This is a genomic window from Brevibacillus sp. AY1 (assembly GCF_029870785.1).
In the GTDB taxonomy this organism is placed as follows: Bacteria; Bacillota; Bacilli; order Brevibacillales; family Brevibacillaceae; genus Brevibacillus; species Brevibacillus invocatus.
Map to the genome: position 1 here is coordinate 400,355 of NZ_JAFLPN010000001.1, position 57,450 is coordinate 457,804.

General features: G+C 48.5%; 58 protein-coding genes and 1 pseudogene (2 of these 59 only partly in view). 55 read left to right on the plus strand and 4 right to left on the minus strand.

Annotation, left to right across the window (positions count from 1 at the left end):
* Both spoIVB and spo0A read left to right on the plus strand, forming a co-directional pair.
* On the plus strand, positions 1-1,049 hold the 3' portion of the coding sequence (gene spoIVB / locus JZI27_RS02115) for a SpoIVB peptidase (RefSeq protein WP_280206571.1). Its footprint begins 292 nt before the window's first position; the window shows 1,049 of its 1,341 coding nt (coding positions 293-1,341); the start codon falls outside the window, past its left edge; the stop codon is at positions 1,047-1,049.
* Positions 1,050-1,350: 301 nt separating this feature from the next.
* Entirely contained in the window at positions 1,351-2,139 is a 789-nt protein-coding gene (spo0A, locus tag JZI27_RS02120) for a sporulation transcription factor Spo0A (RefSeq protein WP_122908422.1), read from the plus strand.
* 263 nt (positions 2,140-2,402) lie between these two features.
* Here spo0A and JZI27_RS02125 read toward each other — a convergent pair whose 3' ends face one another.
* Entirely contained in the window at positions 2,403-2,774 is a 372-nt protein-coding gene (locus tag JZI27_RS02125; RefSeq protein WP_251242913.1) for a hypothetical protein, read from the minus strand.
* Between the two features lie 339 nt (positions 2,775-3,113).
* Here JZI27_RS02125 and JZI27_RS02130 point away from each other — a divergent pair, with 339 nt between their 5' ends.
* From JZI27_RS02130 to JZI27_RS02150, 4 genes are all read left to right on the plus strand, one after another.
* Complete coding sequence (locus JZI27_RS02130) at positions 3,114-3,989, plus strand: metallophosphoesterase (RefSeq protein WP_280206572.1); 876 nt, start codon at positions 3,114-3,116, stop codon at positions 3,987-3,989.
* Positions 3,990-4,056: 67 nt separating this feature from the next.
* Positions 4,057-4,467 (plus strand): NUDIX hydrolase, encoded by a 411-nt coding sequence (locus JZI27_RS02135; RefSeq protein WP_280206574.1) that lies wholly within the window; start codon positions 4,057-4,059, stop codon positions 4,465-4,467.
* A gap of 94 nt (positions 4,468-4,561) precedes the next feature.
* Entirely contained in the window at positions 4,562-5,485 is a 924-nt protein-coding gene (locus tag JZI27_RS02140; RefSeq protein WP_280206576.1) for an aminoglycoside phosphotransferase family protein, read from the plus strand.
* A 331-nt stretch (positions 5,486-5,816) separates the two neighbouring features.
* Positions 5,817-6,401 (plus strand): beta-class carbonic anhydrase, encoded by a 585-nt coding sequence (locus JZI27_RS02150; RefSeq protein ID WP_122908417.1) that lies wholly within the window; start codon positions 5,817-5,819, stop codon positions 6,399-6,401.
* Between the two features lies 1 nt (position 6,402).
* Here JZI27_RS02150 and JZI27_RS02155 read toward each other — a convergent pair whose 3' ends face one another.
* A complete protein-coding gene (locus JZI27_RS02155) occupies positions 6,403-7,269 on the minus strand; it encodes a LysR family transcriptional regulator (protein WP_280206578.1) in 867 nt (288 codons plus the stop codon).
* Between the two features lie 107 nt (positions 7,270-7,376).
* On the opposite strand from JZI27_RS02155, the gene JZI27_RS02160 reads away from it, so the two are divergent.
* The 8 genes from JZI27_RS02160 to JZI27_RS02195 all read left to right on the plus strand — a co-directional run bounded on the left by JZI27_RS02160 (position 7,377) and on the right by JZI27_RS02195 (position 13,043).
* Positions 7,377-8,180 (plus strand): class I SAM-dependent methyltransferase, encoded by an 804-nt coding sequence (locus JZI27_RS02160; protein WP_251242910.1) that lies wholly within the window; start codon positions 7,377-7,379, stop codon positions 8,178-8,180.
* Positions 8,170-8,547: a VOC family protein gene (locus JZI27_RS02165; RefSeq protein WP_122908414.1), complete on the plus strand. Its 378-nt coding sequence runs from the start codon at positions 8,170-8,172 to the stop codon at positions 8,545-8,547. Before JZI27_RS02160 ends, JZI27_RS02165 begins: the two co-directional genes overlap by 11 nt.
* 5 nt (positions 8,548-8,552) lie before the next feature.
* Complete coding sequence (locus tag JZI27_RS02170) at positions 8,553-9,329, plus strand: class I SAM-dependent methyltransferase (protein ID WP_122908413.1); 777 nt, start codon at positions 8,553-8,555, stop codon at positions 9,327-9,329.
* Positions 9,330-9,475: 146 nt separating this feature from the next.
* The gene (locus tag JZI27_RS02175) at positions 9,476-9,649 is read left to right on the plus strand and encodes a DUF2759 domain-containing protein (RefSeq protein WP_122908412.1); all 174 of its coding nucleotides are present in this window, start codon (positions 9,476-9,478) and stop codon (positions 9,647-9,649) included.
* Between the two features lie 112 nt (positions 9,650-9,761).
* Positions 9,762-10,928: a putative cytokinetic ring protein SteA gene (gene steA, locus JZI27_RS02180; protein ID WP_251242908.1), complete on the plus strand. Its 1,167-nt coding sequence runs from the start codon at positions 9,762-9,764 to the stop codon at positions 10,926-10,928.
* Between the two features lie 9 nt (positions 10,929-10,937).
* Positions 10,938-11,495 carry a copper transporter gene (locus JZI27_RS02185; RefSeq protein WP_122908410.1) on the plus strand — a complete coding sequence of 186 codons (558 nt, stop codon included), beginning with the start codon at positions 10,938-10,940 and terminating at the stop codon, positions 11,493-11,495.
* Positions 11,482-12,174: a glycosyltransferase family 2 protein gene (locus JZI27_RS02190; protein ID WP_280206584.1), complete on the plus strand. Its 693-nt coding sequence runs from the start codon at positions 11,482-11,484 to the stop codon at positions 12,172-12,174. Before JZI27_RS02185 ends, JZI27_RS02190 begins: the two co-directional genes overlap by 14 nt.
* Positions 12,156-13,043 carry a UDP-N-acetylmuramyl pentapeptide phosphotransferase gene (locus JZI27_RS02195; protein ID WP_280206586.1) on the plus strand — a complete coding sequence of 296 codons (888 nt, stop codon included), beginning with the start codon at positions 12,156-12,158 and terminating at the stop codon, positions 13,041-13,043. The genes JZI27_RS02190 and JZI27_RS02195 overlap by 19 nt, the downstream gene beginning before the upstream one ends.
* 45 nt (positions 13,044-13,088) lie before the next feature.
* Here the strand turns inward: JZI27_RS02195 and JZI27_RS02200 are convergent, their stop codons facing one another.
* Positions 13,089-13,349: a DUF2627 domain-containing protein gene (locus tag JZI27_RS02200; RefSeq protein WP_122908407.1), complete on the minus strand. Its 261-nt coding sequence runs from the start codon at positions 13,347-13,349 to the stop codon at positions 13,089-13,091.
* Positions 13,350-13,560: 211 nt separating this feature from the next.
* On the opposite strand from JZI27_RS02200, the gene JZI27_RS02205 reads away from it, so the two are divergent.
* The 11 genes from JZI27_RS02205 to JZI27_RS02255 all read left to right on the plus strand — a co-directional run bounded on the left by JZI27_RS02205 (position 13,561) and on the right by JZI27_RS02255 (position 29,213).
* Complete coding sequence (locus JZI27_RS02205) at positions 13,561-15,630, plus strand: sigma 54-interacting transcriptional regulator (RefSeq protein WP_280206588.1); 2,070 nt, start codon at positions 13,561-13,563, stop codon at positions 15,628-15,630.
* Between the two features lie 240 nt (positions 15,631-15,870).
* The gene (gene bcd, locus JZI27_RS02210; protein WP_122908405.1) at positions 15,871-16,962 is read left to right on the plus strand and encodes a branched-chain amino acid dehydrogenase; all 1,092 of its coding nucleotides are present in this window, start codon (positions 15,871-15,873) and stop codon (positions 16,960-16,962) included.
* Between the two features lie 171 nt (positions 16,963-17,133).
* Positions 17,134-18,555, plus strand: a complete 1,422-nt coding sequence (gene lpdA, locus JZI27_RS02215; protein WP_122908404.1) for a dihydrolipoyl dehydrogenase — start codon at positions 17,134-17,136, stop codon at positions 18,553-18,555.
* Between the two features lie 18 nt (positions 18,556-18,573).
* On the plus strand, positions 18,574-19,566 hold the full coding sequence (locus JZI27_RS02220) for a thiamine pyrophosphate-dependent dehydrogenase E1 component subunit alpha (protein ID WP_251242903.1): 993 nt from the start codon (positions 18,574-18,576) through the stop codon (positions 19,564-19,566).
* A gap of 11 nt (positions 19,567-19,577) precedes the next feature.
* Positions 19,578-20,561, plus strand: coding sequence for an alpha-ketoacid dehydrogenase subunit beta (locus JZI27_RS02225; protein WP_251242902.1), 984 nt, complete (start codon positions 19,578-19,580; stop codon positions 20,559-20,561).
* A 21-nt stretch (positions 20,562-20,582) separates the two neighbouring features.
* Entirely contained in the window at positions 20,583-21,890 is a 1,308-nt protein-coding gene (locus JZI27_RS02230) for a dihydrolipoamide acetyltransferase family protein (RefSeq protein WP_280206593.1), read from the plus strand.
* Between the two features lie 203 nt (positions 21,891-22,093).
* The gene (locus tag JZI27_RS02235; RefSeq protein ID WP_251242900.1) at positions 22,094-24,274 is read left to right on the plus strand and encodes a copper amine oxidase N-terminal domain-containing protein; all 2,181 of its coding nucleotides are present in this window, start codon (positions 22,094-22,096) and stop codon (positions 24,272-24,274) included.
* A gap of 399 nt (positions 24,275-24,673) precedes the next feature.
* Positions 24,674-25,084, plus strand: a complete 411-nt coding sequence (mce, locus tag JZI27_RS02240; protein WP_122908399.1) for a methylmalonyl-CoA epimerase — start codon at positions 24,674-24,676, stop codon at positions 25,082-25,084.
* A gap of 22 nt (positions 25,085-25,106) precedes the next feature.
* Positions 25,107-26,663, plus strand: coding sequence for an acyl-CoA carboxylase subunit beta (locus JZI27_RS02245; RefSeq protein WP_280206596.1), 1,557 nt, complete (start codon positions 25,107-25,109; stop codon positions 26,661-26,663).
* A gap of 93 nt (positions 26,664-26,756) precedes the next feature.
* Positions 26,757-27,872: a M20/M25/M40 family metallo-hydrolase gene (locus JZI27_RS02250; protein WP_280206598.1), complete on the plus strand. Its 1,116-nt coding sequence runs from the start codon at positions 26,757-26,759 to the stop codon at positions 27,870-27,872.
* A 177-nt stretch (positions 27,873-28,049) separates the two neighbouring features.
* The gene (locus JZI27_RS02255) at positions 28,050-29,213 is read left to right on the plus strand and encodes a DUF3866 family protein (RefSeq protein WP_245996650.1); all 1,164 of its coding nucleotides are present in this window, start codon (positions 28,050-28,052) and stop codon (positions 29,211-29,213) included.
* On the opposite strand, the pseudogene mciZ reads toward JZI27_RS02255, so the two are convergent.
* Positions 29,212-29,268 (minus strand): annotated as a pseudogene (gene mciZ, locus JZI27_RS24900) (Z-ring formation inhibitor MciZ); the annotation flags it as partial. The gene JZI27_RS02255 and the pseudogene mciZ overlap by 2 nt on opposite strands.
* A 102-nt stretch (positions 29,269-29,370) precedes the next feature.
* Between mciZ and JZI27_RS02260 the strand changes: the two are divergent.
* The 30 genes from JZI27_RS02260 to JZI27_RS02405 all read left to right on the plus strand — a co-directional run.
* On the plus strand, positions 29,371-29,934 hold the full coding sequence (locus tag JZI27_RS02260) for an NUDIX domain-containing protein (protein WP_280206601.1): 564 nt from the start codon (positions 29,371-29,373) through the stop codon (positions 29,932-29,934).
* A gap of 28 nt (positions 29,935-29,962) precedes the next feature.
* Complete coding sequence (locus tag JZI27_RS02265) at positions 29,963-31,111, plus strand: endonuclease Q family protein (protein WP_280206779.1); 1,149 nt, start codon at positions 29,963-29,965, stop codon at positions 31,109-31,111.
* A gap of 64 nt (positions 31,112-31,175) precedes the next feature.
* Positions 31,176-31,802, plus strand: coding sequence for a stage II sporulation protein M (gene spoIIM / locus JZI27_RS02270; RefSeq protein ID WP_251242895.1), 627 nt, complete (start codon positions 31,176-31,178; stop codon positions 31,800-31,802).
* A gap of 95 nt (positions 31,803-31,897) precedes the next feature.
* A complete protein-coding gene (fur, locus tag JZI27_RS02275) occupies positions 31,898-32,362 on the plus strand; it encodes a ferric iron uptake transcriptional regulator (RefSeq protein ID WP_057134164.1) in 465 nt (154 codons plus the stop codon).
* A 209-nt stretch (positions 32,363-32,571) separates the two neighbouring features.
* Positions 32,572-32,811 carry a DUF4227 family protein gene (locus JZI27_RS02280; protein ID WP_122908391.1) on the plus strand — a complete coding sequence of 80 codons (240 nt, stop codon included), beginning with the start codon at positions 32,572-32,574 and terminating at the stop codon, positions 32,809-32,811.
* A gap of 87 nt (positions 32,812-32,898) precedes the next feature.
* On the plus strand, positions 32,899-33,786 hold the full coding sequence (xerD, locus tag JZI27_RS02285; protein WP_280206607.1) for a site-specific tyrosine recombinase XerD: 888 nt from the start codon (positions 32,899-32,901) through the stop codon (positions 33,784-33,786).
* A 110-nt stretch (positions 33,787-33,896) separates the two neighbouring features.
* Positions 33,897-35,069: a phosphopentomutase gene (gene deoB, locus JZI27_RS02290; protein WP_122908389.1), complete on the plus strand. Its 1,173-nt coding sequence runs from the start codon at positions 33,897-33,899 to the stop codon at positions 35,067-35,069.
* A 59-nt stretch (positions 35,070-35,128) separates the two neighbouring features.
* Complete coding sequence (locus tag JZI27_RS02295) at positions 35,129-35,938, plus strand: purine-nucleoside phosphorylase (protein WP_280206609.1); 810 nt, start codon at positions 35,129-35,131, stop codon at positions 35,936-35,938.
* A gap of 92 nt (positions 35,939-36,030) precedes the next feature.
* Positions 36,031-37,335: a pyrimidine-nucleoside phosphorylase gene (locus tag JZI27_RS02300; RefSeq protein ID WP_280206611.1), complete on the plus strand. Its 1,305-nt coding sequence runs from the start codon at positions 36,031-36,033 to the stop codon at positions 37,333-37,335.
* 314 nt (positions 37,336-37,649) lie between these two features.
* A complete protein-coding gene (locus JZI27_RS02305; protein ID WP_280206613.1) occupies positions 37,650-38,120 on the plus strand; it encodes an Lrp/AsnC family transcriptional regulator in 471 nt (156 codons plus the stop codon).
* A gap of 114 nt (positions 38,121-38,234) precedes the next feature.
* Positions 38,235-39,890, plus strand: coding sequence for a peptide ABC transporter substrate-binding protein (locus JZI27_RS02310; protein WP_280206616.1), 1,656 nt, complete (start codon positions 38,235-38,237; stop codon positions 39,888-39,890).
* Positions 39,891-40,202: 312 nt separating this feature from the next.
* The gene (locus JZI27_RS02315; protein WP_280206617.1) at positions 40,203-41,135 is read left to right on the plus strand and encodes an ABC transporter permease; all 933 of its coding nucleotides are present in this window, start codon (positions 40,203-40,205) and stop codon (positions 41,133-41,135) included.
* Between the two features lie 6 nt (positions 41,136-41,141).
* Positions 41,142-42,056: an ABC transporter permease gene (locus tag JZI27_RS02320; RefSeq protein WP_122908383.1), complete on the plus strand. Its 915-nt coding sequence runs from the start codon at positions 41,142-41,144 to the stop codon at positions 42,054-42,056.
* 14 nt (positions 42,057-42,070) lie between these two features.
* Positions 42,071-43,066: an ABC transporter ATP-binding protein gene (locus tag JZI27_RS02325; RefSeq protein ID WP_280206620.1), complete on the plus strand. Its 996-nt coding sequence runs from the start codon at positions 42,071-42,073 to the stop codon at positions 43,064-43,066.
* Positions 43,067-43,081: 15 nt separating this feature from the next.
* Entirely contained in the window at positions 43,082-44,041 is a 960-nt protein-coding gene (locus tag JZI27_RS02330; protein WP_122908381.1) for an ABC transporter ATP-binding protein, read from the plus strand.
* 181 nt (positions 44,042-44,222) lie between these two features.
* A complete protein-coding gene (locus tag JZI27_RS02335) occupies positions 44,223-46,298 on the plus strand; it encodes a methyl-accepting chemotaxis protein (RefSeq protein ID WP_280206623.1) in 2,076 nt (691 codons plus the stop codon).
* A gap of 102 nt (positions 46,299-46,400) precedes the next feature.
* Positions 46,401-47,588, plus strand: a complete 1,188-nt coding sequence (locus JZI27_RS02340; protein ID WP_251242888.1) for a D-alanyl-D-alanine carboxypeptidase family protein — start codon at positions 46,401-46,403, stop codon at positions 47,586-47,588.
* Positions 47,589-47,736: 148 nt separating this feature from the next.
* A complete protein-coding gene (spoIIAA, locus tag JZI27_RS02345; RefSeq protein WP_122908378.1) occupies positions 47,737-48,087 on the plus strand; it encodes an anti-sigma F factor antagonist in 351 nt (116 codons plus the stop codon).
* On the plus strand, positions 48,087-48,536 hold the full coding sequence (spoIIAB, locus tag JZI27_RS02350; protein WP_251242887.1) for an anti-sigma F factor: 450 nt from the start codon (positions 48,087-48,089) through the stop codon (positions 48,534-48,536). The genes spoIIAA and spoIIAB overlap by 1 nt, the downstream gene beginning before the upstream one ends.
* Positions 48,537-48,547: 11 nt before the next feature.
* Positions 48,548-49,303 carry an RNA polymerase sporulation sigma factor SigF gene (sigF, locus tag JZI27_RS02355; RefSeq protein WP_122908376.1) on the plus strand — a complete coding sequence of 252 codons (756 nt, stop codon included), beginning with the start codon at positions 48,548-48,550 and terminating at the stop codon, positions 49,301-49,303.
* Between the two features lie 151 nt (positions 49,304-49,454).
* Entirely contained in the window at positions 49,455-50,069 is a 615-nt protein-coding gene (locus JZI27_RS02360) for a stage V sporulation protein AA (protein WP_122908375.1), read from the plus strand.
* 14 nt (positions 50,070-50,083) lie between these two features.
* Entirely contained in the window at positions 50,084-50,485 is a 402-nt protein-coding gene (locus JZI27_RS02365; RefSeq protein ID WP_276531577.1) for a stage V sporulation protein AB, read from the plus strand.
* A gap of 100 nt (positions 50,486-50,585) precedes the next feature.
* Positions 50,586-51,071 (plus strand): stage V sporulation protein AC, encoded by a 486-nt coding sequence (gene spoVAC / locus JZI27_RS02370; protein WP_122908373.1) that lies wholly within the window; start codon positions 50,586-50,588, stop codon positions 51,069-51,071.
* Positions 51,072-51,083: 12 nt separating this feature from the next.
* Positions 51,084-52,109 (plus strand): stage V sporulation protein AD, encoded by a 1,026-nt coding sequence (gene spoVAD, locus JZI27_RS02375; protein WP_122908372.1) that lies wholly within the window; start codon positions 51,084-51,086, stop codon positions 52,107-52,109.
* Positions 52,109-52,459, plus strand: coding sequence for a stage V sporulation protein AE (gene spoVAE / locus JZI27_RS02380; protein ID WP_280206629.1), 351 nt, complete (start codon positions 52,109-52,111; stop codon positions 52,457-52,459). Before spoVAD ends, spoVAE begins: the two co-directional genes overlap by 1 nt.
* Before the next feature lie 29 nt (positions 52,460-52,488).
* Positions 52,489-53,127, plus strand: a complete 639-nt coding sequence (gene spoVAEA / locus JZI27_RS02385; RefSeq protein ID WP_280206631.1) for a stage V sporulation protein SpoVABEA — start codon at positions 52,489-52,491, stop codon at positions 53,125-53,127.
* The gene (locus JZI27_RS02390) at positions 53,057-54,526 is read left to right on the plus strand and encodes a spore germination protein (RefSeq protein WP_280206633.1); all 1,470 of its coding nucleotides are present in this window, start codon (positions 53,057-53,059) and stop codon (positions 54,524-54,526) included. Before spoVAEA ends, JZI27_RS02390 begins: the two co-directional genes overlap by 71 nt.
* A gap of 272 nt (positions 54,527-54,798) precedes the next feature.
* Positions 54,799-56,121 (plus strand): diaminopimelate decarboxylase, encoded by a 1,323-nt coding sequence (lysA, locus tag JZI27_RS02395; RefSeq protein ID WP_122908368.1) that lies wholly within the window; start codon positions 54,799-54,801, stop codon positions 56,119-56,121.
* 147 nt (positions 56,122-56,268) lie between these two features.
* Positions 56,269-56,697 carry a peptidylprolyl isomerase gene (locus JZI27_RS02400; RefSeq protein ID WP_251242884.1) on the plus strand — a complete coding sequence of 143 codons (429 nt, stop codon included), beginning with the start codon at positions 56,269-56,271 and terminating at the stop codon, positions 56,695-56,697.
* Between the two features lie 159 nt (positions 56,698-56,856).
* A protein-coding gene (locus JZI27_RS02405) for a site-2 protease family protein (RefSeq protein ID WP_251242883.1) crosses the window boundary here: on the plus strand, positions 56,857-57,450 show its 5' portion. Its footprint extends 75 nt past the window's final position; 594 of the gene's 669 nt are visible here — the first part of the coding sequence; its start codon is at positions 56,857-56,859; its stop codon lies off the right edge, out of view.

Here is a 57,450-nt window from a genome sequence, read left to right on the forward strand (position 1 = left end):
AATGGCGAAACATTCCGCTGAAGGCTGTAAAAGTGAATGTACTGCCTGATTTGCGTCTCTACCCGGGCGGCCAGTCTATCGGGGTAAAGCTGCAAACTGCGGGTGTTCTGGTTGTCGGGCATCATCTGGTGAACAACGGAAAAGAGAAGGTTTCCCCCGGTGAGCAGGCAGGTATTCACGTCGGTGACATGATCGTAAAAATCAATGACATGTACATCAACGACATGAACGATGTGAAAAAGCTCATCAATGAAGCAGGTAAAAAGAACAGCCCTGTTCAGCTGCTGGTGGTGCGTGGCAAAGAAAAGCTGTCACTGACCTTGCATCCTGCCAAAGATCAGAAAGACGAGGAATACCGGATGGGTCTGTACATTCGGGACTCGGCAGCAGGTGTAGGTACGCTCACGTTCTTTGATCCCAATTCCAGGGCCTACGGCGCTTTGGGGCACGTCATTTCGGATGTGGATACGGGACAGGCCATCGTCGTAGGGGATGGACAGATTGTACAGGCCAGTGTAACATCGATTGAAAAAGGACAAAGCGGAAACCCAGGAGAGAAATTTGCCCGTTTTTACAATGAAAGCGAAGTCTTGGGCAACATCACCAAAAACACGCAGTTTGGTATTTTTGGCAAGATGAAGGATGAGCCAAAACGCAGCTACTACAATGAACCGTTGCCTGTAGCTTTGGCAGAACAGGTAGAAGAAGGGCCAGCTAAAATTTTGACGGTCGTGAACGGGCAAAAAGTGGAAGAATTTGATATAGAGATAGCCAATGTCGTCAAACAGCATTTTCCCGCTACCAAAGGAATGATCATCAAGGTTACAGACAAGCGGCTATTAGAAAAGACGGGTGGCATCGTACAGGGCATGAGCGGAAGCCCGATCATCCAAAAAGGAAAGATTGTGGGGGCTGTCACACACGTATTTGTGAATGACCCGACCTCTGGTTACGGCTGTTACATTGAATGGATGCTGCAGGACGCTGGAATCAATGTCCGGCAAACTCCTCAGTCACAAGGAAACAACCCTACAACCGATGCAGCCTAACACACGACGAGAGCCGTCACGCACCTGAGCGAGGCGGCTTTTCCCATAAACTGTTTTGAAACGAATGAAGGGAAGAAAACGTCTAAATTTGATGAGCAAATATGCTTGTACATGACGGGTTAAAGAGTTCTTTGTCGAAATTACAGGTAATTCATTCAAACTTTCGTCATTGGCAGGAACGGATATGGGTTTGTCGAATATTTTTCATAGAGAAAAGATGGTTGGGACTCATCCGGATATTATGCCTCTTAGAATGTCACCTTCTTTCCCAAAAGACCGTCCATTGTTAGGAGGAACGACCTTGAGCAAGATTGAAGTGTTATTAGCAGATGATAATCGTGAATTTGTAAGCTTATTGGAAGAGTACATCAGCAGCCAGCATGACATGGATGTCATAGGCGTGGCGTACAACGGCAATGAGGTAGTCAGAATTCTTCAAGACCGCGTACCTGATGTGTTGATTTTGGATATTATCATGCCACACCTGGATGGATTGGCTGTGCTTGAACAGATTCAAGCCATGCGACTTAGTCCACAGCCAAAGATTATTATGCTTACAGCATTTGGCCAGGAAGAAATTACGAAAAAGGCAGTGGAACTGGGTGCGGCTTATTATATTCTCAAGCCATTTGATATGGAGGTATTGGCGCAGCGCATTCGCCAGATCACCAATACAAAGCCAGCATCTTCCTTTGTCTCGGCAAGCAAGCCACAATCCCCTCTTGCAGTCAGAGGAAGAAATCTGGATGCAAGCATTACGAGCATTATCCATGAGATTGGTGTCCCAGCTCACATCAAAGGTTATTTATATTTGCGTGAAGCGATTACCATGGTCTATAACGACGTGGAACTGCTGGGTTCCATCACCAAAGTTCTGTATCCTGACATCGCCAAAAAGTTTAATACTACAGCCAGCCGTGTAGAACGTGCCATTCGCCATGCGATCGAGGTGGCCTGGTCGCGAGGTAATCTGGACTCCATCTCTAGCCTGTTCGGATACACCATCTCCAATACCAAGGCAAAACCTACCAATAGCGAGTTCATCGCGATGGTGGCGGACAAGCTGCGGATTGAGGCGAAGATTAGCTGAGAGTAGGTTAGGCAAGGGTTTTAGGGTGTGGATTACATGCTGTATTGCACTTCAAAGAAGCCTTCACCGATAACGTTGGCGAAACACTAGAATATTCTGATCCAATACACAAGGACATTAGCTCATCAAAAAAAGCTAGTGTCTTTTTGTATTGGTTGTATGCCTGCCAGAAACGCTGGTACGAATTCGGGAATACTTGGTATTATTGGAAGTGTTGAATGAATAATAACACGGTGATAATAAACTTCATCACTCCAAATGAATTACCTCATGCGAAAACTGGTAGTAGCTGCCCACGAACCCGTTTCTCCCGCCCAAGTCGAAGGAGGTTTCATTCTAAGAGATCCTTTCATCATATAGTGCCTCATGTTGATCGTGGGTTCGTCAAACGATGATAATTGACCAACGTATGTTGCGAAAGGGGTTTCAAATTGAATTTGTTTCGCAGCTTCATCCCAGACGCCTTCAATAGGAAGAGGAGTGCCGCGAAAATTAACGGTGCCATTTACCCGGTTATTCATAACCGAGTTGATGACAAGCTTTGCAGAACGCATTGGCCTTCTTCCAACACCTGCTTGTAGATCCCAGGTCGAAGGAAAAGGCAGAGTAACCTGCTGAATCTTTCCAATTGCCAAAGCATGACCCTCCTTCATTAATGAACCATAGCATCATTTACTATATGCACAAGAGCACAGTCATTCATTAGGCAAACGTTTAATTCTGCATAGGAATGCGATGAATTGGGTTGCCTTCTTAAGATACTGGAAAAGGGGTTATAATAATTGGGAGAGAAAACAAAGCATTCTGCCAAAAAAAATTCTCTCATCTGTCCCATTGAGAGTTCCTTTCTTAAATATCAGGGCCAAACGAATCGATACTCTGATACGTCAATGTAAAATACACATTGTTCAGCAAATGGTAAAAGCTACTTTTCAAGATAAAGACCGCTAGAAAAATGAGCGAAGGGAGAAAACATGAGTGATCCAAAATTTGCTCCAATCTCGCGCGAAACGTTTCTCAGAAAAGGGATAAAATGGTTAGGTGGTTTCGTAGGGTTGAGTGTGGCGACAAGCGCCTACGCCTACGGATGGGAACGGACATGGCTGGATGTGGTGCGAATCCCGCTCGCGATACCTGGCTTGTCTGAAAGCTTTAGAGGAACGAAAGTGGTTCATTTCAGTGACGTTCATCTCGGGCATCACATGGAAGCAAATGATCTGAAGCGGATTGTCTCTGTGATCCAGAATGAACAACCGGATCTGATCTGTTTTACCGGTGACATGGTGGATGAGTCGATTGCACCTTTGGTGGATGCTGTTCCGATACTGAGTCAGCTGCAGGCGCCATTAGGAAAATTCGCTGTATTGGGAAATCACGATTATGCTTTAGGGCAACAAAATGCCGTGACGGAAGCTTTGACCGCATCACGTTTTGAAGTTTTGGATAATCGGCATATTTCCATTAACAAAAATGACGACTCCTTATACATAGCAGGTGTCGAGGATGTCTTGCACGGGTCACCTGATTTGGCACGCGCAACCGCCAACATTCCGGAAGGGCAGACGGTCATTTTATTGGCCCACGAACCGGATTATGCAGATAGGGCTGCACAATATCCGATACATGTGCAATTGTCTGGTCACAGTCATGGAGGGCAGGTGCGATTACCATGGATTGGCCATATTTTGACCCCGCCGCTTGCAAGAAAATATGTGCAGGGGCTATATCGGGTAGGCGAAAACAACCACTTACAGGTCTATATCAACAGAGGTCTGGGAACGACTATTTTGCCTGTGCGCTTTTTTTGCCGTCCGGAGATTACGGTGTTTACTTTGCAAGGAAAGGCTTAGGAGAGTGAGGAATTATCCTATGCTCTACGTCACGCCCCTCACGAATATGAGTTGGAGTTGGATGAGTATGGAAGAAGGTGACGATATGAACTGGCAACTCCCAGTATCCGTAAAAGGAATTCTTCTCCATCAGAATGAAGTCATCTTATTAAAAAATGACAGACTGGAATGGGAATTGCCTGGTGGGAGACTCGAACCAGGTGAAATACCTGAAGACTGTTTACGAAGAGAAATCCGTGAAGAATTGGGGATAGCTTGCTCCGTCATCCATTGCGTTGACGTTTGGGTATATGAAGTCTTAGCCGGCAGGCATGTACTGATAGTTACCTATCTTTGCGAATCGAATGAAATCGATCGTGTGAAAGTGAGCGAAGAACATTCCGAATGGAAGGGGTTCGACGTTGACTGCATCGATGATGTTCCGATGCCTGAAGGCTATAAAAATTCCATTAAAAAAGTGGTTAGGCAAGAAAGGTGAGGAATCTAATGGATAAATGGGAGTATCGCACGGTCAAATTCCAAACAGGCGGTTTCTTCGGCGGCAAGCTGGATGATGGAAAAGGGGGAACTGAATGAGTCAACCATTTGCGGATATACCGGGTTCCAACGATTGGGACGTCGTAAAGGAAATAAAAAAAGGATGGTCTACAGACAAAAAATACTTTGTCCAAACGCGAAATAGAGATCAATGGCTGTTGAGAGTATCGGACATCTCGTTATTTGAGAGCAAGAAATCGGAATTTGAGACTGTTAAACAAATAAACGGGAAAAACATCTTGATGTCCAGACCGATTGCTTTTGGAATATGCAATAACGGACAGACGGTATATGCCTTGTATACATGGATCGATGGCGAGGATGCAGGGGATGTGCTCCCTGCCTTAACCAAGAAGCAACAATATCTTTTAGGTATTCAGTCAGGAGATTATTTGCGAAGCTTGCATCAAGTGCCATTTGATGGAAACGAACGGACATGGGCAGAACGATATCATGACAAAATCAACAGATATTTGAATAACTATCGGTCTTGTGGGATTCATCTTGAGGGAGCCGAGCGGATGATCGATTTCATGGAACAGAATCGATATTTACTGAAAGACCGTCCGCAAACGTTTCAGCATGGTGACTATCATATCGGGAATATGCTCATTCTCAAGTCTGGTGAACTGGGCATTATTGATTTTAACCGCTTGGACTATGGAGATCCGTGGGAAGAGTTCAATCGCATTACATGGTGTGCCAATGTGAGTGCGCCTTTCGCATCAGGACGCATTCACGGATACTTTAATCATGATGTGCCAGAGCTGTTCTTTCGACTGATGGCTTTATACATTGCCTGCAACCAGTTGTCATCGATACACTGGGCGATTCCTTTTGGTGATGAGGAAGTACAGCAGATGCTGAAGCGTGCCGAGAAAGTATTGGACTGGTATGATGGATTCAAACGCGATGTCCCGAGCTGGTATTTGCAGCCAGATTTTGAGTGCGATGAATAGGGAGGGAAGTGCGGGTGCAGTGAAATTGGCAGAGGGAAGCAAGCGGGTCACGCCGTAGTGTTGCCCTACAATAAATTTTTTTCAGTTGGATCGACATTAATCCATTCCATCTGTACCGATTGTGGGTATGTTATAGACAGCTATGTTGAAAAGCCTGTAAGATTTAAGGAAAAATAAGCTTGTTGCAAGATCTGATTCCGAGTGCTGGCATGCCTGGTCGAAGTTCGCTTTTAACTGCGGATTTGCTTGAAAGTGCCAAAATCAGTTGAACGGCTCGAAAATCCATGTAAAATATATGAAAACACATTTCTGCAAGAGGACGTGGTGCACCATGCGTAATTTGGATGAAATTCTCGCATTCAACCGCGAGTTTGTCGCGAATCGCGATTATGAAAAGTACCAGACAACCAAATTTCCTGACAAAAGGCTCGTAGTCCTGTCCTGCATGGATACACGGTTGGAAGAGCTGCTTCCCAAAGCGATGAACATGCGCAATGGTGATATCAAGCATGTAAAAAGCGCCGGAGCGGTCGTGTCTCATCCCTTCGGTAGTATCATGCGGAGTATCATGGTTGCGATCTATGAATTGAATGCTGCGGAAGTCATGGTGATTGGACACTATGATTGCGGGATGAGTGTCATCGATAGCAAAAGTGTCATGAAAAAGATGGCGGAAACAGGTGTCGGAACGGATACCATTTCCGTACTGGAGAATGCAGGCATTGATTTGAACAAATGGCTGCAAGGCTTTGAGTGTGTAGATGACAGCGTAAAAGAAAGCGTCCAAACCATCAAGAATCACCCTCTGCTACCACGCGACATTCCTGTACACGGATTGTTGATTGATCCGGCTACAGGAAGGTTGGACGTGGTCATTAACGGGTACGATCAGCAAAAACAAGAGGATGCGAACTAATTTAATACACTTCTTTCATCCAACGGACGAACTGGACAACAGGGTCGTCCTCTTTTTTTGGCTGCAAATAGGCCAACAGGGTAGGGCGAGTCAACGTGCCGTCAGCAATATCGAGTGCGACTAATCGTCCCTGCTCCACTTCCTCCTCGACGATGCGCGAGGGAAGCATGGCAATGCCTAACGACTGTTCGACCATTTTTTTGACAGCACTAAAGCTGTCCAATTCCATAATGATATTGGGAAAAACACCTTGTTGAGCCAAAAAGCGGTCAACCCGCTGACGAAAGGGAGCAGTATGGTTGCCAAAGACGATCATGGCTTCTGTTCCCCATTCAGGAAAGCCCGGGAAATGACAGGCCCAGGGATGATCCGGAGAGGTGACGAGCAGGATTTGATCGCTGGGTAAAAACTCCTGGTGAATATGAGGATGATAGATTTCACTGCCTAAAAAGGCAATGTCCGCAGCACCGCTTAACAAAGCAGCGAGGGACTCTTCGTAAAGGGTAGAACGGACGTAACAGGTAAATGCAGGATGAGCTTGGCGATACTTCCCGAGCAATCGAGGAAGCTCCGTGGCAATAAACGACTTGCCAGCGACGATCGTAAGGGACTGACGCTGTTCATGATGCTGGGAAAAAAGACGCATCTGCTCCACGATATTGGCTGCGAGGGGGAGTAGCCTTCTGCCTTCGCTCGACAGCTCCACACCAGTCGAAGTCCGCACGAAAAGTGTAGTGCCAATTTGCTTTTCCAGTTGCTTGAGCCGATGCGTCAAGGTGGATTGGGCGAGAAACAAGACTTGAGCAGCGCGATTGATCGATCCATGTCGGGCAATGGTAAGGAAAACTTCGAGGCTTTGTTGGTCCATTTCAATCACAGTCTCCTTGTTATCGAAATGATTGATATCTGGTTATCGGTATTCTATAACAAAATGGTTTGTTTTGGGAATAAAATAGAGGACAGGAGGTGCTCAACATGGAATATGCAGATGAGCGCAAACAAGCGGTACGTGAACAGTTTGGAAAAAATGCCGAACACTATGTGCAAAGTCAAACCCATGCCAAGGGGGATGACCTGAAGCTGCTGGTCGAGTGGTTGCAGCCACAGCGTGACTGGGTCGTCCTTGATATTGCGACGGGTGGTGGGCATGTGGCTCGTACCCTTTCAGCAGAAGTAGATTTTGTCGTCGCAACAGATTTGACGAGACCCATGCTGGAAGCCGCTGCACGTGCCAATCAACGAGAAAATGCAACGAACATCTTGTATGTTGAGGCAGATGCGGAGAAGCTTCCGTTTTTGGATGGAGCCTTTGACATTGTCACATGCCGGATCGCTGCCCATCACTTTCCCAATCCGGATGCTTTTATCCGAGAGGTAAGCCGTGTGTTGCGAGTCGGTGGTTCATTCTTGTTCATTGACAATGTAGTGCCTGAGATCAAAGAAGTGGCTGATTTCGTCAATACAATCGAAAAAATGCGTGATCTAAGCCATGAGCGATGTCTGTCTCCTCGGGAATGGAAGAAACTGTTTGAGCAAAATCAATTAAAAGCGACAAGAGAAAAGGAGAACAAAAAGAAGTTTGCGTTCCAACAATGGGTGCAGCGCACGTCTGAATCAAAAGAACAGGAAGAGGAAGTCGAGCAATTTATACTCCAAGCCCCCGATTCATTACGCGCATATTTGGAAGTACAAGTGAAGGACCAGCGAGTGATCACGCATCAGATTGATGAGTGGATGGTCCTCTGTCAAAAAGAAGGGAACGATAGAAATGACAAATAGGACACATGAATGGATGGGTTTAGATCACGTACAATTGGCCGCGCCAGTCGGCTGTGAGGAAGAAGCACGCCGCTTTTTCGGCAGTCTGTTAGGGATGGCGGAGGTGGAGAAGCCTGAGAAGCTGCGCGTGCGTGGCGGTGTATGGTTTCAATGTGGAGCGCAAATGATCCACATCGGAGTCGAATCATCCTTTACTCCCGCGAAAAAAGCACATCCTGCTTTTCTGGTACGCAACATCGAGCAACTCATGCAGCATCTGAAGGACAATGACGTTTCCTTTCGTGTAGATGATGATATACCCGGAATCATTCGCTTCTTCGCTGAGGATCCGTTTGGCAATCGATTGGAATTCATGGAGTTACAATAATCATCATGAATATTGATTTCCATGATCAAAAAAACAAAGCCACCTACAGCGGTCGTGCTGTGGATCAGTCATGGAGCCAAGCGATGCTAAAGCTCGTTGACCCTACAGGAAAGCATGTCATCGATGTCGGGAGCGGGGGCGGCATCTACAGTCGCGCATGGCTGGAACTCGGTGCTGCATCTGTCGTCGGGGTGGATTTTTCTCAGGTTATGCTCTCGGCAGCAAGGGAAAATACACAAGATCTGGCTGCGATTACCTTCTTGCATGGCAATGCCCTGAATACGGGTTTGCCTGACTGTAGTGCCGATATCGTATTTGCAAGGGCACTGATTCACCATCTGGACGATTTGGATGCGTTTTTTGCCGAAATGTTCCGGCTGCTTAGGCCAGGTGGTATGTGCATCATACAGGATCGTACCTTGGAGGATATTCAGTTTGCTGGGACTGCAGAGCACATTCGCGGCTACTTTTTTTCCTGTTATCCTCATCTACTGGACACGGAGAAAAACAGACGTCCTGAACGAGAACAAGTCATGCTTGCCCAACAAAGAAACGGATTGTCATGCTTGGAGTTCCACACCTTGTGGGAGGTTCGGCGTACGTATCGAGTATGGGATGAGCTGAAAGCCGACCTTTTAGACCGTACCGGTCGTTCGATCCTCCATGCACTTTCCGATGTAGAATTGGAGGCACTCGTGGACTATATGGGACAAAAGCTGTCAGAGCAGCAGCCAATTGTCGAGAAGGATAGATGGAGCCTTTGGATAGGAACGAAAGAGTGAGGCATACTACCAGAAAAAATAAGCGAAATTGTGAAATCCTTTGTCACAAATAGGTTTCGACTTGTAACGCAATGGGCTAAGCTATATAATGAAAATTGCCATTGTATTCCGGTTAGCTTCATCTCTTTAAAGGAGTTGTTACAACTATGAAGTTTATTTTCTTCGATTTCTTGATGCTGGTATTCACATTCTTTATCGCTTGGGGATTTTTGCGCTCAGTAAAAGCGAAGAACAAATTCGCTAGCGCATTTGGATTTGTCTCTCTTGTCGTATTTTTGTTCTGTGATGGACTGATCCTTTACTACGCTACACAAGGATAGGGATGTAAAAGAATTGGAAAAAAGGGGCTGTGCAATCTGCACAGCTCCTTTTTCGTGTTTGTACGCATGACGACCGGAAATTATTAGCATACTAGTACGGAGGTGGAAACAGGTGCCAAAGTATAAACAGCGTGGTGCTCAGACGTATTCGGCAGTTATTGCGGCCGATCGTAAAACCAAGCACCTTTGCAAACGTATCCTCTCCAATCAGATTGCGTTAATCGATCATGCAGATGTGGACGAAATGGCAGCGATTGCATTGCTTGAAGCTGGTGTGAAGGCTGTAATCAATCTCTCCCCCTTCATGACAGGTCACTATCCGGCAGAAGGAGCACGTTGCCTACTGAAAGCAGGTATGCCTTTATTTGAGTGGCAGTCCTTGGAGCGTAAAATCGATTGGATAGAGCAACTGGACGGTTCCTACGTCAGTATTCGAGACCAAGTCCTATTTAGGCATACTCAGGAAAAATGGGAGTGCATGGCTAGTCTGCGTCCTGTCACGATGGAGACGATTCAGCAGAGATGGCTGGAAGCACATGCTCGATTGGATCATACGCTTTCATTGTTTATTGATAATACCCTGCAATACGCAGGGCGCGAGAAGGATCTGTTTTTGAAGCCGCTGTATCCTCTGAAGCTGGCCACACAAATGAATGGAAGACATGTTGTCGTCGTTGTGCGAGGCAAGCACTATAAGGAGGATCTGAATACACTTACCCCGTATATTCACGAGTGTCGTCCCGTTTTGATTGGGGTCGATGGCGGGGCTGATGCTTTGCTGGAAGCAGGCTATCAACCAGATCTGATCGTGGGGGATATGGACAGTGTAACCGATAAAGCCTTGCGTTGCGGATCGGAAGTAGTCGTTCACGCCTTTCCGAATGGATTTTCGCCAGGCGAGGAACGGTTAAAAAAACTAGGCATTCGCTATTCGCTGTTACCCGCACCTGGTACGAGCGAAGATGTGACGATGCTGCTTGCCTATGAAAATGAAGCGCAATTGATTGTTACAATTGGAACCCACACGAACATGATTGATTTTCTGGAAAAAGGTAGAAAAGGCATGGCAAGTACGCTATTGGTCCGCACCAAGATTGGACCGAAATTGATAGATGCCAAAGGAGTAAGTCAGCTGTATCAGCCGCGCTGGTCCTGGAAGCTGTGGGGCTGGTGTCTGGCTGCCATGATTGCCCCGATCGGAGCAGCGTTAGCGATTAATCCCATCGCTCGTCATGCAGCCCAAATGCTGTGGATGCAGTGGCGAATCTGGGCGTTTTAGGAGGTACGCATGATTCATTTTCGCTATCATCTTCTAACGTTGGTATCGGTTTTTCTAGCTTTGGGCGTAGGAATTCTGTTAGGTGGAACGGCAGGTCATTCCTGGTTTGCTCTCGGGGAACAGGAAGTGCTGACGAGAATGGAAGCGAAGTATGATCAGGCCTTGAAAAGCAACAACGATTTAAAGCAACAGATGAACCGTATGTTAAAGGAAATCGAACAAAGCAATCAAGATGTGATTCATCTGATGGCAATGCGCTACGCCAATGAGCTGCAGGGGAGCAAGATTTACTACTGGCATGCCCCTGAGCTGAATATGGCGCGAATCTCGCAGGTGATGAACTCTGTTGGCATCGAGCTTGTCCCGTATAAGGAAAAAGGGGCGTTGATAGATGGTCCTCTGCTTTTGTTTGCACCGACGAAACCGGAGTGGTTGAGCCAATTGCCTGAGAAGAGCCGATGGCTGCATGTGGAGCAGGTGCCTCTGACCCCAGCCAGCCAATGGGAGTTGTTGGAAAATGTGCAAAAACTGTTAACCGAAATGAGGATCGAGCATGAAAAAAGTTAGTGTCGTGATCCCGGCCTACAACGAAGCAGAGACGATCGGTTCTACACTTCGGGCGATCCGTGAGCGCTTTTTTTGTGATGAAGTCATAGTTGTAGATGATGGCAGTACCGACGAAACGAGCGATTTGGCGAAAAAATGGGCCGATCTCGTCATTCCTACGCCAACGAACCGAGGAAAAGGGGCAGCGCTGCAAACGGGCTGGCAGCAAGCAAGCGGGGACGTCATACTGCTTCTGGATGCGGACCTGCGAGAGAGTGCAGGAGAAGCTATCCACCTGCTAGGGCCAGTAATGGAGGACAGATGCGATCTGGCAGTAGCCGTTTTGCCCAAGCCCAAAGCAAAGGCGGGGATGGGACTGGCAAAGGGGCTGGCGTATCACGGGATCCGGTATCTGACTGGCTTTGAGACGCATGCTCCACTATCTGGCCAAAGAGCGCTGCGTCGTGAGCTGCTCCATCGTTTAAGGCGATTGGATGGGGGATTTGGTGTAGAAGTCGGGATGACCGTCGACGCTTTGCGTGCAGGATATCGTGTAATGGAGGTTCCTGTGGCATTTCACCATCGTGAGACGGGCAACGACTGGTCTGGGTACCGACATCGAGGAAAGGAATTTGTAGCTATCGGTCGTACCCTATGTCGCAAATGGTGGGAGGGACAAGCTTGGACGCGGAATGGATAACGGCCTTGGTGATCGGAATGGGACTTCCCATTCTCATACAGAGGCCGCTTATGCCGGTCATGGAACAAAAGCTGTGGCACAAGGGCATGAGAAGAATCAATTTCAGGGGGACAGAGATTGTGACCGCTGGCGGGCTGGTAATTGTGTTCTCGACCATCATGACTGGAGTGATGCTTCTCTTGTTCTTGTTGTCCAAGCAAACAGCGGGTCGAGTTGTACAGGAAGGCGTATGGTTTCATTTGGGGATCGTGTCTATGGCATTCTGGGGCTGGCTGGATGATGCATCGTTGGAAAAAGAGATCAAAGGGTTTCGCGGACATTTTGGAGCATTATGGCGGGAGCGCAAGATGACGAGCGGGTTGTGGAAGGTATGGGGCGGCGGCAGTACGGCGATGTTGATCGCCTATGGACTCACCGATTCATTCTGGTCATGGTTGCTGGGAGCGTGTGTGATTGCCGTCTCGTCCAATCTGCTCAATCTGTTTGATCTCAGACCCGCTCGGGCAATCAAAGTGTTTTGGCTGATCCTGCTGCTGGGTATGATCATGTCCATGCTGTCCGTGTACCCAGTCAGCTACACAAGTGGATGGCTGTGGCTGCTCCCGATCTTTATCTCGACTATACTGATGTTTCGCCATGATGCAGGCGGCAAAATTATGCTGGGAGATACAGGAGCCAATGTTCTTGGCTTTGCAGCGGGTTTTGCGCTCGTGCAAGGGGTCCCTTGGCAGGGGCAAGCTGTTCTTTTTATCCTGTTTCTATTTTTGCAAGTTGCATCGGAATTCGTTTCGTTTTCGCAGATCATCGCGGAGGTTAAATGGCTGAAGCGAATCGACAGCTGGGGAAGGTCAGCGGAAGCTGAAAAGTAACGAAGAACCAGGCAGTGGATCAGCCTGGTTCTCGTTATGCTGCCCTTAATCCTCATCATCCGGTTCTGGAATCATGAAGCGGGGCTGTACACGATTTTTTTTGCGTTCGTGGTGCAGGATAAAGCCACCGACGAAGGTGATCGGGATAGCAAAACAAAGTACCCCGAGAATCAGCTTTCCCCATAAAAAGCTGGTATCTGGACCGATGGAATAGAAAAATGCGTCTCGGATCAGCTTGATTCCGTACATGGCGATGGCTGCCGGAATGACCATGATCAGGAGCGCGACCAATTTTTGACCGACCAAGGGTGGTTCACACCTTTCTTTCTTATGCCGGACCCTCACCCGGCATGAGCAAACTAGCTCCGTGATTCTTTACCCATCATATCGGATGCCCTCATGCTTGTCTAGAATCTCAAAGCATTGAGCGAGCGCACGTTAGGGAAGATCGCCTGTCCATCGCGGCAGCATTGGAGTACAATGGAATTCGAGTAAGGGTAAAGTGAGGGAGCGTACCATGCACAAGCTGCTGATCGTAGGGGCCGGACGAGGCGGAACAGCCTTGCTGCGGATGCTCAACCAGATGGAGCGGATGAAGATTGTGGCCGTCGTGGACCGCAGTGAGGATGCGCCGGGATTGGAACTAGCGCGATCCTTTGGGATTCAAGTGGATACCGACTACCATTCGTACCTGGAACCTGATCTGGATGTCATCCTGGAAGCGACGGGTGATTTACAGGAATACGAAAGTCTCAGGCGTGTAAAGCCGGAAAAGACAGTGTTGATTCCCGGTACTTTTACGCGTATTGTCATGCGCTTGATTCGCGAGCGTGACAAGCTGATTGCGGTCATGATGCAAAATCAGCGTGAACGGGAGACGATGCTGAACTCTACACACGATGCGATTATCGGCGTGAACCGACATGGCATGATTACGTTGTTTAACAAAGCGGCAGAACGGCTGATGGGTATTGATGCAGCTACGGTTTTGGAAACCAACGTTGCAGAGCGTATACCCAACACACGGTTACATATTGTATTAGAGACAGGCCTGGCAGAATTGAATCAGGAGCAGATTCTGCCGAACAAGACGAGGATCATTACCAATCGTGTTCCTGTGCGCAATGAGCGAGGGGACGTGGTTGGGGCTGTAGCGATATTTCGCGACAGTACAGAAGTGATGGCGCTAGCCGAGGAAATCACTGATCTCAAAGAGCTTCAAAGTATGCTGGAGGCGATCATCCAATGCTCGGATGAGGCGATATCGGTCGTAGACCAGGACGGGAACGGGCTGATGATTAATCCAGCTTATACGAGACTGACGGGACTGACTCCCGAAGAAGTGATCGGAAAGCCTGCTACGGTCGACATTTCCGAGGGAGAAAGTATGCACATGCAGGTGCTCAAAACCCAAAAAGCGGTTCGCGGTGTCCCGATGAAAGTCGGTTCTAAGCGAAAAGACGTTATCGTAAACGTCGCCCCAGTACTCGTGGACGGAACACTCAAGGGCAGTGTCGGTGTCGTTCACGATGTATCCGAATTTAAACGTTTGACAGAAGAGCTGGAGAAGGCGCATCGCATCATTCGCACGTTGGAGGCGAAGTATTCATTTGCCGATATTATCGGACTGAGTGAATCCATGCATGCTGCCATCGAACAAGCGAAAAGGGCTGCGCTGACACCCGCGACGGTTTTGCTCAGAGGTGAGTCAGGGACTGGGAAAGAGCTGTTTGCCCACGCGATTCACAACGAGAGCGTGCGGAAGTACAAGCCATTTATCCGGGTCAACTGCGCTGCTATCTCGGAAAGCTTGCTGGAAAGCGAGCTGTTCGGATACGAAGAGGGGGCATTTACTGGTGCGCGCCGCGGGGGGAAGAGAGGGCTTTTTGAAGAAGCCAATGGAGGAACGATCTTTTTAGATGAGATCGGTGAGCTGTCGATGAGTATGCAGGTCAAACTGCTACGAGTTCTGCAAGAGCGTGAAATCGTTCGGGTCGGCGGGACTAAGCCCATCGAAATTGATGTTCGTGTGATTACCGCGACACATGTGAATTTGGAATCCGCTATTCAATCAGGTCGTTTTCGCGAAGACCTCTACTATCGGCTTCACGTCATTCCCATTTACATTCCACCACTGCGCCAACGCGTGGATGACATCTATCCGTTGACCATGCATTTATTGCGTAAAGACAATCTGGAATACGGGCGAAACGTGGAGGAAATCGATCCGGAGACGATGCAGATCCTGCATTCCTATCAATGGCCAGGCAACGTACGCGAGCTGGAAAATGTCCTGGGCAGAGCGATGATTCATATGCGGCTACATGAGCGAGTCATTTTGCCAGAGCATTTGCCACCGCTGGAACGAAAGGTGGCTAATGCTACGGATGTTCAACATCAGGAGGACGTGAGCAGTACAGGGATCACGCTGAAGGAAGCCGTCGAAGAGGCGGAGAGGAACCACATCCGCAAAGAGCTTCTTGCGGCAAAGGGAAATCGCACACTTGCAGCAAAACGCTTGGGAATTGCCATTCGGAGCTTGTATTACAAAATGGAGAAACTGGGTATAACGGAAGACGAGAGATAATCACCAATGGAAGTGTGCAATAAATTGCATGCATGTTTTTGCTTGATAGTGCAATAAATTGCATGTTCATCTTATCCTGTCGGTATCAATCCCCCTTGAAATAAAGCGCTTTCACGGATGTTGTATTCTTGGCACGACATTTGCAATAGCTAACAGAGGGTAAGATTTCTCATTTGCTAACCACAATGCTTTCATTTACGAATGTAGCGGAGAATGAATGATACTAGGGAGGTTTCTTCATTGAACATCTTTGATTACATGCAAAAATACGACTACGAACAGCTGGTGTTTTGCCAAGACGAGAACTCTGGTCTGAAAGCCATCATTTGTATTCATGATACGACTCTGGGGCCAGCATTGGGTGGTACGCGCATGTGGCCGTATAAAACAGAAGAGGAAGCGATTGTTGACGTGCTGCGATTGGCACGTGGCATGACGTATAAGAACGCAGCGGCAGGATTGAATATCGGTGGAGGGAAAGCAGTCATTATCGGGGACCCTCGCCAACACAAGAGCGAAGAAATGTTCCGGGCGTTTGGTCGATATATTCAAGGCTTGAATGGGCGCTACATCACAGCAGAAGACGTAGGCACTACTGTAGCGGATATGGATCTGATCCATCTGGAGACCGATTACGTCACGGGTGTTTCGCCTGCCTTTGGTTCCAGTGGCAACCCATCCCCTGTTACTGCATACGGCGTGTACAGAGGGATGAAAGCAGCTGCCAAGCTGGCTTACGGTAGCGATGACCTTTCCGGCCGTGTAGTGGCTGTTCAAGGCGTAGGCAACGTAGCCTACAATCTCTGCCGTCACCTGCATGAAGAGGGAGCCCACTTGATCGTGACAGACATCAACGAAGAAAATGTGAATCGCGCCGTGAAAGATTTCGGTGCCAAAGCAGTCGGTGTGAATGAGATTTTCAGTGTGGACTGCGATATTTTCTCTCCTTGTGCTTTGGGAGCCATCATCAATGACGATACGATTCCATTGCTCAAAGCGAAGGTGATTGCGGGAGCTGCCAACAATCAGCTGAAGGAAGAGCGTCATGGAGATGTCATCCACGAAATGGGGCTGATCTATGCTCCGGATTATGTGATCAATGCAGGTGGAGTCATCAATGTCGCGGATGAGCTGCAAGGCTACAACCGTGAACGTGCTTTGAAAAAAGTAGAGACGATCTACGACAATATCCTGCGTGTTTTTGAAATTGCACAGCGCGATGGCATGCCTTCCTACAAGGCGGCAGACCGCATGGCAGAAGAAAGAATTGCACGTGTTGCTAAATCACGTAATACTTTCCTGCAAAATGGCAAGACTGTTTATCATCGTTAATTTTTCGAAGCTTTCATTCCCTGACTGCGAGACCGACCTTTGATTCCGTAGTCAGGGTTTACATACGCTACGTTCTTTGAATATTCATACTAGCTATCCAAAAAAAAGGGACTTCTCAAGCAGCGCCGACGATACCGCTCTGTGGCTCGCATGATGAAAGGGGTTATCGAAATGTCTCAGGAGTTTGATCTAGTTGTCCTCGGTGGAGGGACTGGCGGATATGTAGCAGCGATTCGCGCCTCCCAATTAGGAATGAAGGTCGCGATTGTCGAGAAGGAAAAGCTGGGTGGAACCTGCCTGCATCGAGGCTGCATCCCCTCCAAGGCTCTACTGCGCAGTGCAGAAGTGTTTGCTACCTTGAAGGAAAGTGATAAATACGGGGTACTCGCAGGTCAAGTGAGCTATGACTTCGGGAAGGTGCAAGAGAGAAAACACTCGATTATTGACCAATTGCATAAGGGTGTTCAATACCTGATGAAAAAAGGGAGCATCACGATCTTTGAAGGCTTCGGTCGCGTCATGGGACCGTCGATCTTTTCTCCTCAGGCTGGCGCCGTGCGAATTGAAAAGGAAAATGGCGATCAAGAGATGATCGTTCCACGCTTTCTCATGATTGCGACTGGTTCCCGCCCGCGTACCTTGCCAGGCTTGGTCATCGACGGTTCACAGGTTGTGACGAGCGATGAAGCACTGGAGTGGGGAGAGCTGCCGAAGTCCGTCGTGATTGTGGGCGGCGGCGTGATCGGGATTGAATGGGCTTCCATGCTGGGCGATTTTGGCGTTGAGGTAACCGTCGTTGAGTACGCTGACCGGATTCTGCCTACTGAAGACGAGGAAGTCAGCAGAGAAATGGCTCGCTTGTTGAAAAAACGGAAGATCCAGGTCGTTACTGGTGCCAAGGTGTTGGCTGAATCGGTGGAAAAAAGGGAAGGAATGGTCAAGATTCAAGCAGAGACGGCAAATGGTGTGCAAACCTTTGAAGCTGTCAAAATTCTTGTTTCTGTCGGTCGTCAGGCCAATGTAGAGAACCTTGGATTGGAAGCGACCGAAATCAAGGTAGAAAAAGGCGCTATCGTCGTAAACGAACATTTTCAGACTGCAGAATCCCATATTTATGCGATCGGTGACGTAATCGGTGGATTGCAGCTGGCCCATGTCGCATCCCATGAAGGCATTTTGGCAGTCGAGCATATGGCTGGACTGATGCCGCACCCGATGGACTACTCGCAAGTGCCAAAATGTACGTATAGCCGTCCTCAGGTGGCAAATGTCGGTTGGACGGAAAAAGAAGCCAAGGCCAAGGGCTATGAAGTGAAGGTAGGTAAATTCAGCTTCAAGTCACTGGGAAAAGCGTTGATTGAGGGTGAGAATGACGGCTTCGTCAAATTAGTGGTAGACGCGAATACCAACGATCTACTCGGTGTTCACATGATTGGTCCACATGTGACGGATATGATCTCGGAAGCAGGTCTTGCACGCGTACTTGATGCAACACCGTGGGAGATCGGACAGACGATCCATCCTCACCCGACCCTTTCTGAAGCGATCATGGAAGCGGCTCTCGCCGTTGACGGAAAAGCGATTCACAATTAGCAAAGGAGGAATCCGACGATGACAAGCAAACGCCATGAAGAAGTAGGCTTGACTGACGCACAGGTGCTCGATATGTATTATTACATGCTGCTGGCGCGCAAAATTGATGAGCGCCAATGGCTGTTGAACAGGGCTGGCAAGGTGCCATTCGTCATTTCATGCCAAGGGCAGGAGGCTGCACAGGTGGGAGCTGCTTTCGCTCTTCAGCCAAACAAAGACTTCCTGTGTCCTTACTACCGTGATCTTGGTCTCGTTCTTGTTTTCGGGCAGACCGCACGTGATTGCATGCTGTCCGCCTTTGCCAAAGCAGAAGACCCAAACAGCGGTGGGCGACAGATGCCGGGCCATTTTGGAGGCAAGAAATTCAACATCATGTCGGGGTCCAGTCCTGTGACCACGCAGGTGCCGCATGCAGTAGGTATTGCTTTGGCAGGAAGAATGAGGCAGGAAGACTTCGTCGTGTACACGTCTTTTGGCGAAGGCTCCAGCAACCAGGGCGACTTCCATGAAGGGGCCAACTTTGCGGGCGTTCACAAGCTGCCTGTCATCTTTTTTTGTGAAAATAACAAGTACGCCATCTCTGTTCCTCTGAAAAAACAGCTGGCTTGCGAGAGTGTCGCGGACCGTGCGATTGGGTACGGATTTCCAGGCTACAGCGTGGATGGAAACGATCCAATCGAGGTGTATCGCGTGATGAAGGAAGCGGTCACACGTGCCCGCAATGGGGAAGGGCCTACGTTGATCGAAGCGGTTATGTACCGTCTCGTTCCTCATTCCAGTGACGATGACGACCGCGTATATCGGACTCGCGAGGAAGTGGAAGAAGCGAAAAAGAAAGATCCGTTGATCGTGTTTGCTGCGTATTTGAAAGACATCGGATTGCTGGATGAAGAGACGGAAAAAGATATGCTGGCACGCGTTCAGCTGGAAGTGGATGAAGCGACGGAATATGCAGAACAAGCACCATATCCAACGCCTGAATCGACACTTACTCACGTATACGGGGAATAGGAGGGATTCGGATGGCAGTCATCTCATATATTGATGCGATTACAATGGCGATGCGAGAAGAGATGCGTCGCGATTCCAATGTATTTGTACTCGGTGAAGACGTCGGAGTGCGCGGCGGCGTATTCCGAGCCACTGTGGGGTTGATCGAGGAATTTGGTGAAGAGCGTGTCATTGATACACCGCTTGCTGAATCCGCGATTGTCGGTGTAGGAATCGGTGCTGCTGCTTACGGCATGCGTCCGATTGCCGAGATTCAATTCGCCGATTTCATCATGCCAGCCGTCAATCAGATCGTCAGTGAAGCAGCCAAGATGCGATACCGCTCCAACAATGACTGGACGTGTCCGATAACGATCCGAGCTCCGTTTGGCGGTGGAGTGCACGGGGCGCTCTACCACTCCCAGTCTGTTGAAGCTATGTTTACCAATATTCCAGGGTTAAAGGTTGTTGCTCCATCTACACCTTATGATGCAAAAGGCTTGCTGAAGGCTGCGATTCGGGATGAGGATCCTGTCCTCTTTTTTGAACATAAACGCTGCTATCGTTTGATCAAAGGCGAAGTTCCTGATCATGATTACGTCGTTCCGATCGGAAAAGCAGACGTCAAGCGGGAAGGCAGCGACATTACGGTCATTTCTTACGGTCTTGCCCTGCATTTCTGCCTGCAGGCAGCAGAGAAGCTGGCTCAGGAAGGGATCAGCGCCCATGTGCTGGATCTGCGTACACTCTATCCGCTGGATAAAGAAGCGATTGCACAGGCAGCGTCCAAAACAGGGAAGGTGCTGATCGTTCACGAGGACAACAAGGAAGGTGGCGTAGGCGGTGAAGTTGCCGCGATCATTGCGGAACAGTGCCTCTTTGATCTGGACGCACCAATCAAGCGTCTGTGCGGACCTGATGTGCCAGCGATGCCATACAGCCCGCCAATGGAAAAATTCTTTATGCTCAACCCGGATAAAGTATATGAAGCAATGAAGGAATTGGCCCATTTTTAAAGGCGAGGAGGAGCAAACAGCATGGCGACTAAAGTTCTCATGCCCCAGCTCGGTGAGAGTGTGACCGAGGGTACCATCAGCAAATGGCTGGTGAGTGTGGGCGACACCGTAAACAAATACGATCCGCTGGCAGAAGTCAGCACAGACAAGGTAAATGCCGAGGTGCCCTCTACAGTCGCGGGCCGCGTGACTGAAATTGTAGTGGCAGAAGGCGAGACTGTAGCCATCGGAACCTTGATTCTATATATAGAAGAAAGTGGTTCAGCCGATAGCAACAGTTCGACTGCCAATACCCAACAAAAGGAGACTGCGCCTCAACCTCAGACGGAAAGTAAACCAGCTGCGGTAGAACAGGTAAGTTCGTCACCGATTGCTAAAAAGGGTGAAGATGGATCGAAGCCGCGTTATTCTCCCGCGGTCATGCTTCTTTCCCAACAGCATAGCATCGACTTGACGCGTGTGAGTGGAACTGGAATGGGAGGGCGCGTAACCCGCAAGGACGTGCAAGCCATTATTGATGCAGGTGGGCAGCAACCGGCAGCTACACCACTATCGGACAGTGCTGTGCTTGAGCCGGTTTCAGCTCCAACTCCGGTCTCAAGGCCCGCAAGCCTCGACTTGGCTTCAGCTCCCGGGGACGAGATCATCCCAGTGACATCGGTGCGCAAAACGATTGCCAGCCGCATGGTACAAAGCAAGCACGACGCGCCACATGCCTGGACGATGGTGGAGGTGGATGTAACGAATCTCGTCAACTTCCGAAACCAGGCAAAAGACGATTTCAAACGCAAAGAAGGCCTCAACCTGACTTTCTTGCCGTTCTTCATCAAGGCAGTCGTGGAGTCCCTCAAAGAATTTCCAATGATCAATTCCACCTGGGCAGGCGACAAGATTATCGTCAAGAAAGACATCAACATTTCCATCGCGGTCGCGACCGAGGACGCGCTCTATGTACCGGTCATCAAAAATGCGGATCAGAAGTCCATTCTTGGCATTGCCAAGTCCGTAGACGATCTGGCAGCTCGCAGCCGTGCTGGGAAATTGACCATGGATGACATGTCAGGCGGGACCTTTACCGTCAATAATACCGGATCATTCGGTTCAGTCTTGTCCATGCCGATCATCAATTCACCACAAGCAGCGATCCTCAGTGTAGAAGCGATCGTCAAACGGCCAGTCATCATTGACGATATGATCGCCGTTCGCTCGATGGTCAACCTGTGCCTGTCACTGGATCACCGCGTGCTGGACGGTCTGATCTGCGGTCGCTTCCTGCAAAGCGTCAAGCAACGTCTGGAGAGCATCGGCCCGGATACTAAATTATATTAATCTCCAAGCAAAAAACCAGGTTGGAAGCAGCCTGGTTTTTTTGTTGCAGGTGTAACGGAAAGCCGATCTTCAACGTCCTAGAAATTGGAGCCAATCTGCCCACTATTTTCTGATGAACAGATTTCCTCTATTCTATGAATATGGTAAACTTGTAAAGATCATCGATAGGATGGAAGATTATTGGCAATTTTGGGAGGAAAATCATGAAGAAGAACAAGAAGCCGATTTCGATTGTTATGGCAACCGCACTTATAACTACTTCTTTAGCTGTCGCACCTCAAGCACTGGCTGTCGACGATGTAAGTGTCGAGGCGTTAGATTCAAACGGTGTGGATGAAGACTCCGACTACGAAATCACCTTTACATTGGAAGAGGATTTGGATTCCGGTGAGGATATTATCATTACGTTTGACGAGGAATTTCAGATTAGTAGCATTTCGAAGAGCGATGTAAAAGTTGAAGGGAAAGCACCGAAAAGTGTCAGCTTTGATTCGCGGAAGAACAAAATTACCATTACGGTGAACGCGAGCTATGATGAGGGTGACGAAATTGAGGTTGTCATCAGCGATGTGATTACCAACCCGGATACCAAAGGGGATTATCGCATTGAAGTAGAGACGGAAAATGAAACCTCTGACTACGCAAAGGTTTCCATTGGATCCAAAAGCAGCAGTAGCAGCAAAGATTTCAGCGTGGAACTCGACTCTACAAAAGCGGGAGAAAAAACAGCGATTGAGCTTGGCGATTTTGATCTTAAGGGTAGCGACAAGCTGAAGACCGGAAATGTCATCACGGTTATTTTCCCTGATGCTGACATGCTGCCGCGGAGCTTGGATGAGGCAGACGTCAAAGTGAACGGTTACGTAGCGAAGGACGTATCGATCGACGATGATGAAGTCGAGATCGAAGTTCCGAGTGGTGCAAATAACAAGGATTATATTAACCTGGAATTCCTGAAAGCAGGAGGCATCAAAAATCCTTCCAACGGCGATTACACCTTTAAGATCAAATACGAAGGCGTTACATACCAGTCTGAAAAATTTTCGATCAAAGGAACAGGCTCCAGTAGTTCATCTACTGCCAGCTCCTTCACCGTGAGTCTTTCTGATCCGACAGCGGGAGCTCGCACCAGTTATTCCTTTGAAGCCGATTTCGGTAACAAGCAGTTGAACCCGGACGAGCAGTTCACCATTGAGTTTCCGAGTGCAGATATGATTCCGGGCATTATTTCTGCTGAAGACTTCACCATTAATGGAAAAACAGCCAAGCGGGTTGGAGCGACAGGTAGCAAAGTGTATGTAACAACGCCGAGCAACTTCAGCAAATCCAGCACAGTTAAGGTAAACATTGGCTTCGGAGCATGGATTTCCAATCCGAAGGCAGCGGGTACGTATAACCTGAAAATGACCGTGGATGGACGTACAGCAACTTCCAAGGATTTTACCGTTTCGGGATCAACTGTCAATCCTGCTCCAGTAACGCCGACTTCACCTACAGCACCAACCACACCACAAACCGGCACACCAGCAGCTGTCAATAACAACAGCACGGCAACCATTGCACTCGGAACAACCGCGATGGGTGCAGCAACCGGTCTGACCGTATCAATCAAAAACATGGGTGCAGCCCTGACTAAACAACGTGATTTTATTGAATTAGTTTTCCCGGCTGGCTATACCGTCCCAGCTTATATCGCTCCAGCCAACATCACCGTCAACGGCGCAGCAGCTAATTTTGTTGCTGTGCGTGGCCAGAACGTTTTGGTATACCCTGCACAAGACCTTCCAGCATCAGGAGCAGCGACAGTCGTTATCAGTGCTGGCGCCAACATCATCAACCCAAAGGTGAAAAATACGTATAGCATCAGTGTTTTCACTTCCGAAGAAAAAGGCTTGCTTTTCGCCCGTGCAGTCGGAGTCGGAATGCCAGCTCCAGCACTGCCAGCACAACCAGCGCCTGCCCCAGCACCAGCAACGCCTGCTGCCCCAGCAGCGCAGCCATCAGCCGCTGTACCAGCCAATGCTGCGTTGTTCAAGCTGAATACGAACAGCTACACCTTGCACGGCAAAACCCATCAGCTGCAAGTAGCTCCCTATTTGGCCAATGGCAATACCACGATGGTACCAGCTCAATTCTTCAAGGAAGGTCTGGCGCTGACGACGCAGTGGAACAACCAGACAGTTGCGATCATCAGTGGAACCAAAGTACTTCGCTTCACGGTTGGTTCCAATAAAGCCAAAATCGGCAACGAGGAGCACACCTTGACGGCACCGGTTGCGTTGAAAGATGGCATGCCGATGATTCCGGTTCGTTTTGTAACGGATAATCTGGGTTATAAAGTAGGCTGGGATGCACAAACCTCCAGTGTGTATGTATACCGCTAGAATCAGCGTATAATAAAATGAGAGAACCCCCTTTCTTAGAAGAAGGGGGTTCGTTTTTTTAGATCCTTTTGACTACCATGGAAAGTAGAAAAACATGGGCACCACCAGAGAGATGACCAATATGACGATCATGGCTTTGGCAACGACAGATTGTTTCAAAACGCGTGACCTCCTTATAGGCATAGATGGATAATGGCGTGGAAAAATGGCAAGCGTTCAAGTGGAAATGGTCGTTATATACGCACACGGCTGTGCTAGAATTGATATGGGGAGACTACAAAAAGATTGTACCCAACTGTTTTCATAGTGGCAACCTGTCCAGCGAGTTTTTACAAAATTGTTGATGTTGCTGCGCGGAAATTTGCATAACCTATATGAAAGTGAAAAGGATGAGCATTGATGAAAGCACCGAACAAGATCGCCCATATCGGGATTGCAGTGAAAAGTATTGAAGAAACCCTGCCTTTTTACACGGAACAACTGGGATTGACTCTTCTGGGAATGGAGGAAGTACCGAGCGAGCAAGTGAAAGTGGCTTTTCTGGAGATCGGGGAGAGCCGGATCGAGCTGCTGGAGCCGCTTTCTGTAGAAAGTCCAATCGCCAAATTCATGGAGAAGCGCGGAGAAGGTATTCATCACATCGCACTCGATGTAGACAATGTAGAGGAGCGACTGGAGCGATTGAAGGAGAACGGTATTCCGCTCATTCACGAAAAACCAAAAGAGGGTGCGCACAACGCGCAAATTGCGTTCTTGCATCCGAAGGCAGCGAAAGGAGTTTTGGTGGAGCTCTGTCAATACCCACATTAAGAGCAAAGGGGGAATTCCAGGCATGAGTGAAGGGATGTACAACAAAATCAATGAGATGTACGAGCGGAAAAGAGTGGTAGAGCTTGGCGGTGGCGACGATCGGATTACCGCCCAGCACAACCGTGGCAAACTAACCGCGAGAGAACGTCTGGATCTTTTGTTGGATGAGGAATCATTCGTGGAGCTGCAACCCTTCGTCAAGCATCGGGCTACCCACTTTAACATGGACAGGCTGGAAGCGCCGGGAGAGGGAGTCGTTACCGGCTATGGGAAAATCAACGGTCGACTCGTGTATGTTTTTGCTCAGGATTTCACGGTGTTCGGTGGCGCACTGGGCGAGATGCACGCCAAGAAAATTGCCAACATCATGGATTTAGCGGCGAAAAACGGTGCGCCTGTGATTGGTCTCAATGATTCTGGTGGAGCGCGAATTCAAGAAGGTGTCGTCTCCTTGGATGGATACGGACACATCTTTTATCGAAATGCGATCTATTCCGGGGTCATACCGCAGATATCGGTCATTCTGGGACCCTGCGCGGGAGGAGCCGTATACTCCCCTGCGATAACCGATTTTGTCTTCATGGTAGAAAAAACTTCACAAATGTTTATTACGGGGCCAAAAGTGATTGAAACCGTGACGGGAGAAAAAATTTCAAGCGAGGATCTGGGCGGAGCATCGGTTCATTCCTCGATCAGCGGGAATGCCCACTTCACTGGCGAAACAGAGGTAGAGGTATTGGAGCAAGTGCGTAACCTCCTGAAATATTTACCCCAGAACAACCAGGAAAAGCCGCCGCATCTGTCCTACACGGGCGATGACGGAGAGTGGCTTGAGGAACTTATCGAACTGGTTCCTGTGGCGGGTACGAAAGTATACGATGTCAAAAAGGTGCTGGAAACCATCGTGGACGAAGGCAGCTTCTTGGAGGTTCAACCCCAGTTCGCGCGAAATATTGTAGTGGGATTTGGTCGGATTGACGGGGAGAGCGTCGGGCTGATTGCCAACCAGCCGAAAGTGATGGCGGGAGGCCTGGATATCGATTCCTCTGACAAGCTAGCCCGATTTATTCGCACGTGTGACGCCTTCCAGATTCCATTGATCACCTTTGTGGATGTGACAGGCTTTTTCCCCGGAATCAATCAGGAGCACGGAGGAATCATTCGGCATGGCGCAAAAATCTTGTACGCGTACTCCGAAGCGACTGTGCCCAAAATCAGCGTGATTACGCGCAAAGCCTATGGTGGAGCCTATGTTGCGCTCAACTCGAAAGCAATCGGAGCAGATGTGGTGTATGCTTGGCCGAATGCCGAAATCGCGGTCATGGGACCTGAGGGCGCTGCGAATATTATTTTCTCCCGGGAGATCGAGCAAAGTCCGAATCCTGTAGAAATGAGACAAGCCAAAATTGACGAGTATCGCGAGAAGTTCGCCAATCCATACGTGGCTGCAGAACATGGCATGGTCGATGATGTGATCGATCCGAGAGAAACGCGAAAATACCTGAAGCGTTCGCTGGAAATGCTGCGTACCAAGCAGGAAGAACGTCCTGCAAAAAAACACGGAAATATCCCGCTGTAAGCGAGAGAGCATGGTCGAAAAAATTTTTTTGCTGTATACTGGAACTTGCATGTACATACTAAAAAACGGATTTGAGAACTGGAGGAAGGGCCTGTGATTAATCAGGAGCGTGTGTTGAACGAGTTTTTGGAACTCGTACAAATTGACAGCGAAACAAAAAACGAAGCACAGATTAATAAAGTGCTCAAGGAAAAGCTGATCGAGATGGGCTTTACCGTTGAAGAGGATGATGCAGCTGCAAAAACCGGACACGGTGGGAACAACCTCATCGCTACACTGGAAGGTACAGCCGATGGTCCTGCCATCCTGTTCAGCAGCCACATGGATACGGTCGTTCCGGGTAATGGAATCAAACCGCAAATCCGCGATGGCTACATCTATTCGGATGGAACCACGATCCTCGGTGCAGACGACAAAGCGGGTATTGCAGCGATTTTCGAGGGCATTCGCACCTTGAAAGAACAGAATTTGCCGCATCCAACGATCCAGGTCGTCCTTACGGTAGGGGAAGAATCCGGATTGGTCGGTTCCCGTGCGATGGATTCCAGTCTGCTGAAAGCCGAAATGGGCTTCATTCTGGACTCGGAAGGACCTGTAGGCAAAATTACGGTTGCAGGTGCCGGACAATACCGCATCGTCACCAAAATTCATGGAAAAGCTGCCCACGCTGGTGTGAATCCGGAAGATGGAGTCAGCGCTATTACGGTCGCTAGCAAGGCTATTTCCCGGATGCCATTGGGTCGCATCGATGAAGACACGACGGCAAACATTGGCCGTTTTGAGGGTGGAAAAGCGTATAATATCGTGACGGATTACGTGGAAGTCTGGTCCGAAGCACGAAGCCTCGTCATGGACAAATTGGAAGCGCAAGTGAAAAAAATGACGACTGCATTTGAGGAAGCAGCAGCCGAAATGGGTGCGACTTGCGAAAATGATGTCATCTTCATGTATCACGGATACAAGTACAGTGAAGAAACGCCTGTCGTTCAAAAAGCGATTGCCGCAGTTGAAAGCATCGGACGTAATCCTGAACTGGTTGCGAGCGGTGGTGGAAGTGACGGAAACGTGTTTAACGGCTACAATGTACCGAGTGTAAACTTCGCGATTGGCTATGAAGAAATTCATACCAAAAACGAGCGTATGCCGATCTCGGAATTAAACAAGGCAGCTGAACTGGTTCTGGCTGTGATCCAAGCCGTACAAAAATAAACATAAGGTCGGGATTCTCATAAGGGAATCCCGACTTTTTTTTCAACGCATGTTTGGGTCAAGCATGCCGGTACATACACTAGGGAGAAGAGTAGCGTTATGCAGTCTATATGGCAAAAATCAACCTTTCTAGATGAAGGGGGAACGGGAATGCTTAGTCTTGCTAGGGGAACAGTTATGCGGGTAGTCGAAAAGCGATCAGGCATGCAGATCGTAGAATTGAAAATGGCAGAGGATGGCGAGGTGGCACAGGCGCTCTCCTTCAGCAATGAAGCCTACGAGGCAGGAGAAATCCTGATTGTGAATACTACAGCAGTTCGCCTGCGATTGGGTACAGGCGGTTATCATTTGGTCGTGTCCAAAGCGGAGGAGTGTTCAGAACGAGATGTGGCTCCGGGAATGTGGGGGCATGTGATGAAGATGCGATATGCCCCGTGGCAGCTGGCGGTGGACACGGTCGAAGAGCAGGAGAGTCCGTATCATTCTCTATTTGTACGCGACGATTTGACTTTGGAGGGAACGCCTGTCATTATTGGCGAGCTGCACAGTCTCTTGCCGGTCGTTGCAGCTGCGTTGCGGCAAAATCAACCGGAGGCAAAAGTCGTTTATGTGATGCCGGATGGCGCTTCTTTGCCCGTAGCGATGAGCAGGCATGTCCATCAATGTAAATCGCAGGGACTGCTGAATGCAGTTGTCACGACTGGGCATGCTTGGGGAGGTGACCGTGAAGCGGTAACAATTCACAGTGGTCTATTGGCAGCAAAGCATGTAGAGAAGGCTGATGTGATTCTTTGCATGCTGGGGCCAGGCGTAGCGGGCACGGGCACACCTTACGCATTTTCTGGCGTACAGCTGGCAGAGGTTGTTCATGCCGTATCTATTTTGAATGGTGTTCCTTTTTTTCTGCCGCGTATCAGCTTTGCGGACCCACGCTTGCGTCATCGTGGTGTCAGTCATCATACGATGGCCATTTTGGGTCGCTATGTATTGCGGCCAGTTGTGCTCATTATGCCAAAGCTCGGTGACGATCGAGATAGCATGATGGCTGAACAGATTCAATCACTATACGAGAAAAGTCATGTAGTGGTATGGGGCCACTCGGCTTCTGAAGACCGCTTGTCCAATCTGGAGCAGCAGTATGGGATGGCCTTTTCATCGATGGGGCGAAGCTGGCAGGAAGATCCTGTACCCTTTTTTACAGCTCTGTTGGCGGCAGATCTGACCAAGAAAAGTTTTTCTTTTTCCTGGAAGTCTGTCAGCGCCGATTCAGATTGCTACGCTTCGCCAAATAATCTTGAAGCGTTAGGTCTTTTTTTGACCAGGAACGAAGCGCAGCTCTGATTTCCCAAGCTTTCCCTACCATACGCAAATGCTTTTCCCCGACATAGGTTTTCATCGTCGATTTCCTCCGATACAATAGGTTGGACAAGCTTCATGTTTCCAGCCTATGGAGGAAGCATGAGGAATAGAACCAGATTTCTGACAGAGGAGGCCCATCATGAATCCGAATAAGCCAGAGCATTTATATGAGAAAACGATTTCGAGTCAATCGATCTATGAGGGGCGCATCATTAAAGTAAAAGTGGACGAAGTGCTGTTGCCGAATGGAAATACGGCCAAGCGCGAGATAGTCCATCATCAGGGGGCCGTGGCCATCATTCCGCTTACGGATGACGGAAGGCTGGTCGCGGTGCGTCAGTTCCGCAAGCCGCTGGAAAAGGTCATTGTGGAGATACCAGCCGGCAAGCTGGAGCCGGGCGAGGATCCTTTGTCCTGCGCAAAACGTGAATTGGAGGAAGAGACAGGTTATACAGCGGCTCATTATGAAAAGCTGAGTGCGTTCTACACGTCACCAGGCTTTGCAGATGAATTGCTTCATGTCTACGTGGCTAAAGGATTGGTCAAAGGAGAAAGTCGTCCGGATGAGGATGAATTCGTCGATCTGCTGGAATTGACCCTGGAAGAAGCGCATGAGCTGCACCAGACAGGCGAAATCTGTGATGCCAAGACAGTGGTTGCCCTGTTCCATTGGGAGAACCAAATGCTCCGTGCCCGTGGATAACAAGCACCCCCGTACTTTCTTTTGTGACATGCATATCCATATCGGCGGGACGCGAACCGGACGACCGGTTAAAATAACGGCTTCACGTGCCATGACATTAACGAAAATTCTTGAGGAAGCCTCATGGCGCAAAGGGATGGATATGATCGGTGTGATTGATGCTCATTCCCCGGAAGTTCAGGAGGAACTCCTGGATCTTCTGGAGCGTGGTGATGCCATCGAACAAAGCGACGGTGGAATCCTTTTTCAGCAGACGGTACTCATTCTGGGCTGCGAGGTCGAGATCAAAGAAGAAGGACGGGGAGAAGCTCATTTTCTCGTCTATCTGCCGACGATCAAAGCCATGCAGACTTTTACTCATTGGCTTGGAACTCGCTGCAAAAATGTGCATCTCAGCTCGCAGCGCATACATGCCACCATCCTGGAATTGCAGCAATGCGCACAACATTTAGGTGGCACTGTGATCCCTGCTCACATTTTTACACCGCATAAGGGTCTTTACGGAAGCTGCACCGATTCCATGCAGGAAGTGCTTGATCCTACCTTGATCTACGCCGTGGAGCTGGGACTAAGCGCCAACACGCAAATGGCCGACCAAATCTCGGAGCTTCATTCCAAAACCTTTCTTACGAATTCAGATGCCCATTCCCTGGGCAAAATCGGTCGGGAGTATCAGGAGATTCGAATGGCAGAAGCTTCATTTGCAGAGTGGATAAAAGCGCTGCAACAAAAGGATGGGCGAGGAGTTGTCGTCAACTACGGGTTGACTCCTCAGTTGGGCAAATACCATCAGACCGCTTGCCAGGGTTGCCAAACACCTTTGCCAGAAGACGATTCCCCGAGATGTCCCGTGTGTGGCTTCAAGCGAGTAGTGCGCGGGGTTGCTGCGCGGATTGAACAGCTTGCAGATCTTCCTAAGTCTGCTCATCCTGCACATCGTCCTCCCTACGTAGAACAGGTTCCGCTGGAATTTATCCCGGGTGTTGGGCCAAAGCTACTGCAAAAGCTGTATGATGCATTCGGAACGCAGATGGATATTCTTCATCGGGTTGCGGAAGAGGATTTGATACGCGTGGCAGGAGAAAAAATAGCGAATCGTATCGTCCGTGCCCGGTCGGGGGCATTGAACGTACAGGCTGGAGGAGCGGGAATCTACGGAAGAATCGTGGATGGATAGTGGCATAGGGGAGGACTCGTCCGCATAAGCTGTACAGTAATCAGCGAAGCGGGAGGGGACCAAAGTGCGTTCAAGAATCGGACAAACCATTCAGGCCTATGCCAAGGAGCATCAGTCGCTCTATTGGTTCACGATTGTTCTGTTTACAATGGGGATTATTTTCGGAGCGGTGCTTGTGAATTCTTTGCCCCTTTCGCAAAAACAAGAACTTCACGGTTTCCTCCAGTACTTTTTCAATACCCTCGGGCAACAGGGAATTCCCGACACGCGGCCTCATTTTCAGGAGTCGTTTGGCCATTACGCAAAAACGGTAGGGATTATGTGGGTACTTGGGCTTTCCATTATAGGGTTGCCGATGATTCTGTTGATCCTGTTCTTAAAAGGGGTAGTTGTGGGCTTTACAGTTGGTTTTCTCGTCAACCAAATGCAGTGGCAAGGAGTGACCTTTGCCATGATGGGCGTGCTGCCGCAAAATTTACTGGTTGTTCCTGCCTTATTTATCATAGGCGTGAGTGGAATTTCCTTTTCCCTGAGACTGATAAAAACCAGACTGTTAAGCAAACGCGATGGAATTATGCCGCATTTTGTAGGCTATACGGTTCTGGTGATCTCAATGCTGGCCGTCTTGACCATTGCTTCATTATTTGAGACCTTTGTCTCCCCCAGACTCATGCAGCTCGTACTCAATTAAGAATTATTATCAAGTAAGAACTTATGTATTTGACTTATTCTAGGCCCCTCTACTATAATAGGAGCAGGTTTCAAGCGAGCGGGGGAGGGGCATTAATGTTGGAAGAAAAGTTAGAAAAAATAAAGCAACAGCTGCATGCACAAAACTACAAATTGACGCCACAACGTGAAGCCACTGTTCGCGTATTACTGGAAAATGAAGAAGATCATCTCAGCGCTGAAGATGTGTACCTTTTGGTAAAAGATAAAGCTCCTGAGATCGGGCTTGCTACAGTCTATCGCACACTAGAGCTGCTAAGCGAGCTGAAGATTCTCCACAAGATGAACTTCGGCGACGGTGTAGCCAGATACGACCTGCGCGATGACAATGCTGCGTATCACCATCATCACTTGATCTGTCTGCACTGCGGAACGGTTGATGAAATCTTCGAAGACTTGTTGGTCTCTGCAGAGGAAAAGGTCAAGAATGTTTACAACTTTTACATTACCGACCATCGTTTGACCTTCTACGGTGTGTGCCACCGTTGCATTGATAAAGTGAACGTAGATGATTTCAAATGAGTAAACTTCTCTTTGAACGGAGAAGTTTTTTCTTTTTTGTAATGGCCATCGATTTCCTGAGGAATCCTAAGAAATGTGCGACAAGCCATACCTTTCGATCCTGTATAACAGCAAGAACAAATGAATACATATAGGCCTAGACCGCAAGTGTCATGGGCACTGGGACAAGTGCATATAGTGAGAGGGAATTGGGGAAGGAGGAACCTGCGATGCGCGTCCCGTACCGTCGATTCATGGAAATGCTTCGATTCCTGCTCTTGCTCGTCACTTGCACGCTTTTGTCTTATGGTATTATTCATGTGTTATCCCAAAGCCTTCTGCCATCCAATCCGTATCAAGTGCCGGATGGAGAAGCGGTAAAGGTTGTGAAATTGATCAATGCCCCTGAGCCTCAAGATTGGGAAGGGTATCTGGCACGACTTCAGCTGTTTTATGTTACAGGTGAATAACCTGACATTTTTCAGTTGAAAAGGAGGATTTTTTTCATCCATGTGGAAAGCAATACAAGATACTTAACATCTGAAGGGGACGGCTTCATGGACAGTCTGATTGATCAATTTATCCATTTCCTTGCTGTAGAGAAAGGGCTTTCTCCCAACACATTGGAGTCGTATCAGCGGGATATGGTGGCCTATACCTCCTATCTACAGGATCAAGGCGTTACTCGGATTGAGGATTCTACGCGATCGCATATCATCGGGTACTTGCTGGTGCTGAGGGAAAAAGGCCGTGCCACCGCCACCCTGTCACGGAATATGGCTTCTATCCGTGCATTCTATCAGTTTCTCGTCAGGGACAAGTACTTGGACAAGGACCCTTCTATCCATCTAGAAACGCCGAAGATCGAGAAGCGTCTGCCGAAAGTCCTTTCCATTGAAGAAGTGGAGCGGTTGTTGGATAGTCCTCCGGTCAATCATCCCGCAGGACTGCGCGACAAGGCTATGCTTGAATTGCTGTATGCTACAGGTATCCGGGTCTCTGAGTTAGTGAATTTGGACGCATCTGACGTGAACCTGGATATGGGTTTTGTCAAATGCATGGGAAAAGGGTCCAAGGAAAGAATCATCCCACTTGGTTCCGTAGCCATCCAGATGGTTCGTCACTACTTGCACGCTGGCCGTCCGAAGCTGTTGAAAGGCAGCGATGAATCAGCTCTGTTCCTCAATCATCTGGGCAAGCAGATTACTCGTCAGGGCTTTTGGAAAATCATCAAGCGATACGCCCTGAAGGCGAACATTCGTGCAGAGATTACCCCACATACGTTGCGGCACTCCTTTGCAACTCATCTGCTTGAAAATGGTGCAGACCTGCGCTCTGTTCAGGAGATGCTGGGTCATGCCGATATTTCAACCACTCAGATTTATACACATGTGACGAGAACTCGAATCAAAGACATTTACGCCAAGACACATCCCCGTGCCTAGGTGTCATCCAACTCCGTCGTTTTATAGGCGGAGCCAACTTTTCTTTCATCAGGTCAGACGTCTGACGACCTTGGTGGAAAATGATCCCTACAGAATTGGAGGCGTTACAATTGCGGTTTTCTCGAGTTTTTTTAATCGTTTTGGACAGTGTTGGGATCGGCGAGCTGCCGGATGCTCCTCGCTTTCAAGATGAAGGTGCACATACATTGGGCCACATTGCTGAGCGAGTAGAGGGATTTGCCATGCCCAACATGGAAAAGATGGGTTTGGGCAATATCGCTCCTCTGCGAAATGTACCAGTGGCTGCAGCACCACAGGCCCACTTTGGTAAAATGCAGGAAATCTCCATGGGAAAAGATACGACGACCGGTCATTGGGAGATCATGGGACTCCATGTTTCAGTTCCATTCAATACTTATCCAGATGGATTTCCAACTGCTTTGATTGAGGAATTTGAAAACAGAATCGGTCGCAAGGTATTGGGAAACAAGGTGGCTTCCGGCACGGATATTCTCGATGAGCTCGGAGAAGAACACATGAAAACGGGGAGTGTCATCGTCTACACTTCGGCCGACAGTGTGTTTCAGGTAGCTGCCCACGAAGAAGTCATTCCACTAGAAGAGCTGTACCACATTTGTCAGGTTGCTCGAGAGCTTACCTTGCGTGATGAGTATGCGGTAACACGTGTCATTGCGAGGCCGTTCTTGGGGACCCCCGGAAACTTTACTCGGACGTCCAATCGCCATGACTACTCTGTGAAACCTTTTTCTCCGACTGTGATGAACCATCTGCAAGATGGAGGCTTCGAATCCATTGCGATTGGCAAAATCAGTGATATTTACGCAGAGGAAGGGATAACCCAAGCCATTCGCACGAAGGATAACATGGATGGCGTCGACCAGCTCATCCAGACGATGAAGCAGGACTTCACGGGTCTCAGTTTTGTAAATCTGGTCGATTTCGATGCGAAATTCGGACATCGTCGCGATCCGCAAGGGTATGGACAGGCATTGATGGAATTTGACGCCCGTCTTCCGGAGATCGTCGCGAACCTGCGCAAGGATGACCTGCTGATCATTACCGCAGATCACGGGAATGACCCGGTTCATCATGGAACGGATCATACGCGTGAATACGTTCCGCTCATTGTATACCACCAGGGCATCCAGCAAGGCAGTCACCTCGGTATCCGGGAGACCTTTGCGGATGTAGGGGCAACGATTGCGGAGAACTTTGGGGTAAAGGCACCTGCTATTGGAAAGAGTTTCCTAAGTGATGTATAAAAATTAAATCTCTATAAACATTTATATAGAAGAAACAGAAAAATGGAGGAGTGTTTCACATGACAAAATATCAGGATGCAGTAACATACATCGAGCCTAAGCTCGCAGAAAAACCCACAATCGGCTTGGTTTTAGGTTCTGGTTTAGGTGTTCTGGCTGACGAAATCGAAAATCCGGTCGTCATTCCTTACGATGAGATCCCCGGCTTTACGAAATCGACGGTAGTCGGACATAAGGGACAACTGGTGATTGGTAAGCTGCGGGGTAAGCAGGTAGTCGCGATGCAAGGACGTTTCCATTATTACGAAGGCCACGATCTGGACGCGGTTGTTTTTCCTATTCGCGTCATGAAGCTGCTGGGAGTGGAAACGATGATCATCACCAATGCTGCTGGCGGCATTAACGAAAGCTATGGGGAAGGAAATCTGATGCTGATTCGCGATCACATCAATTTGACCGCACGCAATCCGTTGATTGGCCCGAATGACGATGAAATGGGTACTCGTTTCCCAGACATGTCTGAAGCATACTCCAAGGATTTGCGGAATCTCGCGAAAAACGTAGCCGAAGAGCAGGGCATTAATCTGCAGGAAGGTGTGTACGTAGGTCTCTTGGGACCGAGCTACGAAACGCCAGCAGAGATTCGCATGCTGCGCATTCTCGGAGCAGATGCGGTAGGGATGTCGACAGTACCGGAAGTCATTGTGGCTCGCCACATGAATGTAAAGGTGCTGGGCATCTCCTGCATCAGCAACATGGCGGCAGGGATCCTGGAGCAGCCGTTGTCTCATGAAGAAGTGATGGCTACTACGGAGAGAGTGAAATCTCAATTCCTGACTCTGGTCAAGGAAATCGTATTCAAACTGTAAGAACGACGAAGGGTATTTCCGATTGACACTGTGTTTTCGTACAGTGAAGTGCTAAATACTAAACGCGAGTAATGGGAATGGGGTGTTTTACAATGCGCATGGTTGACATGATCGCCAAGAAAAGGGATGGAGGCGAACTCACAACCGAAGAAATCCGATTCCTTGTAGAAGGCTATACATCAGGAAGCATTCCAGACTATCAAATGTCCGCTTGGGCAATGGCTGTCCTGTTCCGTGGCATGACCGCACGTGAAACAGGCGACCTGACTTTGGCGATGGCGGGTTCTGGTGAGCAGCTGGACCTGTCTTCCCTGTCGGGTGTCAAGGTAGATAAGCACAGTACTGGTGGGGTAGGCGACAAAACTACGCTTGTCGTCGCACCTCTGGTGGCTGCTGCAGGTATTCCCGTTGCCAAAATGTCCGGTAGAGGGCTCGGCTATTCAGGCGGTACCATTGACAAGCTCGAATCCTTTAGTGGCTTCCAGGTCGAGCGTACCCGTGAACAGTTTTTGCAGCAGGTGCGTGATATTGGCGTATCCGTCATCGGACAGTCGGGTAATCTGACTCCTGCGGACAAGAAGCTGTATGCATTGCGGGACGTTACGGCAACCGTAGAAGCCGTTCCATTGATCGCAAGCTCTATCATGTCCAAAAAAATTGCAGCAGGTGCGGATGCCATCCTCCTTGACGTGAAGGTGGGCAAAGGTGCTTTCATGAAAAATCTGGAGCAGGCCGAAACCCTTGCACGCGCAATGGTCGACATCGGAAGTCAGGTAGGGCGCAAAACAGTGGCTGTGATCAGTGACATGAATCAGCCGCTTGGATTTGCTGTGGGCAATGCCCTGGAAGTGAAGGAAGCCATCGAGACTTTAGCCGGCAAAGGACCGCGTGATCTGACTGAGCTTGTCCTGGCGATTGGAGCGCGCATGCTTCTACTTGGCGGACTGGTAGCTACGGTCGAAGAAGGACGGGGCAAGCTGGAAGAGATCATGGCATCAGGTAAAGCAGTAGACAAACTGGCTGAGATGGTAGAAGCGCAAGGCGGAGACAAGGAAGAGGTGTACAACCTGGAAAAGCTTCCGAAAGCGACGCTTTTGCATGCCATTACAGCGAAACAGGATGGATTTATCACCGATATTGATGCTGAAGCAGTAGGCCACGCCTCTGTTGTTTTGGGTGCGGGCAGATTGACCAAGGAAATGGCGATCGATCTGGCAGTTGGTCTTGTGCTGCATAAAAAGCGAGGAGACCAGGTTCAAGCTGGAGAAACGCTGGTGACTGTACATGCGAATCAGGAACAGCTCTTGCAGAGTGCTTTGCAGGAACTGGAGGGTGCCTTCCAGATCTCAGACATTCCTCCTGGCAAACAAACACTGATTTACAAAATAGTTGAATAAATGAGGTAAAACTTTCCAGGCAAGGGATATACAAAAAGTAAAAGTGTATCCCTTCAATGCTGGAAAGTATTTTTTCAAGAAAAAATTATTGATTAAAACTAGCAATTACTATTCATTAGACATATAATTTTTGTATGATGCTATGAAAAATTTTTTTATTGTTCATAAGCTCTTTATAATATTTTATTATTCTACTTGTCAAATTTCGTTGACACCGCTATCATTTCAGATTACTTTTATTGTAACAAACAAAGTATTAATGTTTTTTTCGAAATTCGTAAAAAATGTATGGAGGTTCTCAGAAAATCGTATCTATGAAAAAGCTGGACCATGTTGACAAGCAGATCCTGCAAATCCTCCAAGAAGACGGACGAATCCCGTATACCGAGATCGCCCAGCAGCTTGGAGTAAGCGAAGGTACGATACGCGCTAGAATCACTCGACTGTTGCAAGACGGAGTTTTCCAATTTGTTATTCATCCAGACCCCGAAAAGTTAGGCTTACACGTGCAGGCAATCATCGGGTTGACCACAAAGCTCGGATCGCAGAAATACGTAGCAGAAGAATTAAGTAAGTTTTCTGCCGTTCGTTTTGTGGGCTCGTTTAGCGGTAAGCACGACTTGATCTTACAAGCGTGTTTCCATAGCAATGATGAGCTGATCACGTTCGTCAATGAACGACTCTCTCAAATTGAAGGAATTGTTGCTGCCGATGTCTCTCTCGAACTCAAGCAGTACAAGGATTCCTTCTCTTTCGTTCAGGATGACGACGTGACATTGCAGTGAAAGGGGTTGATGCCTCCCGACTGAAGTCAAGTTTATTTCGCGTATTGTTCTTTTTTTCGTTCGCTGTTTTCAGAAAAGAGACAAATAAAGAAAAACGTACTGGGGGTAATTGTGTTGAAAAAGAGCGTTTTTGCACTCGTGAGTTCTATTGCAGTTTTGGGTACGGCATTGGCTGGTTGCTCAGGTGGCCAACAAACATCTGCACCGCCTGCACAACAACCGGCTGGAGGCACAACTACAGAAACACCTGCGGCTCCTGCTGCTGAAGCGAAGCCACAGGTATTGCGTTTCAATCTCCACTCCGAACCGCCAACAGCGGACCCGGGACTCGCTGAGGATACCACTTCCGGAGCCATCATCCTGGCTACCTTTGATGGTTTGACTCGGATCGTAAAAGATAAGCCAGAAGTTGCTGCTGCTGAAAGCTACACAGTGTCAGAAGATTTGCTGACTTATACTTTCAAGATTCGCGATCACAAATGGAGCAATGGTGAACCGGTAACAGCAAAAGACTTTGAATTTGCTTGGAAGCGCGCACTTGATCCAAAAACAGCTTCCAACTACGCATACCAACTCTATTACATCAAAAATGGTGAAAAAGCGAACAAAGGCGAAGTAAGTCTTGATGAAGTGGGTGTGAAGGCACTCGACGACAAAACGCTGGAAGTGAAACTGGAGAACCCAACTCCGTTCTTCCTGGAGCTGCTCGCATTCCGTACCTACTTCCCAATCAACCAAAAAGTGCATGAGGGCAACGAAAAGTGGGCAGCTGAAGCAGCTACTCACGTAGGTAACGGTCCATTCAAAATGGAAACGTGGGAGCACAAGAGCAAAATTGTTCTCGTGAAAAACGAGAACTATTGGGATAAAGACAGCGTCAAGCTGGATAAAATCGAATTCTCTATGGTAGAAGACGAGAATACAGAATTGTCCATGTTTGAAAACGGTGAATTGGATTGGGCTGGTGCTCCAACAAGCGCCCTGCCAACAGATGCCATCCCAGCTCTGAAGGCTGCTGGTAAAATGACAACTCAACCAATCGCAGGTACTTACTGGTACAAGTTCAACACCGAAAAAGCACCATTCAACAACGTGAAGATCCGTAAAGCGTTCACGTTCTCGATTGATCGCGTATCGCTGATCGACAACATCCTGCAAGCAGGTCAGCTCCCTGCAACAGGCGCTGTTCCACCGTCCATGGCTCTGAAAGCAGACGGATATTTCAAAGACAACGATATCGAAACAGCGAAAACATTGCTGCAAGAGGGTATGCAGGAGCTGGGTATTACATCGCTGCCGCCAATTACCTTGTCCTACAACACTTCGGAAGGCCACAAAAAGATCGCCGAAGCGATTCAGGACCAATGGAAGAAAAATCTCGGCGTAGAGGTAAGACTGGAAAACAAAGAATGGAAAGTTTACCTCGAAGACATGCACGAAGGAAACTTCCAAATTGGCCGTATGGGCTGGCTGGGTGACTTCAACGACCCAATCAACTTCCTGGAGCTGTACAAGGATAAAATGGGCGGAAACAACGATACTCGTTGGGAGCATCCGAAATTCAAAGAGCTCTTGAACCAGTCTGCACTCGAAATGGATACAGCAAAACGTAAGCAAATCCTGGCAGACGCAGAGCAAGTTCTGATGGATGAAATGCCAATTGCCCCAATCTACTTCTATACGCAATCTTGGGTGCAAAACGAAAACGTCAAAGGCGTACAGATCACTGGTCTGGGCGACGTAGACTGGAAATGGGCATACGTTGAGTAATTGAAAAGAAGGAAATGAGTTCGTCTGGGATAAGGTATATGGCCGTCCATATACCTTATCTTATGCAGACTCTTCCGATAGATTATGGCGAAAAGCCAATACAGAGAGAAAAAGTTGTCGCAAGAGATCGAAACTAGGGTTATTTACACAGCCGATTTTTGCACTGTGTCTAAATACGTCCGCAGTGTAAAGATGGGACGTGAAAGCATGCAAAACGGTCTTGACCGTTTTCCCCTATCGTCGGGGGACAAAAGTGTTTGACCGCAAGCGGTCAGGTGTACTTTATGAAAAACTGTTAGGGGGGTAAGTTAGTTGATCCGTTATCTCGGCAAGCGCATCGTATTCATGCTAATCTCGCTTTTCTTGATCGTAACGGCCACCTTCTTCATCATGCAAGCTGTACCAGGTGGCCCATTTACACAAGAGAGGGCAGTACCAGCAGAAATTGAAAAAGCCTTGAAAGCAAAATACAAGCTCGATTTGCCTTTGCATGAGCAGTATTTGAACTATCTTAAAGGGGTTATCACCTGGGACCTGGGTCCATCCTTTACAGAAAAATCATCAACGGTTAACCAGATGATTAATCGTGGTTTCCCAATATCCGCCCACTTGGGGTTGCAGGCTCTGATCATCGCTATTTTTGGCGGTATAATACTTGGGGTCATAGCGGCATTAAAGCATAATAAATGGCAGGATTACACGGCGATGGTCATTGCCGTTCTCGGGTTATCCGTTCCGGGCTTTATTTTGGCATCATTTTTGCAATATTTCTTCGCGATTCAATGGGGTCTGTTCCCGATTGCGAAATGGGAAGATTTCTCCTATACAGTACTTCCATCTCTGGCGCTGGCTGCATCGCCACTCGCGTTTATCGCGCGTCTGACTCGTTCCAACATGATTGAGGTTCTGGGTCAAGACTACATTAAAACAGCGAAAGCAAAAGGTTTGAACACCATTACAATTACAGTAAAACACGCGATCCGGAATGCGCTTTTACCGGTCATTACTTACCTGGTTCCACTGATTGCCAACATTTTGACAGGAGCTTTCGTAATTGAGCGTATCTTCGGTGTTCCAGGACTGGGACGCGAATTCGTACTCTCCATTACGAACCGTGACTACACCGTGATTATGGGAACTACCGTATTCTACTCGATCATCCTTGTTGTGATGATTCTGATCGTAGATATCGCGTACACGCTCATTGATCCACGCATCAAGCTGGCAGACGCAGGAAAGGAGTAATGAACTATGCAATTGAATAAAGAGCATTTTGAGCCGATTTCAGTTGACCTTCGACAATCAGAATCCATCAAGCGTCCAAGCCTTTCTTTCTGGGCTGATGTGTGGCGTCGCCTGAAAATGAATAAGGTAGCGATGGTATCTTTAGTTTTCATCGTTGTACTGATACTCTGCGCGATTTTTGTACCGATGATGACAAATAATGACTACTTTTCGACCAACCTGGCAGGTAAGAATCAAAAGCCTTCTGGTGAGCATTGGTTCGGTACAGACGATCTCGGCCGTGACATGTTCGTCCGTATCTGGTATGGTGCCAGAATTTCCCTTGAGGTTGGGATTATCGCAGCCCTGATCGACTTGATTATCGGTGTCATCTGGGGCGGAATCGCCGGCTTCTACGGCGGTAAAGTAGATGAAGTGATGATGCGTATCGCCGATATTTTGTTTGCAATTCCATATCTTCTCGTTGTTATTTTGCTCATGGTTGTGTTAGAACCAGGAGTGACGACCATTATTATTGCCCTGACGATAACGGGCTGGATTGGGATGGCTAGGATCGTGCGCGGTCAAATGCTTCAATTGAAATCACAGGAATTCGTGCTCGCTGCGCGCTCCCTGGGTGCTGACAGCAACCGCTTGATCTTCAAACACTTGATTCCAAACGCATTGGGTCCTATCATCGTAACCTTGAGCTTGACGATTCCGAACGCGATTTTTGCGGAATCCTTCCTGTCCTTTATCGGATTGGGTGTAGCAGCACCAGTCGCATCATGGGGTACCATGTCTTCTGAGGGCTTGCCTGCCATGAAGTACTTCCCTTGGCGACTCATGTTCCCAGCAGTATTTATCTCGGTTACCATTTTGGCATTTAACTTGCTTGGTGACGGTCTGCGAGATGCTGTAGACCCTCGCTTGCGGAAATAGGAGGGACGATCATTATGGAACGCATACTTGATGTTAAAGACCTACATGTCTCCTTCCATACCTATGCAGGAGAAGTAAAAGCCGTTCGTGGCGTCAACTTCCACGTAAACCGTGGGGAAGCCGTGGCGATCGTAGGAGAGTCCGGATGCGGTAAATCCGTTACGGCCCAATCTCTGATGAAATTGATTCCGATGCCGCCGGGTGAAATTAAAAAAGGAGAAATCCTTTTTAATGGCGAAAATCTTGTAAGTAAATCTAACAAACAAATGGAAGCCATCCGTGGGAAAGAAATCGGGATGATTTTCCAAGATCCAATGACATCCCTCAATCCGACCATGACGATTGGGAACCAGATCACAGAGGGGTTGATCAAACACCAAAACATGTCCCGCACTGATGCGCGTAAACGTGCTATTGAGCTGTTGACGATCGTTGGCATTCCTCAACCTGAAAAACGTGTCGAGCAATATCCGCACGAATTCTCTGGTGGGATGCGCCAGCGCGCCATGATCGCTATCGCATTGGCATGCTCGCCAAAGCTGTTGATCGCGGATGAGCCTACGACAGCCCTGGACGTTACCATTCAGGCGCAAATTTTGGATCTGATGAAAGACCTGCAGAAGAAATTGGGTACGTCCATTATCTTGATCACGCATGACCTGGGTGTCGTTGCCGAAATGTGCGACCGTGTCATCGTCATGTATGCAGGTAAAGTAATTGAAACAGGGACTGTAGATGACATTTTCTACAACCCGCAGCACCCGTATACAAAAGGGTTGCTTCGTTCGGTGCCACGTTTGGACTTGAATCGGGATGAACCGTTGACACCTATCTTCGGCACACCGCCAGATCTCTTGCGTCCACCGACAGGATGCGGATTTACCGCACGTTGCGAATCAGCTATGCGCGTGTGTCAGGAAATGGATCCTGAACTCGTTGAAGTTAGTGGCTCACAGCGTGCAGCTTGTTGGCTACAGCATCCGCTTGCTCAGAACCGCTCAGGATCGTAAGAGGGAGGGTAAACAGTGGAAAATCGCGATACATTGATCGAAGTTCGTAATCTGAAGAAATTTTTCTCTATTGGTGACAATACACTCAAAGCTGTGAACGACATCTCTTTTGAGATCAAGCGCGGCGAAACTCTTGGTGTGGTAGGGGAGTCCGGTTGTGGAAAATCCACAGCTGGTCGTACACTTCTTCGTTTGTATGATGCGACTGCTGGAGATGTTTTGTTCGAAGGCAAAAGCATTATGAACTTGAACAATCATGAAATGAAGGCGATGCGCCGCAATATGCAAATGATTTTCCAAGACCCATATGCTTCGTTGAATCCGCGTATGACCGTAGGGGATATCATTGGCGAGGCGCTCGATATTCACGGTTTGGCTACCGGACAAAAGCGAAAGGAGCGCATTCAAGAGCTTCTTTCCCTGGTAAGCTTGAATCCAGAGCACATGAACAGGTTCCCGCATGAATTCTCCGGTGGTCAGCGTCAGCGGATCGGGATTGCCCGTGCGCTTGCCGTAGAACCGAAATTTATCGTGTGTGACGAGCCGATTTCCGCACTGGACGTATCGGTTCAGGCACAGGTTGTAAACCTGCTCGAACAGCTTCAAGAAAAAATGGGCTTGACGTACATGTTCATTGCCCATGACTTATCCATGGTGAAATACATTTCCGACCGTGTTGCGGTTATGTATTTGGGTAAAATGGTTGAGCTGGCAGACAGTGAGGCGCTGTATGAAAAGCCACTTCATCCTTACACCCAAGCACTTTTGTCTGCTATTCCAATTCCTGATCCGGAAATTGAGCGCAACCGTGAACGCATCGTTCTCGAAGGCGATGTACCAAGCCCAATGAACCCGCCAAGCGGCTGCCATTTCCGTACTCGTTGTCCAAAAGCTATGCCAGAGTGTGCTGCCAAAGAGCCAGTCTGGAAGGAGATCGAAAAGGGACATTTCGCTGCTTGTCATCTGTACAACTAGAATGCATTTCATCAAGCGGGTTTCCAGTAAGTGTTAGGCTGGGAACCCGTTTTTAAATTTTTCAATTTACCACGAGTGATTTTGGGATGTTCAAAAAAATGCTACTTTTCAAATAATATTAGGTTTATTCTTGCTAAAAGTCGGTAATAAGTAGAGTAACACAGTGAGGGGGCAGAATCTTATGAGCAAATTTCGTTTTCCGAAAAAGAAAAATAAACCTGCGACTTCTGCACCAGCAATGTCCTTGGGATCATCCAAGCTGACTCAAATTTCCAATCGTTTCAAAGGTTCCCTGGCTTCAAAAATGATTATCTTTGGTCTTATCCTGGTACTAGTGATTATCGGTGCATTGAATTACATAGCTATCTCGTTTTCAAAATCAACCTTGATCGGGATTACCTCCAACCAGTCCAGAATGCTCGCTGAACAGCATGCTGAGAGCATGAATGACTGGGTAAACGCGATCCTTGAGTCTACAAAGACCATGGCCGCCATGCGCATTATGCAAACGGACATGGAGCCACTGATCTTGGAGCAGTTCCGGTTGCTCGTACAATCCCATAAAGAAATTTCAAAAATTTATCTGGTGGATGCCAATTCCGGGAAAATGCTGTATACGCTGACTGTGAAAAGCGATACGGATTTTACAAAGATTAAATATTTTCAGGATGCTAAAAGCTCCGCTGGTCCAGTAATATCCGATGAAGAAATTGTTCAAGGAAATGAAAAAAGCTATCTACATATTGCAGTTCCAGTAGGAGAAGGAAATAAAGACACCAAGAGAATCTTTATTGTCGGGTTCAATATGAATGACCTGCTGCAAAAAACGCAGGAAATCTCGTTCATGCAAAATGGACATGCGTTCGTCGTCCGTCAAGATGGCTTGGTCGTAGCGCATCAAAAGACGGAGCTGAACAATCAGCTTTCCTTGCAGGGCAACCCCGATTATGAGGATCTGCTGGCGATCGCGAATCAACAGGTGAGCCAAAGTCTCGTTTATGAAGAAAATGGCAACGAGCTGTTCGCGTCTACGGCACCAATTCCATTATTGAAATGGAATGTCGTGCTTACAACAGGGATTGAAGAAGTTTATGGGGAAGTAGATGCGATGGCGTGGTACTTCATCTTGTTTGCTATCCCAGTCATAGCCATTTCGATGTGGTCGATCTGGTGGTTTGCAAAGCGGATTCGGACTTCCTTGTTTGCGATTGCGCAAGATATGGATCGAATCGGTTCCGGAAATTTTGACGTAAACATTGCAGTCAAAGGGAATGACGAGATTGCGATGGTAGGGACCAAAATGAATGAGATGGCCGCAGAATTGCGGAAATTGATTGCCTTGGTTCAAGGCCAAGCTACTCAGCTGAATGTAGCCACAGAAGAAATGTCGCAATTTGCCGAGGAAAACAAGGGTGCTATCGATGTCATCACCAGCAATATCTCGACTATCGCCCAACGCGTCTCCTTGCAGACGGACGAGGTACAAGCCACTGCGCAAACCGTCTCAGAAATTTCCCAAGGCGTGCAGCAGGTGGCGGTTTCAGCTGAATCTACCTCTGTAGCTACGACACGCACCTTTGAAAGAGCTCAGGATGGCATGCAGTTGGTTGGCAATGTCATTGACACGGTGCGTCGCGCTTCGAACGAAGTAGAACGTACGGCAAAACAAATGCATAATCTGCGTGAGCGCGCACGACAAATTACCAGTATTGTAGAAATGATCAGCAGCATCGCTTCCCAGACTAATTTGCTCGCGCTTAATGCAGCGATTGAAGCGGCCAGAGCAGGGGATGCAGGAAGAGGCTTTTCGGTGGTTGCGACCGAGGTCAGAAAGCTGGCGGAGGAAAGTAATTTGTTCTCTGATCGAATCGCAGCGATCGCTCACTCCATCAACGACGAGGCGATGGAGATGAGCCGGCATATGGATGAGATCGTCAGCATGGTAGGAGGCGGGTTGCATTCCGTAGAAGCGGTAGGCGTCTCATTCCAAAACATTGTTTCCGACATTCAATCTGCAGCCGAGCAGAGTGAATCGATGACTGCCACTTCGGAAGAGATGGCAGCGGGTAACCAGGTTGTGACTGATTCCATCCATCGATTGGCTTCGATGTCTGACGAGATCAAGGATTCGATTAACGGAGTTGTGAAAACAGTAGATGAACAGCTGCATTCTATCGCCCGAATCAATGAAAATGTTCAACAGCTGAAAAAAATGGCGGATGACCTGACCCAGAATGTTAGCCGGTTTGTCATCTGATCAAAAAATCCCTTCTGCTCCAAGCGGAAGGGGTATTTTTATGTGAATATTTTCCTTTCTGGTTGGTGAGAATAAAACCATGAATGGAGGGAAGAGACTGTTATGAATCGGAAAAGCTATCTCGCTCTATGCTTCATCATGTGCATCACTATCTTTTCTCCTAAGGCTCTTGCAGCCAGTGAGAAGCCTGCTCCACCATCAGGAGCCATGAATTTTGCGCCCAAAGCGTTGTCGGCAGTGATGATCGAGGCTGACACGGGTACGATTCTGTACGAAAAAAATCCGCACGAAAAGCTGCCGCCAGCAAGCATCACCAAAGTGATGACGCTCCTTTTGATCATGGAAGCGATTGATCGTGGTGAACTTAAGATGACAGACAAGGTGCGTACGAGTGAAAGAGCTGCATCGATGGGTGGATCACAGATCTTTTTGCAGCCGGGTGAAGTGATGACTGTCGAGGATATGATCAAAGGAATTGCAATCGCATCAGGCAATGACGCTTCAGTCGCGATGGCGGAGCATTTAGGAGGGACGGAAGAGGCTTTCGTCAACCGCATGAATGAGCGTGCCCGTGAATTGGGAATGAAGAACACTCATTTTGTGAACTCCAATGGGCTTCCTGCTGCGAATCACGTATCTTCAGCCTATGATATAGCCATTATGTCCAGAGAGTTGCTGAAGCACGAAGATATTACTCGCTTTACAGGAACCTACCAGGATTACCTGCGCAAAGATACCTCCAACCCCTTTTGGTTGGTCAATACCAATCGTCTCGTTCGTTTTTATGAGGGCGTAGACGGCTTGAAAACGGGCTATACAGGGGAAGCCAAATACTGCTTGACGGCAACTGCCAAACGGGACAACATGCGTGTCATTTCGGTCGTGATGGGCGAACCGGATGTGAAGACACGAAACAGTGAGGTCTCGACCATGTTCAACTACGCTTTTACCCACTACCAGGTCATGCCGATGTACAAAAAAGGTGAAACGGTCCAGCAATTAACGGTGGACAAGGGGCAGCAGCCGAATATCAATGTCGTCACTCCACAATCCGTAAGTCTTTTGATGAAAAAAGGAGAGAACGCTGAAGATTATCAGCGCGAGGTGGTCGTGAACAAGACCGTCAATGCTCCAGTGAACAAGGATCAGGTTGTGGGGCATATCTTTATCCGAACCAAAGACGGCAAGGAAGTAAATCGAATCGATTTGTATCCTGAGCAAACCGTCGATGAGGCAGGTATGTGGGAGATTCTCAAGCGAACAACGAAGAAGGTTTTGATTAGCTACTAATCAGACAACAGGAGCGCGAAAAGAATCGAGTTGCCTCGAAAGAACGGTTATGGCTGCTCGATTTTTTTGTTCTTTTGTCGGCTGGCAGGAATTGGATAAGAGAGAGAAGAAAGAGATTGTCACTACGGGATGAAGGAGTGTGTCAGCTATGAGTTTACGAATCGCGATGGAAACCAGACAGGATGTCCTGGTGATCCGTTTGCAGGGGGAATTGGACCATCATACTGCGGAGGAATTGCGCAGCAAGGTGGATGAAGTATTGCGCACCTCTCCTATTCGCCACATTGTTCTCAGTCTAGCGGATTTGGCGTTTATGGACAGTTCCGGTATCGGAGTGATTCTTGGCAGATACAAGCAGATTTCTGCCAGGTCGGGCGATATGTATGTTTGCTCCATCAATCCGACGATCTACCGGATTTTTGAAATGTCGGGATTGTTCAAGGTGATCAAGTTTCGTGAAAACGAGGCAGAAGCACTGCTAATCCTGGGGGTGGCGTAATGAAGGTACAACGTAATTTCATGACCGTGTCGTTCGCTGCGGTAAGCCAGAACGAGGCTTTTGCTCGTGTGGCCGTAGCATCGTTCATTTCTCAATTGGATATCACGATGGATGAATTGGAAGAGATCAAGACGGTAATATCAGAAGCTGTGACAAATGCTATCATCCACGGATATGACGAAAATCCAGAGGGTGTGGTACATATTTCCGTGCAGATCAATGATGGAGTGATTGACGTCGTTGTGGAAGACCAAGGCAAAGGAATCGAGGATGTGGAGCAGGCGATGCAGCCCCTCTACACAACCAAGCCGGAGCTGGAACGTTCCGGAATGGGTTTTACCATTATGGAGAATTTCATGGACTCTTTGGAAGTGGCGACCTCTGTCGGTAAAGGGACAACTGTTCGCCTGACCAAACGCCTGTCGTTTGCCAAAGCCTTGCAAAATTAGGGGTAGTGCCAATGGGTGCCGATATCAAAAATGCGAGTCAACCATTTCTGACCAATGACCAAGTGAAAGACTTGATCGCCAAGAGCCAGGCAGGAGATAGTGATGCCCGAGAGCTATTGGTGAATAGCAATATCAGGCTGGTTTGGTCCGTCGTCCAGCGCTTTATCAACCGTGGCTACGAAGCGGATGATTTGTTTCAGATTGGCTGCATTGGCTTGTTAAAGGCCGTCGACAAGTTTGACCTAACGTATGATGTGCGGTTCTCTACGTATGCTGTGCCTATGATCATCGGAGAAATCCAACGCTTCTTGCGTGACGATGGAACTGTCAAGGTGAGTCGTTCACTCAAGGAAACCGCTAATAAAGTAAGGCGAGTCAAGGATGAATTGTACAAGCAATTCGGTCGAGCTCCGACGATTGCAGAAGTAGCCGATGCAGTGGGTATTACACCGGAGGAAGTCGTCTTTGCACAGGAAGCGAGCCGTTCCCCGTCCTCCATCCATGAGACTGTTTTTGAAAATGATGGAGATCCGATCACGCTGATCGATCAGATTGCGGATGAGGGAGTCAACAAATGGTTTGAGAAAATTGCCCTGAAGGATGCCATCAGCCGCTTGAGTGAAAGAGAGCAGTTGATCGTATACCTGCGCTACTACAAGGACCAGACACAGTCAGAAGTAGCGGAGCGTTTGGGGATTTCACAAGTACAGGTATCGCGCCTAGAGAAGCGAATCCTGCAAACCATCAAGGACCAGATCGAACACTAGCATCAATATAAGAGAAACACCAAGGCATAATGACGCTTTGGTGTTTTTCTTGTTATTCCGAGGGGAGAGCTGGCAAAGAGAAGGGTATGGGTTTTCAGGCAGGGCACATACTAGCGAGTGATAAGGAGTTGGAAATCAAGGAGGGGATCAGATGAAAGATCCGTTGTATCTGCGCCTGCGCAATCGGTTGGCGGTCAAGCCACAATCCGTGATTACGTTGGGTGACATCTGTCAATTTTTCTGGGACGGAAGCAAGGAGGAGGCGATCAGACGAATTCCTGTCTATCAGGTTTCGCCAAAGGACGGGAACCTGGTGATCATTGACATTATGCAAGTCATTGAAAGACTGAGATCTGCCTATCCAGAGGCGGAACTGGAAGTGCAAGGTGCCTCGCAAATCATCGTTGAAGTGATGAATCCGAGAAAAAGGGCGAATCCGTTGTTGGTTGCCTTGGTTTGGATTCTTTTGTTCGTAGGTTCAGGACTGGCCATCATGAACTTCCACACCGATGTGAGTATGAAAGAAGTACATCAACGTATTTTTTACCTGATCACCGGAGATAAAAACCTGCATCCACTCTGGCTGCAAATTCCGTACTCCATCGGGATTGGTCTTGGGATGGTGCTGTTTTTCAATCATATCTTTCAAAAGAAAATTAACGAGGAGCCGAGCCCACTAGAAGTAGAGTTGTTCATGTACCAGCAAAATGTCGATCAATATTACATCCAGCATGAAAATAAGGAAAATCAGCGTACGAAAACGTGAGCATCATTCAAGTCATGCTCGTCGTCCTGGTCGGATTGGGCTGGGGAGTCGCCGTGGGAAGTGGGTTTGTAGCTTTCATAACCGTGCTGGATATCGTTCCGCGACTGACCCAATTGACCAATGCCCATCAACATATTCGCAAGCTGGAGTGGGCTTTGGTAAGTGGAGCGCTGTTTTTTACATTGATTGATTTTTATCAAATTAAGACGAGTCTGCCTGTACTGGTTACGTCCGTCTATGGACTCTTGGCAGGTGTTTTTGTAGGAACTTTGGCGGCAGGACTCACCGAAGCCTTAAATGTCTTTCCCATCATAGCCAAGCGTTTGCATATGGATGGAAGTCTACTTTATCTGCTGATGGCGATGGTTTTTGGCAAAATTACGGGCTCGTTGCTTCAGTGGCTGCTGCATCTGTGAACTGGAAAATACCGCTATTCATAGGATGCAATGAAACAGGAAATATATAGATAGAGTGAAATTTTTACACAGGTATGGACAAGTAAAGGAGTGGAAAGGCATGGCGACCAAGACGAAAGCAAAACCAATCGGATCCATGCAGATGACCAAACAGATGTATCAGCAACAAGCATCCAAGTACAAGCCTAAGCGAAACGTTTTGCTCAATTGTATGCGTGCGTTTTGGGTTGGTGGTACAATCTGCCTTTTTGGTCAAGCCTTGCAAAATATGTACATTCACTTTTTTGGCTTTACGGAAAAAACAGCAAGCAACCCAACGGTCGCTACCTTGATTTTCATTTCCGTCCTTCTTACTGGTATGGGTGTTTACGACAATATTGGTCAGTATGCAGGCGCAGGCTCGGCTGTTCCTGTCACGGGCTTTGCGAATTCCATCGCATCTGCTGCGATTGAACACCGTAGTGAAGGCTTTGTCCTAGGTGTGGGCGGAAACATGTTTAAATTAGCAGGCTCGGTTATCGTCTTCGGTGTCGTTGCAGCCTTTGTCGCAGGTATCCTCAAGAGCCTGTTCAAAATGATTTTCTGAGGAGGGCTAACAATGGATAGCAACAAGCAGACAGCACGCATCAGCCGTCAAACCTGGCATTTTGCCGAGAACGTTCGCTTGCAGGCATCTGCTGTGGCAGTTGGTCCCAAAGAAGGGGAAGGTCCATTGGCTGCCTTGTTTGATAAAATCCATGATGACATGTATGCCGGCCAGCAATCCTGGGAGGATGCGGAACGACAATTGATGGAGGACGCTGTAACAAACGTTTTGAAAAAGGCAGCTATCACCGAGCAAGAAGTCGATTTCATTCTGGCCGGAGATCTGCTCAATCAAAACATCACGACGAACTTCACAGCTGAAAAGCTGGCGATTCCACTTCTCGGTATGTACGGCGCGTGTTCGACCTCCATGTTGACGCTTGCGACCGCCGCTTCCTTGGTAAATGCGGGCTATGCAAACCGGGCGATTGCTGCTTGCAGTAGTCACAATGCAACAGCGGAAAGACAGTATCGCTATCCGACGGAATATGGTGGTCAGAAACCGCCAAGTGCCCAGTGGACGGTTACGGGTGCCGGAGCTGGTCTCGTTGGGATTGGTGGGAAGGGACCGCGCATCACCCATGCAACGATGGGCAAAGTTGTCGATATGGGGATTAAGGATCCGTTTGATATGGGGTCTGCGATGGCTCCCGCTGCGGTCTCTACCTTAGAGGCGCATTTCAAGGATCTTGGGCGTTCACCGAAGGACTATGACCTGATCGTCACAGGAGATCTTGCAGCCGTGGGTTATCCCATCGTAAAGGAACTGATGTTGGCCCAGGGCTATGATATGGATCAGGTTTATAACGACTGTGGCTTGATGATCTATTCACCGGATCAGGATGTCTTTGCGGGAGGAAGTGGTTGTGCGAGCAGTGCAGTCGTGACTTACAGCTACATTATGGATCAACTGAACCGCGGTTTAGTGAAAAAAGTCTTGGTTTGCGCGACGGGAGCTCTGCTAAGCCCTGTCAGCTATCAACAAGGGAATTCCATTCCCTGCATTGCACACGCCGTCGCATTTGAAGGAGGAGCTTAATGGAGTACGTCATTGCATTTGTTGTAGGTGGCTTGGTTTGTGTCGTGGGACAGCTTTTACTGGATGTCGGAAAACTCACTCCTGCCCATGTGATGAGTACATTGGTCGTAGCGGGAGTCTTTCTCGACTTTATTGGGGTTTATGACAAATTTATCGACTTTGCAGGAGCAGGCGCGACCGTGCCGATTACCAGCTTTGGCCATTCCCTCTACCATGGCGCGATTGGAGAAGCGGAGAAAAACGGGTTGATCGGGGTCGTTACGGGGATCTTCGAGGTGACGAGCGCAGGAATTTCGGCAGCTATTGCGTTTGGGTTTCTAGCATCACTTGTATTTAAGCCAAAAGGCTAACGCAATCCTGCAAGGGTGGTGGAACCCTGATGAATGGTCAACCAAGAAAAGTCATTGTGGTCACAGATGGCGACCACATTGCACAGAAGGCAGTCGAAGCTGTAGCCAAAGATCTCGGTGGACGATGCATCTCGCTGTCTGCAGGTAATCCCACGCCGCTCGATGGAAGCCAGATGGTGGAATTGATCCAGATGACTCCTTACGATCCCGTCATCGTCATGTTTGATGACAATGGAGACTTTGGGCGTGGACGGGGGGAACGAGCACTTGAGTACGTGGTCAAGCATCCGGCTATCGAAGTGATCGGGGCGATAGCGGTTGCATCCAACACGAGATGGGTACAGGGAGCCACAGTCCAATATTCCATCGACAAGGATGGTCAGATTGTCGAGGAAGCGGTGGACAAGGAGGGATGTGCCGAGAAAAAGCTCCAAAACAAGATCTACGGGGATACAGTGGATGTGTTGAATTCACTGCATATCCCCAATCTGATTGGAATTGGGGATATCGGAAAAATGGAGGGGCATGACAGTCTCCAGGATGGATGTCCAATTACCAAGAAAGCAGTGCAATGGATATTGGAAAGGAGCGGATCACATGGCGGAAATAACGGAAAAGCGGCGTCCCATCGAGGAACGATTGGAAGAGAACAAGACCTATCTCAATGAAAAGCTCGGTGTAGGAGTCAGCTTTGATATAGGAGTCCATGATTTTTATGTTGGTGGCACACGCCTGTTGCTCTACTACATAAATGGATTTGCCGACAGTGATATCATTACCCAGATCATGCGTGACTTGAACGATCTACGTGATCGCGACATGAAAAACGAATTGTTTGACCATCTGTATTATAAATACATTCCTTTTTTCCAACTGAATAAGGTAAAAACGACAGATGAATTCATCGATAAGCTCTTGGTTGGTCAAGTCGGGTTGATTATTGACGGTTCCCCAGAAGCAATAATCATGGATGCCAAAACCTATCCGGGGCGTAACCCGGAGGAGCCTGATACGGAAAGAATCGTACGCGGCGCTCATGATGGTTTCACGGAAAACCTGGTAACCAATGCGGTGCTGACACGCAGACGGATTCGCGATGAAAGAATACGCTTTGAGATCATGCAGGTAGGGGAAAGAACCAAGACCGATGTGTCCGTCTGCTACATCAAGGATATTGCCAATCCGGATCTGGTAGAAACGCTGCGAAATCGCTTGCAGGACATTCAAATCGACGGTATCCCGATGGCGGAAAAAACGATTGAGGAATTCATCATCGGAAAAACCTTTAATCCTTTTCCGATGGTGCGCTATACAGAACGCCCGGATGTTGCGGCGGTTCATCTTCTGGAAGGACATGTTCTGATCTATGTGGATACCTCGCCGAGTGTCATGATCACACCCGCTACTTATTTTCACCACGTACAGCATGCCGAGGAGTACCGGCAGACGCCAGTCGTGGGTGCTTATCTGCGGTGGGTGCGCTTTTTGGGCATATTCGCATCCGTGTTCATTCTGCCACTCTGGCTGCTTCTGGTGATGAATCCTTCGATGATTCCGGAGTCCCTGGACTTTATCGGCATCAAGAAAACGGGCAGCATACCGCTTTTGGCACAATTCATCCTAGCAGAACTGGGGCTCGACCTGATGAGGATGGCTGCGATTCATACACCAGCACCGTTATCCGTCGCGATGGGCTTGCTGGCTGCCATATTGGTTGGAGAAGTCGCCATCAATGTTGGTTTATTTGCCCCTGAGGTGATCTTGTACTTGGCAGTGGCTGCGGTTGGTATGTTTGCAACTCCCAGCTATGAGCTCGGGTTGGCGAATCGTTTAGTCCGTATTTTTCTGATTCTCATGGCAGGAATTTTTTCCACAACCGGCTTGATGATTGGGCTTTTGCTCGTCTTGATTGCGCTTGTGGCTACACGCTCCCTTGAAACGCCTTATCTCTGGCCTTTTATCCCGTTTGATTACAAAGCCTTCAAGGACATCATGGTCAGAATGGCAGTCCCGATGAAAAACAAACGCCCTAGCATTGTTCGCTCCCAAAATTCCTCTCGTCAATAATATTCTGACAACAGGCTGCAACCACCCATTGTCAAATGCACAGCCATGTAGTAAATTTTATGGTAAGCCTTACGGGCATGGCACGGTACGACAACGAACGGTAGGAGCAAATGCAGCCACTTGCCTGCTGTTTGATTATCCGAGAGTTCAATGAAGGCTCCGCCGACCTGGCGGAGCCAAGTTTTCTAGTCGGTTGTCGTTCTAATATAGAAGAGATGCAGATAGACGGAGATTTGGTACGGTTTGACCAAAGGACTGGGGGAAGCAGGAAGATGTACTTACACGGGACAAGTCGAGTGAATGAGCTAGGGAATTTGGAAATTGGGGGATGCGATGCGACACAGCTGGCAGCTACATACGGTACGCCACTTTACGTGTATGATGAAGCTTTGATTCGTAGCAAGTGCCGTGCTTATGTCGATGCATTCCGCCAATCAGGATTTGCCTTTCAGGTGGCCTATGCCAGCAAGGCGTTTTGTACGATGGCGATGTGCAAGCTGGTCGAAGAAGAGGGCCTGTCTTTAGATGTCGTATCAGGTGGAGAGCTGTATACCGCATTACAAGCAGGTTTTCCGGTGGAACGAATCCATTTTCACGGGAACAACAAGTCCCTTGAGGAAATCAATATGGCCTTGGATGCCAAGATCGGCTGCTTCGTGGTAGACAACTTCTATGAGCTGTACACGCTAGACGAGCTGGCTCGCGAGCGCGATGAAAAAATCAGTGTCTTGCTGCGTGTAACTCCGGGGGTTGAAGCGCATACGCATGAGTATATTTCGACTGGACAAGTCGATTCCAAATTCGGCTTCGACGTGCAAAACGGTCAAGCGATTGAGGCGATTCGATTCTCGCACGAAAGCAGCCATCTGCATCTGCTGGGTGTACACAGTCATATCGGTTCGCAGATTTTCGAAGCAGAAGGCTTTATCGTCGCTATCAAGCGCTTGATCGAGCTTTTGGGAGAGGCAAAAGAAAAGCACGGTTTTATCTCCGAGGTGTTGAATGTGGGTGGAGGCTTCGGCATTCGTTATGTCGAGTCGGACACCCCACTGGCTGCAGCGACCTATATCAAAGCGATCACAGATACGGTTCGTGAAGAGCTGACCGCAAGACAATTGCCATTGCCTGAGCTGTGGATCGAGCCAGGCCGCAGTATTGTCGGAGATGCGGGAACAACCTTGTACAAGATTGGATCACAAAAGGATATTCCAAACGTGCGCAAATACGTCGCAGTAGATGGCGGAATGACGGACAACCTGCGTCCTGCCCTCTATCAAGCTGAATATGAAGCGGCTATTGCAAACAAAATGAATGAACCGGCAAACGAGACGGTTTCGATCGCTGGAAAATGCTGCGAGTCTGGCGACATGCTGATCTGGGATGTTCAGCTTGCAAAGGCAGAAGCAGGCGATATTCTGGCTGTGACGAGTACAGGCGCTTACGGCTACTCGATGTCCAACAACTACAACCGTATTGCTCGCCCAGCTGTTGTATTCGTCAAAGACGGTGAAGCAGAGCTGGTTGTCCAAAGAGAATCCTTTAAAGACGTGGTCAGCCACGACCTGCTGCCACAACGTGCGCAGCTGCAACGCTAATAAAGAGGTGCCTATGAAGCCCGAGAGAAATCGGCTCCGGGCACCTTTTTGATTTGCTTCGCAGTTATCCAGCCCAACAATTGGACGAACGACTTGCATGCATGGTAGAATAGGATGGTTAACTTTATCAGGTCTGGAGGCTTACATATGAAAAAAGCGCAAATCACTATGGAGAATGGCAACCAAATCGAAATTGAGTTGTTCGATCAGGAAGCTCCTGGTACGGTAGGAAACTTTGAAAAATTGGCGAGCGAAGGCTTCTACAACGGCTTGTCTTTCCACCGCGTGATTCCTGGCTTCGTAGCACAAGGCGGATGCCCGCATGGAACTGGTACAGGTGGCCCTGGCTACACGATCAAATGTGAGACAAAAGGCAACCCACACAAGCATCTCCGCGGTGCTCTTTCGATGGCACACGCAGGAAAAGATACAGGTGGAAGCCAGTTTTTCATCTGCTACGATTCCTTCCCGCACCTCGACGGTGTACATACAGTGTTCGGCCGTGTGACTTCTGGCATGGAGCACGTGGATGCGATCAAACAAGGCGACAAAATGAGCAAGGTCGTTGTATCTTAATCGTTGACTTGGGAGAAACACTGGTGACGTGCAAAGTCGCCAGTGTTTTTTTGTCCCATCCAGCATGAGAGTAGAGGCCAACCTTCCTTGGCTTGATGCTTGTAAGCTCATCTGCATGCTGATATGCTAGAAAGTAGACGATTTTTAGAGGAGGAGCCAATGGATCTTTTTCACTTCGATTGGGAGACAGTGCCGTTTCGCTTGATTGCGTTCGTCATTGCCTTCACTTTGCATGAATATGCCCATGCTTTTGTTGCCTGGAAGCTGGGTGACAGCACGGCTAAAGACGAGGGGAGATTGACAGTCAATCCGATCCCTCATATTGATCCGTTCGGGTTGATCCTGATCTTGTTCGGACCGTTCGGTTGGGCCAAGCCGGTGCCGGTCAATCCGCTTCAATTTCGTGGAAACAAGCGCTTGGGCATGGTCTATGTCGCAGGTGCAGGACCATTGGTCAACTTGATACTCGGAGTCTTTTTTGCCGTTATCTATTTGTACGTGCTGCAGGCGGGTATGCTCTCAGACACCAGTGACAAATGGGTATATGCGATCAAGCTAACTTTGGAATACAGTGTGATTATCAACTCGGCACTCTTCGTGTTCAACCTGTTGCCAGTACCACCGCTGGATGGCTACAAGATTCTTCGCTTTCTCTCACCCCGAGGCTGGGACAGGTTTTATTACAACTTTGAAATCTACGGACCATGGATTTTGTTGCTCTTGATCTTTATCCCTGGTGTTCGTTCCGTTATC

What these genes read in the sequence shown, in the direction of transcription:
- JZI27_RS02280 (WP_122908391.1), top strand. Translation starts at nt 32,572, where the DNA reads ATGCGCGTCCCGTACCGTCGATTCATGGAAATGCTTCGATTCCTGCTC.
- xerD (WP_280206607.1), top strand. Translation starts at nt 32,899, where the DNA reads ATGGACAGTCTGATTGATCAATTTATCCATTTCCTTGCTGTAGAGAAA.
- sigF (WP_122908376.1), top strand. Translation starts at nt 48,548, where the DNA reads ATGGGTGCCGATATCAAAAATGCGAGTCAACCATTTCTGACCAATGAC.
- lysA (WP_122908368.1), top strand. Translation starts at nt 54,799, where the DNA reads ATGTACTTACACGGGACAAGTCGAGTGAATGAGCTAGGGAATTTGGAA.
- JZI27_RS02165 (WP_122908414.1), top strand. Translation starts at nt 8,170, where the DNA reads ATGACAAATAGGACACATGAATGGATGGGTTTAGATCACGTACAATTG.
- JZI27_RS02245 (WP_280206596.1), top strand. Translation starts at nt 25,107, where the DNA reads ATGAGTGAAGGGATGTACAACAAAATCAATGAGATGTACGAGCGGAAA.
- JZI27_RS02295 (WP_280206609.1), top strand. Translation starts at nt 35,129, where the DNA reads ATGACAAAATATCAGGATGCAGTAACATACATCGAGCCTAAGCTCGCA.
- JZI27_RS02320 (WP_122908383.1), top strand. Translation starts at nt 41,142, where the DNA reads ATGCAATTGAATAAAGAGCATTTTGAGCCGATTTCAGTTGACCTTCGA.
- JZI27_RS02185 (WP_122908410.1), top strand. Translation starts at nt 10,938, where the DNA reads ATGATTCATTTTCGCTATCATCTTCTAACGTTGGTATCGGTTTTTCTA.
- JZI27_RS02225 (WP_251242902.1), top strand. Translation starts at nt 19,578, where the DNA reads ATGGCAGTCATCTCATATATTGATGCGATTACAATGGCGATGCGAGAA.
- JZI27_RS02335 (WP_280206623.1), top strand. Translation starts at nt 44,223, where the DNA reads ATGAGCAAATTTCGTTTTCCGAAAAAGAAAAATAAACCTGCGACTTCT.
- JZI27_RS02365 (WP_276531577.1), top strand. Translation starts at nt 50,084, where the DNA reads ATGCTCGTCGTCCTGGTCGGATTGGGCTGGGGAGTCGCCGTGGGAAGT.
- JZI27_RS02325 (WP_280206620.1), top strand. Translation starts at nt 42,071, where the DNA reads ATGGAACGCATACTTGATGTTAAAGACCTACATGTCTCCTTCCATACC.
- spoVAE (WP_280206629.1), top strand. Translation starts at nt 52,109, where the DNA reads ATGGAGTACGTCATTGCATTTGTTGTAGGTGGCTTGGTTTGTGTCGTG.
- JZI27_RS02300 (WP_280206611.1), top strand. Translation starts at nt 36,031, where the DNA reads ATGCGCATGGTTGACATGATCGCCAAGAAAAGGGATGGAGGCGAACTC.
- spoVAC (WP_122908373.1), top strand. Translation starts at nt 50,586, where the DNA reads ATGGCGACCAAGACGAAAGCAAAACCAATCGGATCCATGCAGATGACC.
- JZI27_RS02255 (WP_245996650.1), top strand. Translation starts at nt 28,050, where the DNA reads ATGCGGGTAGTCGAAAAGCGATCAGGCATGCAGATCGTAGAATTGAAA.
- spoIIAA (WP_122908378.1), top strand. Translation starts at nt 47,737, where the DNA reads ATGAGTTTACGAATCGCGATGGAAACCAGACAGGATGTCCTGGTGATC.
- JZI27_RS02135 (WP_280206574.1), top strand. Translation starts at nt 4,057, where the DNA reads ATGGAAGAAGGTGACGATATGAACTGGCAACTCCCAGTATCCGTAAAA.
- JZI27_RS02150 (WP_122908417.1), top strand. Translation starts at nt 5,817, where the DNA reads ATGCGTAATTTGGATGAAATTCTCGCATTCAACCGCGAGTTTGTCGCG.
- JZI27_RS02130 (WP_280206572.1), top strand. Translation starts at nt 3,114, where the DNA reads ATGAGTGATCCAAAATTTGCTCCAATCTCGCGCGAAACGTTTCTCAGA.
- mce (WP_122908399.1), top strand. Translation starts at nt 24,674, where the DNA reads ATGAAAGCACCGAACAAGATCGCCCATATCGGGATTGCAGTGAAAAGT.
- JZI27_RS02260 (WP_280206601.1), top strand. Translation starts at nt 29,371, where the DNA reads ATGAATCCGAATAAGCCAGAGCATTTATATGAGAAAACGATTTCGAGT.
- JZI27_RS02170 (WP_122908413.1), top strand. Translation starts at nt 8,553, where the DNA reads ATGAATATTGATTTCCATGATCAAAAAAACAAAGCCACCTACAGCGGT.
- JZI27_RS02175 (WP_122908412.1), top strand. Translation starts at nt 9,476, where the DNA reads ATGAAGTTTATTTTCTTCGATTTCTTGATGCTGGTATTCACATTCTTT.
- JZI27_RS02140 (WP_280206576.1), top strand. Translation starts at nt 4,562, where the DNA reads ATGAGTCAACCATTTGCGGATATACCGGGTTCCAACGATTGGGACGTC.
- JZI27_RS02360 (WP_122908375.1), top strand. Translation starts at nt 49,455, where the DNA reads ATGAAAGATCCGTTGTATCTGCGCCTGCGCAATCGGTTGGCGGTCAAG.
- JZI27_RS02390 (WP_280206633.1), top strand. Translation starts at nt 53,057, where the DNA reads ATGGCGGAAATAACGGAAAAGCGGCGTCCCATCGAGGAACGATTGGAA.
- spoIIAB (WP_251242887.1), top strand. Translation starts at nt 48,087, where the DNA reads ATGAAGGTACAACGTAATTTCATGACCGTGTCGTTCGCTGCGGTAAGC.
- JZI27_RS02205 (WP_280206588.1), top strand. Translation starts at nt 13,561, where the DNA reads ATGCACAAGCTGCTGATCGTAGGGGCCGGACGAGGCGGAACAGCCTTG.
- JZI27_RS02265 (WP_280206779.1), top strand. Translation starts at nt 29,963, where the DNA reads ATGCATATCCATATCGGCGGGACGCGAACCGGACGACCGGTTAAAATA.
- JZI27_RS02305 (WP_280206613.1), top strand. Translation starts at nt 37,650, where the DNA reads ATGAAAAAGCTGGACCATGTTGACAAGCAGATCCTGCAAATCCTCCAA.
- JZI27_RS02155 (WP_280206578.1), bottom strand. Translation starts at nt 7,269, where the DNA reads ATGGACCAACAAAGCCTCGAAGTTTTCCTTACCATTGCCCGACATGGA.
- spoVAEA (WP_280206631.1), top strand. Translation starts at nt 52,489, where the DNA reads ATGAATGGTCAACCAAGAAAAGTCATTGTGGTCACAGATGGCGACCAC.
- lpdA (WP_122908404.1), top strand. Translation starts at nt 17,134, where the DNA reads ATGTCTCAGGAGTTTGATCTAGTTGTCCTCGGTGGAGGGACTGGCGGA.
- JZI27_RS02230 (WP_280206593.1), top strand. Translation starts at nt 20,583, where the DNA reads ATGGCGACTAAAGTTCTCATGCCCCAGCTCGGTGAGAGTGTGACCGAG.
- fur (WP_057134164.1), top strand. Translation starts at nt 31,898, where the DNA reads ATGTTGGAAGAAAAGTTAGAAAAAATAAAGCAACAGCTGCATGCACAA.
- JZI27_RS02235 (WP_251242900.1), top strand. Translation starts at nt 22,094, where the DNA reads ATGAAGAAGAACAAGAAGCCGATTTCGATTGTTATGGCAACCGCACTT.
- JZI27_RS02160 (WP_251242910.1), top strand. Translation starts at nt 7,377, where the DNA reads ATGGAATATGCAGATGAGCGCAAACAAGCGGTACGTGAACAGTTTGGA.
- spoVAD (WP_122908372.1), top strand. Translation starts at nt 51,084, where the DNA reads ATGGATAGCAACAAGCAGACAGCACGCATCAGCCGTCAAACCTGGCAT.
- JZI27_RS02340 (WP_251242888.1), top strand. Translation starts at nt 46,401, where the DNA reads ATGAATCGGAAAAGCTATCTCGCTCTATGCTTCATCATGTGCATCACT.
- JZI27_RS02220 (WP_251242903.1), top strand. Translation starts at nt 18,574, where the DNA reads ATGACAAGCAAACGCCATGAAGAAGTAGGCTTGACTGACGCACAGGTG.
- JZI27_RS02400 (WP_251242884.1), top strand. Translation starts at nt 56,269, where the DNA reads ATGAAAAAAGCGCAAATCACTATGGAGAATGGCAACCAAATCGAAATT.
- JZI27_RS02190 (WP_280206584.1), top strand. Translation starts at nt 11,482, where the DNA reads ATGAAAAAAGTTAGTGTCGTGATCCCGGCCTACAACGAAGCAGAGACG.